Consider the following 56,401-nt stretch of genomic DNA (forward strand, 5'->3'; position numbering starts at 1 on the left):
GAGACCTGAGAACCATCAGCTTCACCGAACTGATTGGCGAGCATCGAGGCAATCGTGTTACCGGGTGCCAGCAGTGAGACGCTGAAGTTGTTTGAGTTACCAATGATCATCGTCACGGCCATCGTCTCTCCCATGGCACGGCCGAGTGCGAGCATCACGCCTCCCACGATTCCGGAAACGGCTGCTGGAAGCATCACGTTCATGATCGCTCCCCAGCGAGTTGTTCCAACTCCATAAGCAGCCTGACGGAGTTTCATCGGCACCTGATTCAGAGAATCACGCGCGATGGCCGTGATGATCGGAAGAATCATCACCACCAGAATCAGAACCGCAGGCAGAGTGCCTGGACCCATCGGAGGTGTGCTGAAGAAGGGCAACCAACTGAACAGCGTGTAGAGCAACTCCAGCAACGGACGGATGAATGGCTCCATCACGAAGATGGCCCAGAGGCCGAGCACAACGGAAGGAATGGCTGCCAATAACTCGACCATCACCCCGATCACATTTCTGATATAGCGGGGGATGATGTTTTCCGTGATGAAGATTGCTGTGCCCACGCCAAGTGGAACTGCAATCAGGAGAGAAAGCAGCGACGTGACAAGTGTTCCGTAAATGGCTGCTCCGGCTCCGTACTCGTCGTCGACTGGATTCCAGTTGGATGTGACCAGGAATTTCCAGCCGTATCGACCCATGGATTCGAGACCTCCCCAGAACACCACCACAAGAATGGAGAGGAGAACGATCGCCACCATCGAAGCCAGAACGACTGCGAGATTCCTAAAGCCGACATCGACAAGTTTTTCTTGTGGAGGACGCCTGCGGAGAAGATATTGAGTGTCTGTTTCGGGGGACATTCTCCTGTAAATCTCACTTCGATAAGTTATCGGCGACTTCACTGCACGTCACTAAGAACGTCTTAACGGGGCGTTGGCTTTTGGTCGAGGCTCGCGACCTCGCTCTGGATGCGGTCGGTAGCGTGGGGATCGAACGCGTGGGGTTATGGGCCGGATCGTCGGAATCGACCTGGGGACAACCAACTCGGTCGTTGCCGTCCTCGAAGCCGGCAGGCCTCTCGTGATCGCGAATGCCGAGGGGAGTCGAACCACGCCCTCGGTGGTGGGCTACAGCAAGGATCGGGAGCTGTTGGTCGGTCAGATGGCCCGGCGACAGCTGGTCCTCAGCCCACGCAACACCTTTTCCAATCTGAAGCGATTCGTCGGTCGTGACTGGGAGGAGCTTGAGGATGGCAGCCTCTCTGTCCCTTACACGGTCCGGGCCAATGACGTCGGCCAGGTCCGTGTGCCCTGTCCGGTGACGGAGCGGGAATACGCGCCGGAGGAACTCGTGGCCAGCATCATCCGCAAGCTTGTGGATGACGCGGCCGTTTATCTCGGTGAGAGCGTCGAGGCCGCGGTCGTCACCGTGCCGGCCTACTTCAACGATGCTCAGCGCCAGGCAACCCGGGATGCTGGCCGTCTGGCCGGTATCTCCGTCGAGAGAATCCTGAACGAACCCACCGCTGCCGCTCTTGCCTACGGCTTTGATCGCAGCGCCGTCCGGCGTGTTCTGGTCTTCGATCTGGGTGGTGGAACCTTTGACGTGTCGCTGCTTCGCATCGCCAACGGTGTTTTCGATGTGAAAGCGACCAACGGCGACACGCAGCTGGGGGGAAATGATTTCGATCAGCGCATCGTCGACTGGCTCGCCGATGCCTTCCAGTCCGAACACGGCATCGATCTCCGCCGTGACCGCCAGGCACTGCAACGACTGATCGAAGCTTCCGAGAAGGCCAAGCAGGAGCTCTCCGGCGTACTGAGCACGCCGATTTCCCTACCGTTCATCGCCACCGGAACCGAGGGACCTCTGCATATCGAGACCTCTCTCGACCGATCCACCTTCGAATCCCTCTGCCCCGATCTGCTCGACCGTCTGTTGAATCCCGTGCAGTGTTCCCTGCGGGATTCCGGCTGGGCGGCTGAGGACATCGATGACGTGGTTCTGGTCGGCGGAGCCACGCGCATGCCGATGGTTCAGCAGCTGGTGCGCACCCTCGTGCCCATCGATCCCTGTCAGTCGGTGAACCCCGATGAGGTGGTGGCGATCGGCGCAGCCGTGCAGGCGGGCATCCTCACCGGCGAGCTCCGGGACCTCCTGCTGAACGACGTCACGCCTTTATCGCTCGGACTGGAGACGGTTGGAGGCCTGATGAAGGTGCTCATTCCAAGGAACACGCCAATTCCCGTGCGTCAGTCCGACGTGTTCAGCACCTCGGAGGCGAACCAGTCCTCGGTCGAGATTCATGTCTGGCAGGGGGAGCGTCAGATGGCCGCTGATAACAAGTCACTGGGTCGATTCCGACTCTCGGGGATCCCACCCGCCCCTCGCGGTGTCCCGCAGGTGCAGGTGGCCTTCGACATCGATGCCAACGGTCTTCTGCAGGTCAGTGCCACCGATCGCACCACCGGCCGCAAGCAGTCCGTTTCGATTCAGGGAGGTTCCAATCTCAATGAGGACGAACTTCAGGCACTCCTGGCGGAGGCGGAGGAGCGCGCGGATGACGACCGGCGTCGTCGCAGTCAGGTGGAGCGTCGCAACCGTGCCCAGACCCTTGTGGCTCAGGCCGAACGTCGCCTCCGGGATGCTGCGCTCGAACTTGGGCCGTACGGAGCGGATCGCCAGCAGAGGGCGGTCGAGATGGCCATCCGTGATGTCCAGGACTGTCTGGCTCAGGATGATCTTCAGGAACTCGATCTCACCGTGAGCGGCCTGGAGGAGGCCCTGTTCGGCCTCAACCGGCGCCTCTCCATGGAGCGCCAAGGGGATGGCAATCCCCTCCAGGGTCTCCGCAACACGCTTGGATCCCTGAAGGATGAACTGTTCTCCGATGACTGGGAGGATGACCCCTGGGGCTCCCCCAGCCGTCCTCCCTCGCGAAGCCGTGGACTAGGCCAGCGGGGTTCCGATCCCTGGGACGATGACTTCTATCGCTGATCCTGATTACTGGTCGCTGCTCGGACTCGAACCGGGCAGCAGCCAGGACCAGCTCAAGCGCGCCTTCCGCCAGGAAGCCCGCCGATGGCACCCCGATCTCAACGGCAATGACCCTGTTGCGGAAGAGCGCTTCAAGCTGGTCAATGAGGCTTATGCGGTGCTCAGCGACCCGCGTCGCCGGCAGAGCTGGGAAGCCGGTGATCGCGCATCGGAGACCAGCCACGATCCCTTCGCCAGCGGATTTCCCCATTTCGAGGATTACCTCGAGGTGGTTCTCGGTATTCCGACGACGGCCGTGCAGGACGAACCTGCGAGAGATCGCGGGGATTCACCGGTCTCCGCACCGCCGCCGCCGCCGCCGGTTCAGGTCAGGGAAGACCTGGAATCCACCATCGAGCTCACCCCTGATCAGGCGTTGTTCGGCACCCGCGTGGAGCTTGCCCTGGAGGATGGAACGCTGGTGGAGCTCGACACCCCTCCCTTCGCCGGAGACGGCTGGAGACTCAGGCTGGAGGGGGTTGCCGCCGGTGGGCGTGATCATTTTCTGCAGCTGCGTGTGGTGACACCGGAAGGACTTCGCATCGATGGGCTGAGGGTTCTGTACAGGCTGGAGCTCTTCCCGCCCGATGCCGCTCTCGGATGCGCGGTGGATGTTCCCACCCTCGACGGCCCCGTGACACTGCAGGTCCCTCCTGGTTCCTCCAGCGGCCGCCTGCTTCGTCTTCGTGGTCGTGGGCTGACCATCGACGACCGTCGAGGTGATCAGCTCGTTGAGATCGTGATCGTCATTCCCGCCGATCTCGGAGATGCGGAACGGGCGCTGTACCGCCGCCTGCAGGAGCTGGCTCTCGATCCGGATGCCAGCTGAGCGAGGATCGGTGAGAGACTCCTGCCCTCTTCCGGTGATGTGACCGACGCAATGCGCGTGCACGTGCTCCTTTTCGATGCAGGCACTGACAGCGAGGGAATCCATTCCCTTGAGATCGGGGGGCGCACGGTGGTTCTCCTGTTCGAGAATCCCGATGACGCCGAGCGGTACGCCGGTTTGCTCGAAGCACAGGACTTTCCTGTGCCGAGCATCGAAGCCCTGGATCGCGTGGAAGTGGAGGCGTTCTGCAGCGAGGCGGGATATGAACCGCGCTTCATCGAGACCGGTTTCCTGCCGGGCAGTGACGAAGAGAGACTGTTCATCTCCCCTCCGGAATCCAATCGCGATGTCTCCCGCTGGAAAGAGGAGATCGACACCGATGATGAAAGTGCCCGTGACGCTGCCAGTGACGGTGAGAGTGACAGTGCGGTGAGGTCCTCCCCGGAGCTGGATGAACTGCGTCAGCGGCTGGAGGGTCTCCTCTGATCCATGGCTGAGTTTCAGCGTGACCTGCAGCCCTCGGATGACCGCGGGCATCTGCTCACGGAGCAGAGCAACAGCCTCAGCCGTGACCTCGATCAGTTGCCGACCCAGGAGCTGGTGGACCTGTTCGTGGCCGAGGACCGTCGCCCTCAACAGGCGGTCGAGGCTGCCGCCACAGAGATCAGTCATGCCGTGGACCGCATTGCTGAACGACTGAGGACGGGAGGCCGGCTTTTTTATCTGGGAGCGGGGACTTCCGGACGGCTGGGTGTTCTCGACGCTGCCGAATGTCCCCCCACCTTCTGCAGTGATCCCGAGATGGTGCAGGGTGTGCTCGCGGGTGGGGCACCGGCACTGCTGCGCAGCTCCGAAGGTCTGGAAGATCTTGAGCAGGCCGGCCGCTCCGATCTGGAGCAGCGGGGCTTCTGTTCCAGGGATTGTCTGATCGGCATCGCTGCAGGTGGCACCACCCCCTATGTCAGGGGAGGTCTCCGCCATGCACTCGAGCTCGGGGCTCTGGCGATCGCCATGGCCTGCGTGCCCGCTGAGCAGGCACCACTCCCCTGTGATCTCGACATCCGGCTGCTCACCGGCCCGGAACTGCTCACCGGTTCAACCCGCCTGAAGGCGGGCACCGCCACGAAGATGGCGCTCAACATCCTGTCGACCGGCGTGATGGTGCGTCTCGGCAAGGTGTACGGCAACCGCATGGTTGATGTGGCTGCCAGCAACAGCAAACTGGTGGACCGGTCCCTGCGCATCCTGCGCGATCTGGCCGGACTCGATCGGGAGAGTGGCCTTGCGCTTCTCGAACAGACAGGCGGTTCGGTGAAGCTCGCGCTGATGATGGCGGCCACAGGTCTGGATCGTTCCGCAGCAACCGAGCGACTGCAGGAGCACAGACAGCAGTTGCGTGCGGCGCTCGAAGCCAGTGGTGTCAGCCTGCTTCAGGCCTGATCAAAGGATCCCCAGTAGGGAGCTGTGAACAGATCAAGCCGTCGCCTGGTCTCCGTTGGGACCCTCTCCTTCCGGGTGAAGAGAGCATCCGCGAGCGCGGTGTGGGCCGCGGACACAGGCCGCGTCGCTTGCAGCTGATCCATCACCCGGCTCAGGATCGGTGCGGTGGCCTCCGCATTGGCCTTCAGATTGCCCAGCACCAGTTCGACGCTGACAGCGTCCTGGTCCCGTTGCCAGCAGTCGAAGTCGGTCACCATGCTGAGGGAGCTGTAAGCGATCTCAGCCTCGCGGGCGAGCCGTGCTTCGGTGTGATTCGTCATTCCGATCACCGCACATCCCCAGCTGCGGTAGAGCTCGCTCTCGGCACGGGTGGAGAAGGCAGGACCTTCCATGCACAGATAGGTTCCGCCGCGATGCAGATGATGACCGGCGGGGATCGCCTGCTCGGCAGCATCAGCCAGCAGGTCATTGAGGATCGGGCAGGTCGGATCGGCCAGGCTCACATGAGCAACACAGCCGTCACCGAAGAACGACTGCGGGCGTTGATGGGTGCGATCGATGAACTGATCGGGCACCACCATGTCGCGCGGGCGGAGATGTTCCTTCAGGGATCCGACGGCGGACACGGAGATCAGCCAGCGCACGCCGAGACTCCGCATCGCCCAGATGTTCGCCGTGTATGGAACTTCCATCGGCATCAGATGGTGGTCACGGCCGTGACGGGCCAGAAAGACCACCTCCATTCCTCCCAGCCGTCCGAGACGCATCACATCCGACGGACTCCCGAACGGGGTCTCCACGGAGTGTTCCTCCAGCTGCTCGAGTCCGGGCATGGCATAGAGACCGCTGCCGCCGATCACACCGACACGGGCATGGCTCAGATCCATGGGCTCAGTCATCCCTGCACAGCTCCCTACACTCCAGTTTTGCTCGCGGCACCATGACCAAGGCTCTGATGGAGACGGAGGCGGGCCCGATCGAGCTCGAGCTGTTCGAGGCGGACGCACCCAACACCGTGGCCAATTTCGTCAAGCTGGCGAAGGATGGCTTTTACGACGGTCTGGCTTTCCACAGGGTCATTCCAGGTTTCATGGCCCAGGGAGGCTGTCCGAACTCCCGTGAAGGATCCAAGGGCATGCCCGGCACCGGTGGCCCTGGCTACCAGATCGACTGTGAGATCAATGCCAAGAAACACCAGGCAGGCACGCTGGCGATGGCTCACGCCGGCAAGAACACCGGCGGCTCGCAGTTCTACATCTGCCATGAGGCTCAGCCTCATCTCGATGGCGTGCACACCGTGTTCGGTCTCACCGGGAACATGGACACCGTGCTGAAGCTGGGCAACGGATCCCGTATCACCAAGGTCACCATCCAGGACTGATCAGTCCGTGGTCCAGTGCAGCAGGGACGGTTCGGAAGGCAGCGGTCCGTCCCCCTGCCCATCAACCAGGTCGTTCAGGCCAAGCTCGGTCCGCTCCAGCGTGTGGGGCGGATGCAGTGCCATCCGGTCGGTTGCTGCCTTCAACAGACCGAGTCGACGTGTCTCCGGCCATTGCGCCATCAGACGCAGCAGGGGGAGAGGATCCTCCTGACCCGGACGAAGCGTCCAGACGAACTGGGGGCGCTCCCAAAGGGCCAGCAGGCGGGGGGTCTGGACGGCTTCCAGCTGGAAGCCGTGGTCCGAGGCCGCCGACTCGGCTCGTCGACGGATCTGAGGCCACTGGTCCGTGGCGGCGTCGACGGCCAGCGCCAGCACGGTGCAGGGTCCCTGTTCTGCCATCAGATGACCGAGCTTGTCGCGTTTCGTGGCCAGATACTCGGCGTTGTGATCCCCGGCATCCATCACAAGCGGAACGCGTTCCTCCACCTTCAGTCCATAGCCACCGAGGCCGGCGATCTTGCGCGGGTTGTTGGTCAGAAGCCGCAGATGGTGGATGCCGAGGTCGGAAAGAATTTGAGCTCCGACCCCGTAATTGCGCAGGTCGGCCGGAAACCCCAGGCGCTCGTTGGCTTCCACCGTGTCCAGCCCCCCATCCTGGAGGCTGTAGGCCTTGAGCTTGTTGATCAGTCCGATCCCCCGGCCTTCCTGCCGCAGATAAACGACGACGCCTTCCCCCTCCTGTTCGATCCTTCGCAGCGCTGTCTCCAGCTGGGAACGGCAATCGCAGCGAAGTGAACCGAAGGCATCGCCGGTGAGGCATTCCGAATGCATGCGCACGAGCACCGGTTCCTTCAGGGCTGCAGGATCTCCCTTGATCAGGGCGACGTGCTCGGAACCGTCGAGTTCATTGCGATATCCGATCGCCTGAAAGTCGCCGAACTGGCTGGGCATGCTCGCCTGGGCCTGTCGTCTGACGAACCGCTCGTTTTCCAGTCGGTATCGGATCAGATCCGCGATGTTGATCAGCTTCAAACCCCAGCGGGTGGCGTACTCCCGCAGCTGCGCCAGCCGAGCCATCGAGCCATCGGTGTTCTGGATCTCGCAGATCACACCGGCTGGTGCCAGTCCGGACAGCTGGGCGAGGTCAACCGCGGCTTCGGTGTGCCCTGCCCTCTTCAGAACCCCACCCGGACGGGCCCGCAGGGGGAAGATGTGGCCGGGGCGCCGCAGATCGGCCGGTCGCGTGGACGGGTTGAGGGCCACCTGGATCGTTCGGGCCCTGTCCTCAGCGGAAATCCCCGTGCTGACGCCATGCTCACGGCCGGCATCGATGCTGACGGTGAAGGCGGTCTCATTCACGTCGGTGTTGCGATCCACCATCAGGGGCAGATCGAGGGCATCCAGACGACTCCCCTCCATTGCCAGGCAGATCAGTCCACGGGCTTCGGTGGCCATGAAATTGATCGCTTCAGGGGTGGCGAACTGCGCGGCGCAGATGAGATCCCCTTCGTTTTCACGCTGTTCGTCGTCGACCACCACGACGCAGGCCCCGTTACGGATGGCCGCCAGGGCATCGGGAATGCTGTCGAATTCGATCTGATCTCCCAGGGTCCTGAAAACGATGGAATGAGTTGTCATTATCGATACCTGTACGATCAGCCGCGGTTTGATACCGCCCATGGACAGCAGTATCCCGTCGCCCCTGGCCGCGATGACGTCATCGGAGCCGTCCAGAGTCGCGGTGATCGGTGCCTCGGGTTACGGCGGGCTTCAGACGTTGCGGCTTCTGCTCGGGCATCCTCGCTTCGATGTCACCTTTCTGGGGGGAGAGCGCAGTGCCGGACAGCGCTGGAGTTCGGTCTGTCCATTCCTCCCCCTTCCCGACGATCCACAGGTCCAGTCGGCTGATCCCGACCGCGTAGCGGAGGCCGCTGACTACGCGGTGCTGAGCCTCCCGAACGGACTGGCCTGTCAGCTCGCACCCCGTCTTCTGGAGCGGGGTGTTCGCGTCATCGATCTGTCTGCCGATTTCCGTTACCGGTCGCTTGAGCAGTGGAATCAGGTCTACGCCCAGGAAGCCGCCCGTCTCAACAGGACCGATGCCGATCTCTGCCGAGATGCCGTCTATGGGCTGCCGGAATGGCATGGTCCGGCGATCGCCGAGGCCTCGCTGGTGGCGGCCCCAGGTTGTTTTCCCACCGCCAGCCTGTTGCCGCTGCTGCCCTTCCTGAAGCAGGGGCTGATCGACACCGACGGGATCATCATCGACGCGAAGACCGGTACCTCCGGGGGAGGACGTGTTCCCAAGGAGGCCATGCTGCTGGCTGAGGCCTCCGAATCGATCGCGCCCTACGGAGTCGTCGGCCATCGACACACCTCCGAGATCGAGCAGCTCGCACAGGAGGTTGCGGGGCAGTCCGTGCAACTGCAGTTCACACCCCATCTGGTGCCGATGGTGCGCGGATTGCTGTCCACCGTCTACGCGCGGCTTCGTGATCCGGGCTTGACCGCAGAGGACTGCACGACGGTGCTGGAGGCGGTCTATCGCCATCATCCCTGCGTGCAGGTGATGCCGGTGGGTACCTATCCGGCCACCAAGTGGGTGCGCCACACCAATCGCGCCATGCTCTCGGTGCAGGTCGATACCCGAACCGGGCAGCTGATCCTGATGAGTGCCATCGACAATCTGATCAAGGGACAGGCCGGTCAGGGCATTCAATGCCTGAATCTGATGGCTGGTCTCGAGCCGGAAACCGGACTTCCTCTGCAGGCCTTCTATCCCTGACGCCAGCGCAGTCCGGCCCTGAGAACGGCTTGAGGCAACACCCGATGCTCCTGGCGGCGGATGCGAGCCGACAGGCTGACGTGATCATCCGTTTCCAGCACTGGAACCGCCGCCTGGGCAAGGATCGGGCCGGCATCGAGCTCCTCGGTGACCAGGTGAACGGTGCAACCGCTGATGGTCACGCCAGAGGCCAGGGCCTGCCCGACAGCATCCAGACCCCGGAAGCTGGGGAGCAGTGAGGGATGAACGTTCAGCAACCGACCCGCAAACGCCTGAATCAGCACCGGTGTGACGATGCGCATCCAGCCGGCCATCACAATGCCTTCCACCTCCGCTTCCCGGAAGCGGCGCACCAGTTCACGATCGAGTTCAACGCGATCGCGCAGGACCCGGTGATCCAGCACGCTGCAGGGCACGCCGAGACGCTGCGCCCTCTGTTGCGCACCACATCCTGGGTTGTTGACCACCAGCAGAGGGATCTCCGCACGCAGCTCCCCCGCCGCGATCGATTCCACCAGGGCTTCGAAATTGGTCCCGTTTCCGGATGCCATCACGCCGAGTCGCAGCGGAGCACGCAGAGCGGCGCCCCGTTCTGCGTGGGGATGCATCAGGGCCTGGTCAGCCGGTTCACGCTGGCTAGGGTCTGAGAAAGCGGGCATCCGGATTCATGTCCCATCTCTCCATCCTGCCGACCGTCTTCACCCGCCTCGACCTGCTTGAGACCGCACTGGGGCTCGAAGGGTTCGACGTGATCCGCCATGGGGTCCTGCCTGATTTCGGTCGCGCCCCCCGATCCGTGGATCTGCTGGCGCTCCGCGACGGCTCCCGTCCCATGGGCTGGTGCATCGATGACCAGGGCGTGATCCGTCTGCACGGAGATCTTCAGCGGATTCCGGGGTTGTCCTCCCGTCTGCAGCGCCTCTCGCGTCGCTACGCCTTGTTGTCGGCGATCGACTCACTGCAGTCCCTCGATCTGCCGACCGCTGAGTTCAGCATCGGCCAGTGCTGAGGTGAGTTCCGCTGTCCGGATCCATCTCGACCTTCGCGAGCCTGAACGGCAGACGGTTCGGGTCAGCCTGAGCTGGTCTCCGGAGACTATGCACCAGTCCTGGCAGATGCCGGTCTGGACACCCGGGTCCTACACGGTTCGGGATCACGTGCAGCACCTTCACAGCCTGCGGCTCGAGTCTGAGGGCGGACCCGTCCCGTTCCGACGTGTCACACCATCGCGCTGGCAGGCCGATCTGCCCCATCTGGCTCCGCTCACGCTCAGTTACGCCGTGGAGGCGCGCAACCTGACCGTGCGCACCTGCCACCTGGATCCGGACCTCGCCTCCCTCTGCCTGGCGGGCCTGGCCATGGAAGTGGAGGGATGTCGCTGGAGCGCCCACCAACTGACCGTCAGCGCACCGGAGGACTGGTCCGTTCACGTTCCCCTTGATCACTCCGGCGAAGGCTGGATCGCCGCTGACTTCGATGCACTCGTCGACAGTCCGGTGCATGCCGGTTCCCTCGAAGTCCGTCACTTCCGCGTGCTGGATCATCAGCATCAGCTGCTTCTGATCGGAGCGCCCCCCGGAGGATGGCCCCCCAGCTTCCTCGACGATGTCATCGCCGTCTGCGAGGCCACCTGCCGCCTGATGGGAACACCACCGCCGGCGGCAGACCGCTACCAGCTGGTGCTGATTCTTCTGGAAAACGGTTACGGCGGGCTTGAGCATGATCACGGGGCAGTTCTGCACTACAGCTGGGCTGCACTGGAGAAACCGGAGGGATACCGGCAGCTGCTGCAGCTGATCGGTCATGAATACCTGCACCAGTGGAACGTCCGCCGTCTTCGCCCTGCGGAGTTGCGTCCCTACAACTACGGCTCCGCGGTGATCAGTGAGGGGCTTTGGTTCGCCGAGGGCATCACCAGTTATTTCGATCTGGCCCTGACGTTGCTCGCGGGCCGCAGTGACCGGCCGACCTTTCTTGCCGATCTCGGCGATGAGCTTTCAAGGGTGCAGCTCACGCCGGGACGTCGGGTGCAGAGCCTGTCCGACAGCGCCCGGGAGGCGTGGGTGAAGCTCTACAAGGCGACGGCGACCTCCCGCGACACGCAGGTGAGCTACTACCGCCTCGGAGCTGCAACGGCCTTCTGCCTGGATGTTCGCTTGCGCCGGCGCAACTCATCCCTGTCGTCTCTGCTGCGCCGGCTCTGGGGCAGCCACGGCAGAAGCGCCCGCGGGTTCCACCGCGGCGACATCCAGGCCCTGCTGGCGGAATCCGATCCGGCCCTCTCCGATGATCTCGCAACCTGGCTTGATCAGCCGGATTCCCTGCCGCTGGAAGCCTGCACGCAGGAGCTCGGCCTGCGCCTGGATCCGGTGATGCGTTCATCCCCCGATCCCGGCATGACTCTGCGGGACGAGGGTGGCGCGGTGCTCGTCAGCCGCGTCCGCCCTGGCGGCCCCGCTGCCACGGCGGCCCTGGTTCCAGATGATGAACTGATCGCCGTTCGGGGCCGGCGGCTGCGGCGGATGACCGACATCTCCGGACTACTCAAGGGTTCGACGCCTGTTCCGATCGTCTATGCGCGCCGCGGTTGCCTCGCTGAAACGCATCTGATTCCTGACGAAGCGGTAGACCGCTGGCTGCTCTCCTGGGACCCTGGGTCAAGCGCATCTCAGCGGGCCCTGCGGGATCAATGGTTCCAGATCCTCTGAATCGTCGCCTGTCCGGTGTTCTGAAGATGATCGGCAGGCATCCAGGTGCTCTCCTGAGTGCCCTGGCTGCGGGGGCCCTGACCCTGGTGCTGGTGACCTGGCTTGGAGGTGAACAGGGGGAACGCTCCCACGCCGGTGATCGCCCCTCTCTGCTTGAGCTGCTGGATCAGGTGAGCAAGGAGCGGGGCCGTCAGTTGGAGGATGCTCCCCTCGACACCGCGCCGCAGGCCCCCCGAGCTCGATCCTGGACCTCACCCCTGGCCCGCCAGTGTTCAGGCATCGATCCCGCGGTGAAGCAGCGCCTGGAAACGCTGATGAGCCAGGAAGCGTCCTGGCGGTCCGATCTCGCCATCGACGCCACGAACTTCGGTCGGCGGCACGAACGCGATGCCTTCGGACGCCGCCTGGACATCACCCCCCGGGTGGTGGTGATGCACGAGACGGTCTACTCGATGACCTCTGCGGTGAACACCTTCCTGACACCCCATCCCCGGGACGAGGATCAGGTCAGTTATCACACCCTCATCGGCAGGGATGGTCGTGTTCTCGACCTGGTGGACCCGTCCCTGCGTGCCTATGGCGCCGGCTACTCCGCCTTCCTGGGGGAGTGGGCCATCACCAACAAGCGCTTCAAGGGTTCGGTCAACAACTTCGCCCTGCACGTCAGCCTGGAGACCCCCAGCGAAGGGGCCAACAACAACCCACGCCACAGCGGCTACAGCTCGTCTCAGTACGACGCCCTCGCCCTTGTTCTGTCGGGCTGGATCCGCGATTTCAACCTGCCGCCGGCAGCGATCACCACCCATCGGCATGTGGATATCGGAGGCGAACGCAGTGACCCACGCAGTTTCGACTGGGCAGCTCTTCAGAGCCGGCTCGCTTCGCTCGGAGATCTGTGTGTCGCCAGGGCCCTGACCCCCTGAGTCAGATCAGCCAGTCCGCGCCGCCGTGCTGTTTGCTGTAGATCAGTCCGTGCAGCTCGGCGTCCTGCATGTAACGCAGAACCCGAGCCGGGTAATCGAGTTTGCCGTTGTGGAGATAGGTGAGTGTGGCGATCGCCTTGGCGTCGAGATAGGAGCGGCTCGCCTGAAGCATCGACTCAGCCGGCAGTCCAAGGGCACGTTTCAGCCGCTGCAGCTTGCCGGCGAGCAGTTCAACGTTGAAGGCAGGATCCAGAAGCTGTTCCCGTGCCCAGGCGATGTCGGTGTCGCTGGGATCCTCTGGTAGCCAGTTCTGATGAATCAGCTCAGAAATCCCGATCTGGGCGGGACCGTGGGTGCGGACCAGACCGGAGTGGGCGATGAAGGGCAGGGATTCCCCCGGTTTGGAATGCTGGATCTCATCGAACAGGATTGCCGTGAGCAGCATCGGGTTGACGCGATATCGCGCCGACTGGCGGTGGATATCGCTCTTCAACGAGCGCAGCTGATCCAGGGTGCGGGTCCGCAGCGGTTGAAGCTGGTCGACTCCGTTGGTGAACAACTGGGCGAGAGGTGTCTGAGGGCCGTGCACCCCGAAGCGGACCTGCAGCATCCGCAGTTCCTCCGCGGAGAAATCCGTCGGGTCCCCCTGCTGGGTGATGGTTTGTTGCGCGTTCTCGTCCGCAACGGTCTGTCGATGGTCCTTCCCAGACAGAAGCACAGCCGAACTGGTGACAAGTCCCAGGCATGCCAGCAGTGGCAGAGCGGATTGACGCAGGAACTCACCCATGAAGTGCAGAGCTGGACGGGAACAACACGGCACAGAAATTAGCCGTGGTGTCGCAGGCGATGGGCAGTCCGTTCGAAGATGGATAACTTCATCGTGAGTGCATCCTCAGGCCCTGATGAGTTTTCCGGATTTCAACGGTACCGATGCACAGATCCAGTGGCAGAGATTCTGTGATCTGATCTGGTACCACGACGATCTCGGACTCTGGCTTGATGTGAGCCGGATGCATCTCAACACCTCCCATCTCGATCAGCTGCAGCCTGGCTTCGACAAGGCCTTTGCGGCGATGCAGGAGCTGGAGGCCGGTGCGATCTCGAATGCCGATGAGCAGCGCCAGGTCGGTCACTACTGGTTGCGCCATCCCCAGCTGGCCCCCTCCGAGGAGGTGCGCGTTCATGTGTCCCGCGAGATCGATCAGATCGAATCGTTCGGCAAGGACGTGCTCAGCGGCACCATCAAGGCCCCCAACGGGGAACCGTTCACGGATGTGCTCTGGATCGGCATCGGCGGCAGCGGCCTCGGCCCGCTTCTGATGATCAGGGCACTCCAGCGCCATGGGGAAGGTCTGCCGTTTCACTTCTTCGACAACGTCGATCCCAACGGCATGAGCGCCGTGCTGGAAGCCCTCGGAGAGAAGCTCAAGACAACGCTGGTGGTGACGGTGAGCAAATCCGGTGGCACGCCGGAACCTCACCTGGGCATGGAACAGGCCCGTCACCGAGTCGAGGCCAACGGCGGCCAGTGGGCGGGTCAGGCCGTCGCGATCACCATGCTGGACAGCAAGCTCGACGTCGAGGCCCGGCAGCAGGGCTGGCTGCAGCGGTTCGACATGTTCGACTGGGTCGGCGGACGGACCAGCATCACCAGCGCCGTCGGCCTGCTCCCAGGAGCACTGATCGGATGCGATATCCGCGAGTTTCTGGGTGGTGCCGCCCAGATGGATGAAGCCACGCGGGTGGCCGATCTTCGTCGCAATCCTGCTGCGCTGATGGCAGCGTCCTGGTTCGTTGCCGGCGACGGCAAGGGCAAGCGCGACATGGTGGTGCTTCCATACCGCGATCGTCTCGAGGTGTTCAGCCGCTATCTGCAGCAGCTGGTGATGGAGTCCCTCGGCAAGCGTCTCGACCGCGACGGCAACGTGGTGCATCAGGGCATCGCGGTTTACGGCAACAAGGGATCCACCGACCAGCACGCTTACGTGCAGCAGCTGAGAGACGGAGTCGACAACTTCTTCGCCACCTTCATCGAGTGTCTCGAGGATGTTGAGGACATTCCCGAGATCAAGGAGGAGCGTCCAGGGGATTTCCTCGATGGATTCCTGCAGGGCACCCGATCGGCACTGACGGAAGGAGGTCGTCAGAACATGAGCATCACCATGCGCCGTTTCGATGCCCGCCGTCTCGGCGCGCTGATCGGACTGTTTGAACGGGCGGTCGGCTTCTACGGAGAGCTGGTGAACATCAATGCCTATCACCAGCCTGGGGTGGAAGCCGGCAAGAAAGCAGCTGCCGCCGTGCTGGATCTTCAGAGCCGTGTGGAGGGCGTGCTCAAGGACGGTGCATCCCGTTCCGTCACGGAGATCCGTCAGGCCCTCGGGGAGGGTTCCGACGAATCAGTCTTCTGGATCATGCGGCACCTCACCGGCAACAAGCGCGGGTACACCGCTGAAGGCGACTGGTCCAGTCCCGCCAGCATGCGATTCAGCAAGGTCTGAAACCACTGATTTGCAGCTGAGTGACTCAGGGCACCAGGTTCACCAACTTGCCCGGCACGACGATCACCCGGCGCGGCTCTGCTCCCTCGAGCCACTTCTGAGCCACCTCACTGCTGAGGGCGAGTTTCTCGAGGGTCTCCTTGTCCGCATCGGCGGGAACGCTGATGGATCCCCGCACCTTCCCCTTCACCTGAATCACCAGATCAACGCTGTCCTGCACCAGCGCTGAGGCATCCAGCTCCGGCCAGCTCTGCTGATGCACGCTCTCGCTCCCCCCGAGTTTCTGCCAGAACTCCTCGGCGAGATGAGGCGCGAACGGGGCCAGCAGACGCACGAGCACCGAAAGGGCTTCACGCAGCACGGCGACACGCAGGCCTGGGAGATCTGTGGCATTGATGGCATTGGACAGCTTCATCAGCTCGGAAATGGCCGTGTTGAGCTGGATGTCATCGCTGAGGTCCTCCGTGACGGCCTCGATGGCGGTGTGAACGGCCCGTCGCAGATCCGCTTCCTCCGGCGTGAGCTCAGCGGGACGATCCTCACCGGCGTCCTGCTGATCCAGCAGGGGCCGTGAGCTGTCGATCAGGCGCCAGAGCCGTTGCAGGAAGCGGTACTGGCCCTCAACGTCAGCGTCATCCCATTCGAGATCCTTCTCTGGAGGAGCTTTGAACAGGATGAACATTCGGGCGGTGTCGGCGCCGTAACGGTCGATGACAGCCGCAGGATCGACCCCGTTGTACTTCGATTTCGACATCTTCTCGAACAGCACCTCAAGGGCATCACCCGTCACGGGATCCCTGGGATCTGCGGGATCGACGACGTCGGCCGGTGCCACGTATTTGCCCGTGACCGGATTGCGGTAGGTGGTGCCCTGCACCATGCCCTGGGTCAGCAGACGCTGAAAGGGCTCACCGACATCGATCAGGCCTCGATCCCTGAGGGCCTTGGTGAAGAACCGGGAATAGAGCAGGTGAAGAATCGCGTGCTCGATGCCGCCCACGTACTGCTGAACGGGCAACCAGCGATTCACCGCTTCCCTGCTGAAGGGTGTTTCGCTGTTGTGCGGGTCCGCGAAGCGCAGGAAATACCAGGAGGAGCACATGAAGGTGTCCATCGTGTCGGTCTCACGTCTGGCCGGTTCACCGCAGGACGGGCAGGGGACATTCACCCAGTCCTCCTGCTGGGCCAGAGGCGAACCGCCCTTCCCGGAGAGGTCGATCCCCCTTGGCAGCTCGACCGGCAGATCCTCTCGAGGCACAGCCACCGCACCACAACTCGGACAGTGGATGACCGGAATCGGACACCCCCAGTACCGCTGGCGGGAGATCAACCAATCCCGCAGGCGGTAGGTGACCTTGGCCTGGGCCCAACCCTCTGCGCTGCCATGGCTGGTGATCGCCGTCTTGGCAGCGCTGGAATCCAGACCATCGAAACGGCCGGAGTTGATCAACTGCCCCGGCTCCGTCCATGCCTGCCCTGCCGCGATCGCATCGGCTGCGCCGTCGGCTTCGATCACCTGGCGAACAGCCAGTTTGTTGCTGGTTGCGAAGGCCATGTCCCGCTGATCGTGAGCGGGCACGCCCATGACAGCGCCGGTGCCGTAGTCGGCCAGCACGTAGTCAGCGATCCAGACCGGCAGCTCCTCTCCCGTGAGTGGATTGATCACACCGGCGCCGATGGGGACACCCCGCTTGGGTCCGTCGTCGCTGGTGCGTTCCAGGTTGCTGAGTCGTGCGACCTCCTTCTGAAAGCGACGCACGGAATCCGTGTGATCAGCATCGAGGAGCTGATCCACCAGCGGATGTTCCGGAGCCAGCACCACGTAACTGGCTCCGGCCAACGTGTCCGGCCGGGTGGTGAACACCGTGAGGGTGGTGGCTGGATCAGCGGTGACCGCAAAGGTGATCTCGGCCCCCTCCGATCGGCCGATCCAGTTGGCCTGCATGGTGCGGACACGCTCGGGCCAGCCGTCGAGCTGATCCAGGTCCTTGAGCAGTGCCTCGGCGTAGTCGGTGATGCGCAGAAACCACTGATTCAGCTGCCGCTGCTCCACCAGGGCCCCGGAACGCCAGGATCGGCCGTCGGCATCCACCTGTTCGTTCGCCAGCACCGTCTGGTCGACGGGATCCCAGTTGACCGTCGCGTTCTTGCGGTACGCCAGCCCACCGTCAAAGAGTTCAAGGAACAACCACTGGGTCCAGCGGTAGTAATCGCTGTGGCAGGTCGCCTGTTCGCGATCCCAGTCGATGGACAGTCCGAGACGGTCGAGCTGGCCGCGCATCTGTTCGATGTTTCGGTCCGTCCATTCGCCGGGGTCGACATTCCGTTCGATCGCTGCGTTCTCTGCAGGAAGGCCGAAGGCATCCCATCCCATCGGATGAAGAACGGCATGGCCGCGCATCCGTTGCACCCTCGCGATCACATCCGTGATCACGTAGTTGCGCACGTGACCCATGTGCAGAGTTCCCGAGGGATACGGGAACATCGACAGCGCGTAGAAAACCGGTCTTGTCGGATCCTCTGGGGTTCTGTCCGTCCCAAGGTCACGCCAACTCGACTGCCAGCGCTGCTCCAGTTCGGAGGGCTCGTAGCGGCTGTTCACGGGCGACCGGTCGACGGCAAGGCTGCGATCGTGCCACAGCCTGCAGTTTCAGCCGAGTGGACGGATCACGCAGATCTGCCGGCGCCCGATCAGCACCGGGCGTTGCGCTCCCGGCCGTTCGATCGCCAGAAATTCCGGGTCCTGCCAGACCAGCCGTCCTTCCAGTCGCTCCGCGCCGAGCACTTCGATGGAGAGCGGACAGCGTTCCCGGATCCAGGACTGCAGCAATCGGACGCCGGGAAGGCTCGAGTCCAGTGGGGTGGTCTCCATAGGATTCGGACAGTTCCCCAGCGGTCATGCTGCACTTCAGCAAATATCAGGGACTTGGCAACGACTTCCTGATCCTCGAGGGACGCAGAGGTCAGCTCCCTGCTGAAATCGTTGACCCCTCTGAGGAATGGGTGAGGCGGGTCTGCGACCGACGCTTCGGAGTGGGCGGTGATGGAGTGATCCTGGCCCTGCCTCCGGAGGGAGCAGCGGATCTGCGCATGCGCATCTTCAATGCCGACGGCACGGAGGCGGAGATGTGCGGCAATGGCATCCGTTGTCTGGCCCGCTTTCTGGCCGACAGTGACGGCTCCCCTGTCGGCATCCGCTGGTCGATCGAGACCCCGGCAGGTCTGATCTGCCCGGAGCTTCAGGGGGACGGTCAGCTGAAGGTCGATATGGGAGCACCCTTCCTGCTGTCCGATCAGGTGCCCACGGGCTTGGCCGTATCGGACCGTGGTCTTCCGGAAGGCGTCATCGATCTGGATGGTGTGGAGATGGCGGTGGCTGCCGTCGGCATGGGCAATCCCCATGTGGTCGTGCCGGTCGAGGATCTCGAGGCCATCCCCTTCGACACCTGGGGCGCTGCTCTGGAACGGCATCCGATGTTCCCTGCACGCACGAACGTCCACTTTCTGCGGGTGCACGACCGCCGCTCCCTGGAGATCCGCGTCTGGGAGCGCGGGGCCGGACCGACCCTTGCCTGTGGCACCGGTGCCTGCGCGACGCTCGTTGCCGCCAGTCTGCTCGGACTCAGTGATGACCAGGCGGAGGTGCTGCTGCCTGGCGGACCGCTGCAGATCGCCTGGAGCGGACGTGAGGGATCCGTTCTGATGACCGGGCCAGCCGAAGCCGTCTTCGATGGGGTGCTGTCACCGGATCTGATTCCGAGCATGGCCCCGGCCATGCAGGCCAGCATCGGGACGGCCGAGCCCAACCCTGACCTGTTCGACTGTGCAAAGGACTGTTCGGAAGCCTGTCTCCGGCCAGACAACTGCCTCCGTGATGAAGCGCAGCAGAAAGTCCAGGCCTTCCTGAACAACACCTCGCTGGATTCCATGCTCAATCTTGCGAGTGAGTCTCTGGAACAACGGATCCGCAGTCGGTATGAGCGAAGCGAAGGCTGACATCTACCTGGATGCGGCGGCGACGACCCCTCCGTCGGCCGACGTGATCGAACGGATCCGCGTTGTCCAGGCCGACACCTGGGCCAACCCCAGCAGCCTTCATGGTCCGGGTATCCGGGCTGCCGACTGCCTGGAACGGTCCCGTCAGTCGATTGCCAGCGCCCTCGGGGCGGAACGCGACCAGCTCACCTTCACCTCCGGCGCCACGGAATCGGTGCATCTGGCTCTGCTGGGCACGGCGCTCAAAAGGGACCCTGCCCGTCTGGTGATCTCCGCCGTGGAGCATCCCGCCGTGGTGGCAGCGGCACGGCGGCTGGAGCGGCAGGGCTGGCAGCTCCTGCACTGGCCTGTGGACGGCGATGGACTGATCCGGCTCGAGCTGCTCGAGACGATGCTCGCCCCACCGACACAGCTTGTGTCGATGATCTGGGGGCAGAGCGAGGTCGGAGCTCTGCAACCGGTTCTGAAGGTCGCGCAGGCCTGCCGGCAGCGCGGAATCACCTTCCACACCGACGCCACTCAGGTGATCCCCCAGGGTTTGATCCGCTGGCACGACCATCCCATCGATCTGCTGAGTCTCTCCGCCCACAAGCTGCGGGGCCCCCGTGGTGTCGGCTTGCTGCTGCACCGAAGCGATTCGGTCCCCGATCCGCTCCTGGGCGGAGGTGGACAGGAAGGGGGCATCCGTTCCGGCACCGAGCCCGTGGCGTTGATCGCTGGCATGGCGGAAGCGATGCGGGGTCTGCCCCGCTTCGATCCAACGGTGCATCCTGTGCCGCCGGGTGATCCGTCGGTTCGGATCCAGAGGGACCGTCTTCTGGAGAGGTTGTTGCGCATGGACGGTGTGCATCTGCTGGGTCCTGAGCTCCAGGCGCGGCTGCCTCACCACATCTCCCTCCTGATCGGCGACCGCCAGGACAGACCCCTGTCCGCTCGTGCCGTCGTCCGGGCGATGGCACGGGATGGACTCGCCTGCAGCAGCGGCAGTGCCTGCCATGCAGGCCGGACGGAGGACAGTCCAGTGCTCGCCGCGATGGGGACGGCTCCGGCCTGGCGCCGTTCGGGATTGCGGCTCACCCTGGGCACGTGGCTGAGCGATGCGGATCTGGCCACGGTCCCGGATCGCCTGGATGCAGCCCGCCAGTCGTGCACCTGAGATGCTGGTCCAATGAGCACATCCACTCCCGTACCGGACCATCTCCCTGCTGATCTGGCCACCGCGGAGCTGGATCTTCAGAGGGCTGTGCTCGACGCGATCGGTGCTGTTCCCAGTCGCCGTCTGGCCGCATCTCTGCTCTTTGAGGGTCTTCGGCTGCTTCCCATCGCCCTGCGGCTGGGGAGTGCACTGAAGCAAGCAGGGCTTCAACCGACACTGCTCTGGCCGGATGCGGGTGCTGCCGCCTTGGCCCGCCGGGAAGCACCGGAGCTGCAGACATTCATCAAGGACTTCAACCAGTGGTCGGCAGGAACCGAGGCGGGTGACCGCACGGATCTGATCCTGGCCATCTCCCCACAACCCTCCGACTACGAGGATTTCCAGGAGATCTGCGAAGCCCATGCCGGCATGGTGGTCATGCTCAACGGCCGGCTCGAGGACGCTGCCGTCGGCATCGGCAGTGTCGCCCGGGAACGACGGCGCGGATTCGTTGCGTCCTGGACCGCCTGCTACTGGTTGCAGCCACTCGATGCCGGAGCCCTGATGCGGATCCATCCGGATGACTGGCGGGTCTTCAGACAGGACCCGGACGGTTACCGGTTGGCCGGAACTCTCAGCTCCCGGCCTGATTCCGAAGATCTTGCCGAGCTGCTGTCAACGGACGGAACCCAGGGCATCGCAGCGCAGCTGAACACCGTCGACCGATTCCTCGACGGACTTCGGAACTGATCCGAATCGCTTGATCCATCAGCGAACAATCCGTATGGTTCGGGTCCAATCGTGCGATCGATGCAGCGTCCTTCGTGGTTGCGCCAGCTCACTCCGTTGGACGGACTGGCTGCTCTGATCGCTCTGTCGGCCCTCGCTGGTGCCGTGTGGTCACCGAAGCTGACCAATGCCGTCGCCCAGGCGACGGGGGCGATCCAACCCATCCGCGTGAGCGTCGATGTCCGCCATCTGGTGGCCGCCGATCCGGAAGGCCTGATGAATGCGATCCGGGAGGAAGGAGAGGTGAGCCTCGTCATCCGCAACCAACCGGCTGGTCGCCTGAAGCTGATCGGAGTCGAACAGTTCACGAATCGCCTGATCTCGGTTCTTCCTGATGGGGATGTCGTCCAGGCGGACAATCCCAATCCCGCCCTTCCCGTCCATGCCCGCTTCCTGCTGGAAGCCAGAGGGGAAGCGAAGTCGTCCGGTGTTGTGGTCGGCGGAACCAAGCTGAAGATCGGCACACCGATCGAGCTGGAGGGCCGTCTTTACCGGGTGAACGGCACCGTCAGTGGAGTGCAGCTCCTGTGATGGGCGTGATGCGTCGCTGCGCGATGGTCAGCATCAGCTTGCTGACGGCGTCTGTTCCAGCTCTGGCGCAGACCGGTGAAATCCCGTCCGCCCTGCTCTCGCCCCCGGCGCCGCAACATCAGCAGGGACGTCCATCGCTGCAACTGCAACCGGGACGCCTGTGTGAGGCCCTGCAGCAGACGATCCGTTCGGTGCTCGGACCTCAGATCGGGGCCTGGAGCATCACCGTGCTCGATGAGAACGGCGCCTTGCTGGCCGATGTGAACGGCACAGTGCCCCGGGTTCCGGCCTCCAACCAGAAGCTGATCAGCACTGCTTTTGCGCTGGATCGTCTGGGAACAGATTTCCGCCTGCGCACCAGGCTGCTGCGTCACCCCGATGGCTCTCTGGAAATCGTGGGCGAGGGAGATCCGGACCTGAGCATCGCTGAAATCCAGCGGTTCGCGATGGTGGCCCTTGGCGAGGGGGGCTCCCGAAGCACCAGCACTCCGGAAACACCGATCCGGCTGTTGGTTCGTGAAGAGCCGAAACGCCGCTGGTGGCCCAGCGACTGGCAACAGGCGGATCGAACCTATGCCTACGGGGCACCGATCACGCGACTGGCGCTCACCAGCAATGCACTGAGCAGTGCGGTGATGAATCCCGCTGCCAGGTTGCAGCGCATTCTCGACAGCACGGCACGCCAGCAGGGGGGGCGACTGAGCATGGTGATGGTCGACCACGAACAGCGTGAGAGAGGGGCTCCGATCGCCGGTGACGACACGGTGGTGCTGCACAGCGAGGACTCGGCACCGATGCACGCCTTGCTGAGTCTGGCCAACACCGAAAGCCACAATTTCACGGCTGAGGTGCTGCTGCGTGAAGCCGCGGACGACTGGGACGTGAACCGAGCCGCTCTCGCCAACACCCGCTGGTTGCAGTCGCAGGGGATCTCGACTGCCGGGCTTCGAATTCGTGATGGCAGCGGGCTCTCCCGAGGCAATCGCGTCACCAGCCGGACGCTGGCTGAATTGCTGCTCCGCATGGGGCAGCATCCGATGGCCTCGTACTACCAGGCCTCGATGGCGATCGCCGGACAGCGAGGCACATTGAGACGTCTTTATCGCGGTACGCCCCTCGAGGGACGTTTCTGGGGCAAAACCGGAACACTGCGCGGGGTGCGGACTCTTTCAGGAATCCTGGAAACAGCCGATGGACCGCGCTACGTGAGCATGATCTCCAACGGAGGATCGACCCCCAACACCGTGATGGGCAAGGTGCTGAGGGCCAGCCAACGCCTCAGCCGGTGCGCTTGACGGAACGAACCCGGCCTGCACCACGCCGGGCCCGCGTGATCGGCACGGTGTTGGCCTCCGAGGAACCATTCACCTCCTCATGGGTGCGGATGGTCTGGATCTTCACCAGTTCCTGGCGTCCGGCCATCACCACCTGGGCCATCTCCTTGAGGCGGACCTCCAGTTCTCCAAGGGTCTGCTCCGCATAGCGATTGGCACCGTCCTGAACACTGGCAGCCTCCTGACGACTGCGTTGAATCAGGGATTCACACTGCTGCTGCGTCTGCTGACGGAACTGGAGGGCATCGTTGTGAACCCTTTCCGCTTCGTCACGGCTTTCCTTCTGGAGACGCAGCCCCTCCCGGCGGATCGTCTCGAGATCCTGCAGAGCCTGCTGACGGTTGGCTTCGTGCTGCTCGGCGTACTGGCGCTTGATCTCCGTAGCCTCCTGCTCGAGCTGCTGACGACGCTCCAGCCCCTCCTGTTCCAGCTGCTGCCTGCGGGCTGCGAACTGTTGCTCCTGCTGAGCCGTCTTCGCCTGCATCTCCTGCTCGAGCTTGGCGTTCTGCTGGCGTGTGTTCTGAAGAACCTGCTCACACTGCTGGCGGGTCTGTTCGCGCAGTTCGTTCACCTGACGCTCCGCCTCCTGTCGGATCGCGGCATTGTTCACCAGCTGTTCACGCTGGCGCTGAGCCTGCTGAACGATCTCCTCCGCCTGCTGACGGGCCGTGTTGATGAACTCATCGCGGCGGTCGAGCAGTTGTCCGGCCCGCTCCACCTCCTTGGGCATCGCCTCGCGGATGGCATCAAGCACCTCGACCGCATCCCCTTCATTGACAAGCCGGCCACCGGTGAAGGGAAGGCGACTTCCCTCCAGCACGATTTCTTCCAGTTGATCGAGTTGATCGAGGACGGTGAACCGGGCGTCACTCATGTCACCGGAGGTGTGAAAGCCGAATTGAAATGCCTGTTCAGGTCGGACGCAACCTCGCAGGGGACCATGTGCTCCACCGGCCCACCGAAACGGGCCACCTCCTTGACCACAGAGCTGCTCAGAAAGCTGTGTCGGGCTGATGTGGCGAGGAAAACGGTCTCCAGATCCTCCGCCAGCGAACGGTTCGTGTGGGCGATCTGAAGCTCGTATTCGAAATCACTCATCGCCCGCAGTCCCCGCAGGATCAGATCGGCACGATGGGCCTCCGCGCAATGCACGGTCAGTCCGTCGAAGCTGATCACTTCAATGCGCTCCAGGTGCGCCGTTGAGACCCGGATCTGAGCGATCCGCTCCTCGACGGTGAACAGCGGTTTCTTGCTGGGGTTCGACAGCACAGCCACGATCACCTCGCCGAACAGCGCAGACGCCCGTTCGATCAGATCCATGTGACCGTTCGTGAGCGGATCGAAGCTGCCGGGATAGAGCGCCCTCATGGCTGTGCAGACCGTGGTCGGATCCTATGCAGAAGGGCTCTGCCTAGATTTCAGGGAACGACTCCCATCTCGATGCCCCTCGACGCTGACGCGAAGAAGGTTCTCCTGCGCAAGATCCCTCACGGCCTGTTCGTCTGCGGAGTGCGGGAAGGGGATGAGGTCAACGGTTTCACAGCCAGCTGGGTGACTCAGGGCTCCTTTGAACCGCCTCTGGTGGTGATGGGTGTTCGTGCCGACAGCACCAGCCACGGCATCATCGAGCGCACCGGGCGCTTCTCACTCAACGTGATGCGCGCTGATCAGAAGGATCTGGTCGCGGTGTTCTTCAAACCGCAGAAGGCGATGGGAGGTCGATTCGAAGCTGCTCCCTTCCGTGAGGGAGAGCTCGGACTGCCACTGCTGGAGGAGGCGATCGGCGGAGTGGAATGCGAACTGGTGGGCCAGGTCAAGCATGGCGATCACACCGTGTTCGTCGGCGAAGTGAAGTCTGCCCAGCTGCTCGCTGACGGCGAGGCACTCACCCTGGCAAGCACCGGCTGGAATTACGGCGGCTGAAACGGTTTGGACGAGTCCACGTCGGTGGCACCTCTGCTCACCCGGCCTCAGGTGCTGGAGAGCCGGCTCCGGGACATTCCCGCTGAGCCGGGTTGCTACCTGATGCGAGACGGGGACGACCGGATCCTCTACGTCGGCAAGTCCAAGAGCCTGCGCAGCCGGGTCCGCAGCTATTTCCGCAGCCGTCATGACCTGTCGCCGCGCATCCGTCTGATGACGCGACAGGTCTGTGAGATCGAATTCATCGTCACCGACAGCGAAGCCGAGGCCCTTGCCCTTGAGTCGAATCTGATCAAGAACCATCAGCCGCACTTCAATGTGCTGCTGAAGGACGACAAGAAATATCCCTATCTGTGCATCACCTGGAGCGAGGCCTATCCACGGATCTTCATCACCCGTCGACGGCGGTTCCGTAGCCCGCTCGATCGCTTCTACGGCCCCTATGTGGATGTCGGGCTGCTGCGACGCACCCTCTTTCTCGTGAAACGGGTGTTCCCGCTTCGGCAGCGTCCACGCCCGCTGCATCCGGATCGCACCTGTCTCAACTTCAGCATCGGACGCTGCCCCGGTGTCTGCCAGGAAATGATCACCTCGCAGGACTATCACCGCACCCTGCGCAAGGTGGCGATGGTGTTCCAGGGCCGCAGCGATGAGCTTCAGAAGCTGCTCGAGCAGCAGATGGAGCGGTATGCCGAGCGTCTCGATTTCGAATCAGCTGCACGGGTTCGCGATCAGCTTCAAGGGCTGGATCAGTTGACGGCGGATCAGAAGATGAGCCTCCCGGACTCCTCGGTGAGTCGGGATGTGCTGGCCCTCGCCAGTGATGAGCGTGTCGCGGCCGTTCAGCTGTTTCAGATGCGGGCGGGAAAGCTTGTCGGACGGCTCGGGTACACGGCGGATGCTTCAGGACTGGAGCCGGGGGTGATTCTCCAGCGCGTGATCGAGGAGCATTACAGCCAGGTGGATTCGGTCGAGATTCCTCCGGAACTTCTTGTGCAGCACTCCTTGCCGCAACAGGATCTGCTGGAGGAATGGCTGACGGAGCAGCGAGAACGCAAAGTCCAGATTCACTGGCCCCAGCGACGGCAGAAGGCTGATCTGATCGAGCTGGTGCAACGCAATGCCGAGTTCGAGCTGCTCCGCGCCAAGCAGGGCCAGGAACAGCAGGCACTGGCCATGGAGGATCTTGCGCAGCTTCTGGAACTGTCGGGTTCACCGCGGCGCATCGAGGGCTACGACATCAGCCACATCCAGGGGAGTGATGCGGTCGCCTCCCAGGTGGTGTTCATCGATGGTCTTCCGGCAAAGCAGCATTACCGGAAATACAAAATCCGCAGCAGCAGCATCCGTTCCGGCCACAGCGACGATTTCATGGCCATGGCCGAGGTGATCAGGCGTCGCTTCCGTCGCTGGGCGAGGGCCAAGGCGGAGGGGGCGGATCTGGCGGCACTCCGCCGGCGGGGTGGCAGTGCGCTGCAGACCGACGGGCTGAATGACTGGCCGGATGTGGTGATGATCGATGGGGGGAAAGGTCAGCTCTCAGCTGTGATGGAGGCTCTGCGCGAACTGGACCTGCAGGAGGAGCTGCAGGTCTGCTCCCTGGCCAAGCAACGGGAAGAGGTCTTTCTGCCCGGTGAGAGCCAGCCGCTCGACAGTGAACCGGACCAGCTGGGTGTGGCTCTGCTGCGTCGTCTCCGGGATGAAGCCCATCGATTCGCGGTCAGCTTCCATCGTCAGCAACGTGGGGAACGGATGAAGCGGTCACGCCTCTCCGATATTCCTGGTCTCGGTCCCAAACGCGTGAAAGAGCTCCTGGCCCATTTCCATTCGATCGACGCGATCCAGCTGGCAAGCATCGAAAGGCTTTCCCAGGCTCCAGGGGTCGGATCGTCCCTGGCCCGGGAGATTCACGGCTTCTTTCATCCGGATGCGTCCGAGCGGAGCGATGACACCCGGGAGCAAAGCGCATGATCCGTCGGCTGTTCCCGTTCAGGGCACTGTTGATCCTGCTCGGCGTGCTGTGGTTCACCATCGCGGGCGTCGTCGAGGCCGCGCCGGGGCTCTGCACGGGCCCTGTGTGTGCGGATGGCATCACCCGCAGCGCGAAGAACCACTGGCAACTGGTTCTTCGCCTCAATGACCAGCAGGGCCATCGCGAAAAGGTGGTGATGGACTGCAGGGCCGGTGTTCTCAGTCCGCGTGTCGGACAGGTGGATCGAGGCTTCGCCACGGCCCTCGGTCGGCGCGCCTGCCGGCTTGCCGGTGAGCCTGTCTGAGATGGAGATCACCATCGTTTTTCCGCATCAGCTGTTCGCTGAGCATCCGGCGATCACGGCCGGGCGACCTGTGGCGCTGATCGAGGATCCGCTGTTCTTCGGCACGGATCCCCGTTGGCCGATGCGTGTCCATCGTCAGCGTCTTTTGCTGCACCGTGCAGCGCTGAAGGCCTATGGCGACGACCTCCGTGGCAGGGGGCTGACCGTTCTGCACCAGCGCCATGATCAGGCTGCCGACACCGCTGGGCATCTTGGGCTGCTGCATGCAGCCGGCTACCGAAGCTTCCATCTGGCCGACCCCGTCGATGACGTGCTGCACCGGCGCCTGCGGGGTTTCGTCCGGCGAGCCGGATCTGAGCTCACCATCAGCCCCACACCGCTGCTGCTGACGCCGACCGACCTGCTGGATGAGCATTTCAGTGGCGGACGGAAACCGCTGATGGCACGCTTCTACGAGATGCAGCGCCGCAGGCTCGATCTGCTGATCGATGCCGATGGCGGGCCCCTTGGAGGGCGCTGGAGTTACGACGCCGACAACCGCAAGAAGCTGCCCAAAACGGTTCTTGTTCCCCCGGAGCCGCGTCAGGTCGGCGGCCGGCACGTGGACCTGGCGCGTCGGGAGCTGATCCAGGAGTCATTGCCGGGGATCGGGGCCTGGGAGGACTTCGCCTATCCCATCACCCATGCCGATGCGAGCCGATGGCTGGATGATTTTCTGGAGCATCGCCTGCAGCAGTTCGGGGCCTACGAAGACGCGATCAGCACCCGGCATCGGGTGATGTGGCACGGGGTGCTGACACCGATGCTGAACTGCGGCCTGCTCACGCCGCAGCAGGTGATCAACCGGACGATGGACAGAGCCGGGGAGGGGGATATCCCGATCAATTCCCTCGAGGGATTCCTGCGTCAGATCATCGGCTGGAGGGAGTTCATGGCAGCGATGTACCGCCTCCATGGCGTGACGATGCGCAACGGCAACTTCTGGGACTTCGAGGACCGGCCGATCCCATCAGCGTTCTATGAGGGCACCACGGGCCTTCCCCCCATCGATGACGCCATCCACCATGCCCTGAGCACCGGTTACTGCCATCACATCGAACGACTGATGCTGCTGGGCAACGTGATGCTGCTCTGCGGTTTTCACCCGACCCGCATCTACACCTGGTTCATGGAGCTGTTTGTGGATGCTTACGACTGGGTGATGGTCCCCAATGTCTACGGCATGAGCCAGTTCGCGGACGGAGGCATCTTCACCACCAAGCCCTACCTCTCCGGATCCAACTACGTGCGGAAGATGTCGGACTACCGCAAGGGTGACTGGTGCGAGATCTGGGACGGTCTGTTCTGGTCGTTCATCAAACGCCACGACGCCTTTTTCCGCAGTCAGTACCGGTTGGCGATGATGGCCCGGAATCTGGATCGCATGGCCCCGGAGGTGTTGATCGCCCATCAGCGTCGGGCCGGCGACTTTCTTGACGGCCTCACCTGAGCACTGCGTATGGTCCTTCCAGTGCGGTTGCGGTGATGTCGCTTCCTCCTGAGGCTTACCTCTGGTTCAAGACTCTCCACATCGTCGGTGTGGTGGTCTGGTTCGCTGGCCTCTTCTACCTCGTTCGGCTGTTCATCTATCACGTTGAGGCTGATGAGCTGGCTCCCGAGCTGCAGCAACCGTTCCGGGCGCAATACGAACTGATGGAGAGGCGACTGGCCAACATCATCACCACCCCGGGAATGGTCGTCGCGGTGGCGATGGCGATCGGTCTGCTGCTGCTTCAACCCGGCTGGCTTCATGAGAGCTGGATGCACGCCAAGCTGGGCTTCGTGGCCGCACTGCTCGCCTATCACCTGCTCTGCTACAGGCTGATGGGACAGTTGAAGACGGGCGGCTGTCAGTGGAGCGGGCGTCAGTTGCGCGCGTTCAACGAACTGCCCACCCTGCTGCTGGTGCTGGTTGTGATGCTGGTGGTCTTCAAGAACCAGTTCCCGACCAGCGCCGCGACCTGGTTCATCGTCGGACTGGTGGTGTTCATGGCCGCGTCGATCCAGTTCTACGCGCGCTGGCGTCGTCTGCGCGCCGAAGCGGCAGCGGAGGCCTGAGATGCCAACGCGCACTGATCACCCTCTGAGCACGGTGCTGGAGCAGGTCGGATCCTCCAGTTGCCCCGGGACGCTGAACTTCCACTGCCACACCATCTGCAGCGATGGAAGTCTGACCCCTGAGGAACTGATCACCCAGGCAACGGAGCGGGGCCTGACGCACCTGGCGGTGACCGATCACCACAGCTCCCATGCGCATCCCGCCATGCGTGACTGGTTGTCCCGGCAGCGGGACTCGGGCCGGACCGTGCCCACCCTGTGGAGCGGCATGGAGATCAGCGCCCTGCTCAAGGGTTGTCTGGTCCACGTGCTGGCGCTCGGCTTCGAGCTGAATCACCGGGATCTGCAGCCCTACAACCGTGGTGATGCCGTGGTCGGTGAAGCATTGCGAGCCGAGAGCGTCGTCCGGGCGATCCACGCGGCGGGCGGGCTTGCCGTGCTGGCCCATCCGGCCCGCTACCGACTCGGCCATGACCTGCTCATCGAGGAGGCCGCCCGTCTGGGATTCGATGGAGGTGAAGCCTGGTACGACTACGAGATGCAGCCCCACTGGCGACCAAGCCCTTTGATCTGCGAAACGATCGACCGGCAGCTCCGTGAACTTGGCCTTTTGCGTACGTGTGGCACCGACAGTCACGGAATGGACCTGAGCGGCCGCTAAGTTCGACGCAAGTCAGATCCACTCGGCATGGGTTTATTTGATCGAGTCAAGAGCTTCGTCAACAGTGGCTCCGAAGACTCCAAGCCGATTAAGCCGAGACCTGAGAAGGCCGAAAAGGCGGAAGCCTTCTTCCTCGATTCCGACTCCTCCTCCTCCCTGGGGGACCGCGACTACATGCGCGAATCGAAGACGATCCGCCGCACCTTCCCTGGTACGGCCGATTCCCCCGGCACGAAGGAACGGGTGAGTGTGGTGGCAGCGGAGACCGAACAGGTGACCCGCCGCAGTGACGGCCTCGGTGGTGTCGTGAAGAAGGAGGAGGAACCGGTCAGTCCTGTCGGCGGTGTCCCGAAGCCTGTCAAGAAGACCTTTGCCGAACAGGTCAGCACCGCCGAGATGAAGCAGCGTCTCAAGGGTGCTGCCGTGACTGGAGTCAACGTGCCGTCGAGCGCGGACGCCGCTCCTGTCGGTCGCAAGGAATCTCTGAAGTCAGAGCCTGAGGTGACCAAGCCCGGCAACGCCGGAGGTCGGAGCCCCGCCGGCTCGATCGATCCGTTCCGTCAGATGGTCAGGGATCTCAACAAGTAGGTCCGCCCTGTTCGATGCAGGCCTCACTGCGGTGCACCAGATGGCTCAGCAGCTGCAGCTGCTGAGCCTGAGCTGATTGCCACAGACCGCGGTTGGACGCCTCGAGAAGACGTTCCGCCATGTCGCGCAGCACCCAGGGATTGCTCGACATCAGGAACTCAATGGTTCGATCATCCGCGAGCCATTGATCGCTGAGGGCTCCGTAGCACCAGTCCGGAACACGATCCGTGGCGGCGTCATAGGCGAACAGATAGTCAAGACTCGCCCCCATCTCGAAGGCCCCCTTGTATCCGTGCTGCTGCATTCCCTCGATCCAGCGGGGGTTGAGCAGACGGCTGCGCATCACCTTGTCGATCTCTTTCTCCAACCGGTGCAGGCGGGGTCTCTCCCGCCGGGAGTGGTCGCCGAACCACATCTGAGCGGGTTGCCCACGCTGGTGTTCCACCGCAGCAGCCAGCCCCCCGTGGAACTGGTAGTAATCATCGGAATCGAGCAGATCGTGTTCCCGGTTGTCCTGGTTGTGCAGCACCACCTGCACGCGACTCAGGGCTGATTCCAGGCCGGTGCGGTCTTTCACGCCCTCACCACCTTCGTCGTACCGCCACTGACTCCAGCTCAGAAAGGCCTCGGCCAGATCACCCCGGTCCTCCCAGGCACCGCTGTCGATCACTGCCTGCAATCCAGCGCCGTAGGCCCCCGGGGCCGATCCGAAGATCCGACCCTGGGGTCCCTCTCGCCGCGAGAGCTCCGCCAGGGGATTGGCCTCCCCCGGTTCGTCCTGTGCCGCCACAAGGCGCTGAGCGCGATCAACCCAGGCCACCAGCTGGGGGAAGGCATCACGGAATAACCCTGAGATGCGCAGCAGCACATCGACCCTCGGCCTTCCCAGCAGAGACAACGGGATCAGCTCCAGATCGACCATCCGACGGGTCGGTCCGTCCCAGACGGGACGAACCCCGATCAGAGCCAGCAACTGGGCGATGTCCTCGCCGCCGTTGCGCATGGTGGCCGTCCCCCACACAGACAGTGCCAGATGCCGCAGCGGTTCTCCTTCCTCCAGCAGGTGCAGATCCAGCAGCTGTTCAGCCGAGCGGCGACCCAGATCCCAGGCTGCCTCGGTGGGCAGGCCCCTCAGATCAACGGAGTAGAAATTGCGGCCGGTGGGAAGCACATCGGGCCGTCCTCGGGTCGGCGCTCCCGACGGTCCAGCCGGAACACGGCCTCCGGCGGCACCGCGCATCAGGGCGCGTCGTTCCTGGTCCGCACAACGGATGAGATCCGGCCACAGCCGGGTGAGCAATCGCTCCAGCACCGGATCCCGGGGGGTCCGTTCCGACCAGTCGTGGATCGGAGCGGACAGGTCGCTTCCGGATCCCTGGCCGACCAGCCGGCTCACCAGACCCATGGCCTGGTTCTCGAGCCAGGCCGTGCCATCCCCCACGCGGCGCGCACGCGTGCAACCGAGCTCTCCCAGAAGCTGCTGGTCCGCCGCTGACAGCGGTTCACCGTCTTCATCCGACCAGGGATCGAACGCAAGACCGACCACCCGAGCCAGCGCCTGGGTCAGGCCTGGACCCTCCCGACTCGGCGGCCGCGCCAGGGCGATCAGCAGTTCCAGTTCCGCCCCCGCAGACGGGCGGGTTCCGAGACGATGCAGACCGGTCCTGATCTGGGCTTCCTTCAGTTCGCAGAGATAGGTCTCGGCGGCATCCAAAGCGAGATCCAGTGCCGCTGAATCGGAATCGGCTTGCTCTGGATCCGGCAGACCGGGCCAGTCCAGATGCCGCAGCGTCTTGAGCACCTGCTGCTCCAGGTCGGCGCTTCGTGCGGCCCCCATCTGGCGAGCCTCCACCAGTTCATCCAGCAGCCCCTCAAGCCGCTGCAGAGGACCATGCAGGCCGGCCCGGCCCAGGGGAGGGGTCAGGTGATCCACAATCACGGCGTGGCCACGGCGTTTGGCCTGCGATCCCTCCCCCGGGTCATTGACGATGAAGGGGTAGAGATGCGGAATGGCCCCGAGCGCCAGCTGAGGCGCACAGCCAGCGCTCAGTCCAACGGATTTGCCCGGCAGCCATTCGGCGCTGCCATGTTTGCCCACGTGCAGCATCAGGTGCGTCCCATGCCGCTCCCTCAACCACAGGTACTGCGCGAGATAGCGATGGGGTGGTGGCAGATCCGGTGAGTGCAGATCCGCGATCTGATCCGCGTCGTAGCCGCGGTCCGGCTGAATCAGAACCACCACATGACCGAATCGGAGTCCGTGCACGGGAAAGCCGAGCCCGGGCTCCAGGTCACAGGCCCTGTCCGGCGGTCCCCAACGCTCCTCGATGCGTTGTCGGGCCTCGGGGGGGACGGACTCCCACCACCGCTGGTAATCGGAGAGGCTCAGATGATCCAGTGGCTGACGATTCAGGCTCTCCGGAGCATTGGTGCGACCAGCGAGCAGGCTCTGCATGAGTACCTCGCCATCGCAGGGGAGCGGTTCCCCACCAAGGGCCATTCCCTCCTGCTGAAGCCACTGCAGGATGGACAGACAGCTGGCGGGGGTGTCGAGTCCCACCCCGTTGGCCAGCCGACCGTCCCGCACCGGATAGTTCGCCAGCACCAGGGCCACCCGCCGTTGATTGGCGTCGGTCTCTCTCAGCCACACCCAACGGCGGGCATGATCCACGAGCCAGCGGATGCCGTCGTCATCGGGAACCACCCCCGGAATCGCGGTGGCGAGCCGGGGATCATCCGTGCGCAGATCACGGAAACCGCAGGGCCGCGTGCAGAGACGGGCATCCAGCTCCGGCATGACCACCTGGAGCGTGAGGTCCAGCGGTGTCAGTCCGCGGCTGCCCGCGAGCCATTCCTCCCGGCTTCGTCCGCTGATCAGCAGCTGAAGCACCGGCAGATCCAGGTCATCCCACAGCGGACTGCCGAACCCGGCATCCGCACTGCGCACGGATGCGAAGGCCGTGCCACAGATCACGACCTCAACCTGTTCGCGGCGCAGCAGGTCCTTCACTCCGCGCTGAACGGCGGCATCACGCAGGCTGCTCACCCACAGAAGACGTGGACAGAGGCCCTGAGATCGCAGAGCCGCGGTCAGGGCTTCCGCAAGACGCAGATCACCGCTCTGAAACAGCGCGCGATAGAGGACGACACCGATACGCGGCCCAGCGTCGGACTGCCAGTCCCAGGGCGATGGGTCGGGCATCGGGTGCACGCTGCCGGCATCCTCCGGCTGTGATTCGCCGTCCAGCAGACGCTGCAGAACCGCCAGCATCTGCAGCATGTTCCGCTCGCCGCCCTCGCGCAGACAGGCGGCCAGACGACCGGCCAGATCGGCATTGATCGAGCCCAGTTCGTGAAGATGAACGTCCTGATCAGCGGTACCGGCCAGGATCACCAGCTCGCGATCGGATGCGGCTGCGCACCAGCCCTGCAGCTGTTCAAGCCCGTAACTCCAGTGACCCCGACCACCGAGGAGGCGCACCACGATCGCCCTGGCCTTCGCGGCCGTGGTGCTCAGGTAGTGATCGAGCTGGGCCGGGTGGCCCAGACAGTCCAGAGCGAGCCCGCGAATCGTGGCTCGGAACACCGCTTCAGCGGCTGGACGTGCCAACGCCCGGGACAGACAGGTGAGATCGGTTCCGGCACTCGTCAGGAAGAGCACATCCGCCGGCGGCTGCTCCACCAGCACAACGTCCTCCGGTGGATCGACCCCGGGACAGGTGGCGAGACGATGCATGCGGACATTCTCCTGCCCGGTGGGTGAGAAGATTCAGCCATCGGGCTCCACAGTGATGCATCAGTTCCTGCCCTACGCCTGGTTCCAGGGACAGTGCGTGCCCTTCGAGGACGCCAGGATCTCCATCGCCACCCACGCCCTGCACTACGGCACTGGAGCGTTCGGCGGCATGCGGGCCATCCCCGACCCCACTCAGGCCGGCACGATGCTGCTGTTCCGGGCCGATCGCCATGCTCGCCGGCTCAGTCAGAGTGCCCGTCTGCTGCTCACAGAGCTCAGCGAGGAGACGATCCTCTCTGCACTGACCGCCATGCTGCAGGCGAACAAACCTCAGCAGCCGATCTATCTGCGGCCCTTCGTCTACACCAGCGATCTCGGCATCGCGCCCCGGCTGCATCAGATCGAGACCGACTTCCTCATCTATGGCCTGCCGCTCGGCGACTACCTCTCACCGGAGGGAGTCAGCTGTCGCATCAGCAGCTGGACACGCCAGGAGGATCGCTCCCTGCCCCTGCGGGGCAAGATCAGCGGCGCTTACATCACCAGCTCTCTGGCCAAGACCGAAGCAGTGCAGAGCGGGTTCGACGAAGCGCTGCTGCTCAACAGCCGCGGCAAGGTCAGCGAGGCCAGCGGCATGAACCTCTTCCTCGTGCGCGATGGCGAGCTGATCACGCCTGGCGTCGAACAGGACATCCTGGAGGGCATCACCCGGGCCAGCGTCATCGAACTGGCGGAAACCATGGGCATCCGGGTGATCCAGAGGCCTGTCGACAAGACGGAGCTGTTCATCGCCGACGAGGTGTTCCTCACCGGTACAGCCGCCAAGATCACTCCCATCCGCCAGATCGAATCCACCACCCTCGGCACCGACAGGCCCGTGATGGAGTCGCTCCGCACCCGACTGGTCGCGATCACCGAGGGACGGGATCCGGCCTTCGAGCACTGGGTGACCCGGATCAGCATCTGAGTTCGAGGGATGCTCGCCACGGACTTTTCTTAGAGTCGGCGACTACTGGAAGGGTTCCATGGCAGCGACGGTGACCACCACATCCGTGGCGAATTCCCGTTTTCTCAGCCACCTGAACGGTCCACGACGTCCCGTGCTCGTCTTCGACGGGGCCACCGGAACCAGCCTGCAGCAGATGGATCTGACGGCTGATGACTTCGGCGGTCTGGAACTGGAGGGTTGCAACGAGAACCTGGTGGTCACCCGGCCCGATGCCGTTCAGGCGGTGCATCGCCAGTTTCTGGAGGCGGGATGCGATGTGATCGAGACCGACACCTTCGGTGCCGCCTCGATCGTTCTGGCCGAATACGGCCTGGAGGATCACGCCCATGCCCTGAACAAGAAGGCGGCGGAACTCGCCCGGGAGATGGCGGATCAGTACAGCACCGCCGAGAAACCGCGCTTCGTGGCCGGTTCCATGGGACCCACCACCAAACTGCCCACCCTCGGCCACATCGATTTCGACACGATGCGCGCGTCCTTCCGGGAACAGGCGGAGGGCCTGATCGCCGGCGATGTCGATCTGTTCATCGTCGAGACCTGTCAGGACGTTCTCCAGATCAAGGCGGCACTGCAGGGAATCGAGGAGGCCTTCGAAGCCGCCGGTGAACGTCGTGCCCTGATGGTGTCGGTGACCATGGAGACCACCGGCACGATGCTGGTGGGGTCCGACATCGCCGCTGTGGTGTCGATCCTTGAGCCATTTCCCATCGACATCCTCGGGCTGAACTGCGCGACGGGACCGGAGCAGATGAAAGAGCACATCCGCTACCTCTCGGAGCATTCACCCTTCACCGTGAGCTGCATTCCCAATGCCGGGCTTCCGGAGAACATCGGCGGTGTGGCTCATTACCGTCTGACGCCGACGGAACTGAAGATGCAGCTGATGCACTTCGTGGAGGACCTGGGAGTGCAGGTGATCGGCGGTTGCTGCGGCACCACACCTGCCCACATCAGCGCACTCTCGGAGCTCTCCGCGGAACTGAAACCGGCGGAACGGAGCCGTCGCAGCAGTGAGCCGTCCGCGGCCTCGATCTACGGAATCACGCCGTATCACCAGGACAACTCCTTCCTGATCATCGGAGAGCGACTCAATGCCAGCGGCAGCCGCAAAGTGCGAGAGCTGCTGGCGGAGGAGGACTGGGACGGACTGGTCTCCGTGGCCCGCGGTCAGGTGAAGGAGAACGCCCACGTCCTGGACGTCAACGTCGACTACGTCGGACGCGACGGCGAGCGGGATATGCACGAACTGGTGAGCCGTCTGGTCACCAACGTCAACCTGCCGCTGATGCTTGACTCCACCGAGTGGCAGAAGATGGAAGCCGGCCTCAAGGTGGCCGGTGGCAAGTGCATCCTCAACTCCACCAACTACGAAGACGGGGATGAGCGCTTTTTCAAGGTGCTTGACCTTGCACGCCGCTATGGCGCCGGTGTCGTTGTCGGCACCATCGATGAAGACGGCATGGCCCGGACCGCTGAGCAGAAGTTCGCCATCGCCCAGCGCGCGTACCGCGATGCCCTGGAGTTCGGCATTCCTGCTGAGGAGATCTTCTATGACCCTCTGGCCCTGCCCATCTCCACCGGGATCGAGGAGGACCGACTCAACGGCAAGGCCACCGTCGACGCGATCCGGCTGATCCGCGAGAACCTCCCCGGCGTGCATGTGGTGCTGGGGGTGAGCAACGTCAGTTTCGGGCTCTCACCTGCCGCACGGATCACGCTCAACTCCGTTTTCCTTCACGACTGCTGCCAGGCCGGCATGGATGCCGCGATCGTCAGCCCAGCGAAGATCCTGCCGCTGATCAAGATCAGCGAAGACCATCAGACGGTGTGCCGTGATCTGATCAACGACAAGCGTCGCTTCGACGACGGCATCTGCGTTTACGACCCCCTCACCGAGCTCACCAAGCTGTTCGAGGGTGTGAGCGCCAAGGAAGCGCGGGCATCCGGACCATCCCTGGCCGACCTTCCGGTGGAAGAACGTCTCAAGCAGCACATCATTGATGGTGAGCGGATCGGCCTGGAAACGGCCCTGAAGGAAGGCCTGACCAGCTACAAGCCGCTGCACATCGTCAACACCTTCCTGCTGGACGGCATGAAGGTGGTGGGTGAGTTGTTCGGCAGCGGTCAGATGCAGCTGCCTTTCGTGCTCCAGAGCGCCGAGACGATGAAATCAGCGGTGGCCTTCCTGGAGCCGCACATGGAGAAGAGCGAGGGAGAGAGCAGCAGCAAGGGCAAGTTCCTCATCGCCACCGTCAAAGGCGATGTGCACGACATCGGCAAGAACCTGGTGGACATCATCCTCACCAACAATGGCTACGAGGTCGTCAATCTCGGCATCAAACAGAGCTGTGAAGCGATCATTGAGGCGCAGCACGAACACAAGGCCGACTGCATCGCGATGAGCGGCCTTCTGGTGAAGTCGACCGCTTTCATGAAGGACAACCTCAGCGCCTTCAATGAGGCGGGCATCGACGTTCCCGTGATTCTCGGAGGCGCTGCACTGACGCCTCGGTTCGTTCAGAAGGACTGCCGCGAGGTCTACAACGGCAAGGTGGTGTACGGACGGGATGCCTTCGCTGATCTGCGTTTCATGGATGCGCTGATGGAGGCGAAGGGGCAGGACGGCTGGAGCAACACCACCGGATTTCTGAACGGAGCACCGCAGGGTGTCGGGCTGGACGAGCCGGAAGCCGAGGAGACCAGCAGCAACGGCAGTTCAGCCCCGAAGGACACTCCCCAGCAGCCTCAGACCCCGGTGAGCACCGAACGCTCGGAGGCGGTGCCTGCCGAGCCGGCTGCGACGCCTCCCTTCCTGGGTTCGGCTCTGCTGGACGAGGGTCAGATCGCACTTGAAGAGGTGTTCCCGTACCTGGATCGCAATGCTCTGTTCGCCGGGCAGTGGCAGATCCGCAAAACCCAGCAGCAGAGCCGTGAGGAGTACGACGCGATGCTGGCTGAGAAGGCGGAGCCGGTCCTGGAGCAGTGGATGGCCCGTTGTCTGGATGAAAAGCTGCTCACACCGCGGGTCGCCTACGGCTATTTCCCCGTCGGAAGAGACGGCAACAGCCTGCGTGTCTTCGACGTGAACGGGGCCGAGGAGCTGGGGCGCTTCGATCTACCCCGTCAACGTTCTGGGAACCGTTACTGCATCGCTGACTTCTTCCAGGACCTCGGATCTGATGGCCGTCCGGCCGATGTTCTGCCGATGCAGGCGGTCACCATGGGGGAACGGGCCAGTGAAGTGGCCCAGGACCTGTTTCAGGGCGATCGCTACAGCGACTACCTCTATTTCCACGGTCTCGCCGTGCAGATGGCGGAAGCTCTGGCCGAGTGGGTGCATGCGCGGATCCGGACGGAACTCGGTTTTGCCGATCCCTCCGACATGCCTCTGCGGGATGTTCTGGCGCAGCGCTACCGCGGCAGTCGCTACTCCTTCGGATACCCCGCCTGTCCGAATGTGGCCGATTCAAGGCAGCAACTGGCCTGGCTCGATGCGGAGAGAATCGGTCTGACCATGGATGCCAGCGATCAGCTGGCACCGGAACAGAGCACGACCGCTCTCGTGACGATCCACAGCCAGGCGCGCTATTTCAGCGCATAACCTGAATCGCCTCTTTTCCAAAACCATGGCGATTGCCGGACCCGACGGCGTGGATGCCGCCATCCAGGCGGGCGTTGATCTCGACGGCAGCCCCATCCCCCAGGAGATGCTCAGTCTCTACAACGAGGTGATGGATCTGGAGAGCCAGCGTGCCCGCAGCGGTGTGCTCAAGTCCATGCGCAACCGCGTGGTCAAGACCGGCGCCAAGCATTTCGATCAGGCTGCTCTCAATCAGCGACTGATCGAGGCCGGCTGGGACGGCCTCAAGGCCAAGGAGATCGCCTTCTACTTCAGCTGAAGGCTCCCTTCGAGCTCGGTTGCATCAGTCCTGGCAGAGCTTCTCCATGGTGTCGATCACTTCCTGCTGAAACTCGTCGAGGGCATTCGATTCGCTCAGATCGATGCCTTCGCCGGCAGCATTCTGAGCCAGATCCTGAAAATGAAACGCACCCTCCCCGTTGGCCAGGAACTCGATCGCCGAGCTCTCACCGCTCTCGCGAAAGGCGTCGCACAGCGCGAGAAAGGCGGCGTCTTCGGTGAACTCCCAATCCATCGAGTGGACATGACTGAACGACCTTTAACGCCTTCCCCCAGGGGTCCGTCAACCGTCTGACGTCGAAATGTGCCACTCCTTCGGCAGACTCCTTGCACCTGGACTGTTCGGATGACCAGCAGCAGCCCTGCAACTTCAACCACCAGAAACGTTCTCGGAGAGACCCTGGTGCAATGCGGCTGTCAGCCGATGACAGGCTGGTATCGCAACGGTTTCTGCGAAACCGATCCCACCGATCTCGGCCAGCACAGCATCTGCTGTGTGATGAACGAATCCTTCCTGACGTACAGCAAGGCGCAGGGAAATGACCTGTCCACCCCGGTGCCGGCCTTCCGATTCCCCGGGCTGAAGCCCGGAGATCACTGGTGCGTCTGCGCGCCGCGCTGGAAACAGGCTTACGACGACGGCATGGCCCCTCCTGTGCGACTCGAGGCAACGGAGGAGTCCGCATTGGCGGTGGTGAGCCTGGAGCAGCTCCAGGAACATGCTCACCAGGGGATGACCTGACCGTCCCAGGCAAGAAACTGCCCGGACTGCTCAGGGGTCTGCTGGAGCAGCAGGTCCACCAGATGGTCCGCTGACCGCTGAGGCGGGAACAGCTGCTCCGGCGGGACAAAACCATGAAAGGGCCGTGACAGGTCCGTGTCGGTGGTTCCGGGGTGGAACAGGCTGACGGTGGCCCGTGGCCAGCGCCTCGACCATTCGATGCTGAGGCAGCGCAGCAACTGATTCTGTGCTGCCTTTGCCGCCCTGTAGCCATACCAGCCGCCACTGCGGTTGTCCGTGATGCTTCCGACCCGGGCACTGAGACTGGCGAAGTGAAAGGGCTGATCGCGCCGGAGTAGGGGTTCCACGGCCTTGGCCAGCAGAACCGGAGCGATCGCATTGATGCCGAACTGTTCACTGAGTTGTCGGCGTTCAACCTGGCGGAGCCTCTTCTCCGGAGCCAGATCAGGGCCGTGCAGACGTCCGCTGCAGTTGAACACCAGCCGCAGCGGCAGTTCGGTCTCCGCCAGCTGTGAGGCCAGAGCATCCAGGGAATCGTCATCCTCCAGATCCAGACGCAGATCCTGAAGCGGGGGGCCACTGCGACCGGCGGTCAGCAGCGTGAGATCCGGACATCTGCGGCGGAGCGTGGAGGCCATCGCTGTTCCGATCCCCCCGGTCCCGACGACCAGGGCGAGGCCACGCCAAGAGGCAGGATCCGCTGTTGACACGATCGGTGCTCTGAATGCCCGTGTCGTCTAAGTGATTTCGGCGATGATTCGGGGGTCCAGCCTGGCTGCACCGTGCCGGTCTCCCCACAGCGCACCCTCATGCTCGCAGGGATCACTGGGGCGGTCCTTGCCGGGGCATGGTCGATGGGCCGCTCGGACAGTCCCTTCATCAAGCCCCGTGCATCCGCCGCAACGTCCGCACGGCTTCTGGACCTGCTGCAGGCCCCCCCGCGCCCTGCTGAACAACTCAACACGGCAGGGGACGCCTCCACGACGGCAACGCGACCACGCATCGTTCCGGAGATCCCGGAGCCCCAGGGCCCTGTGACGCTGCCCATCCGTGTGGCACTCCTCAGTCAGGCACCGATCCGATCCCTGACACCCATCGCAGGTTGCCGCTGCAGCCTTCCTGACGGACGCGTCCTCGACAGTCAGCAGCTCGAGATCGTCATCAGCACGGGGCAGACGGGCCAGTTCCACTGCCGGGGAGGGCGCCTGAGGATCAACAACAGGACGTACGGAGACGCCCTGCACCTGATCAACCGTGGGGAGGGCTGGCTGGCGGTGAACGAACTGGATCTGGAGGACTACATCGCCTCTGTGGTCGGTGGGGAAATGCCGGCCTACTGGGAGATGGAAGCACTCAAGGCCCAGGCTGTGGCCGCCCGCTCCTACGCGATGGCCCATCTCGCCCGCCCCGCTTCCTCTGATTACCACCTGGGTGACACGACACGGTGGCAGGTCTTTTCAGGAGATCAGAGCGTCAGCGAGCGCACGCTGAGGGCAGCCAGGGACACGCAGGGCATCATCCTCAGCTACGACGGAGGAATCGTGGAGAGCCTCTACGCCGCCAACAGCACCATCAGTGCCGAGGCCCACGGACATCTCGGAGCCAGCATGAGCCAGACGGGAGCGCAGGAGCTGGCCTCCAGGGGACTGAAGTACAACGAGATCCTCGGCAGCTATTACCAGGGCGCTTCTCTGGCCCGCTTACGGATCGATGGGAACTGAGCAGATCTGGGAACAGGCTCTGGCCTGCAGCGAGACGGCTCTGGCGGCATCAGCGCTGGTGCCGCTGCCCACCAGTGTCCACGCCCTGGCCGGGGCGGATGGCTTGGACTTCGAGCTGCGGCATCTCACCGGAACCACACCGAAGCACCTGCGGGCCGCGGGTCCGCGTCCGAATCCATTTCGACCGTGGGATCAACGGCTGGCGGTCCGTTCGGTCGGAGAGCACCACACCCTGATTCTCAACAAGTTTCCGGTCCAGATCGGTCACATGCTTCTGATCACATCCGAGTGGGCTCCTCAGTCGGGATGGCTGACGGAGCGGGACTGGCAGGCTCTTGCCTCCGTGGACAGCGACACGACCGGGCTCTGGTTCTTCAACAGTGGCCCGGATGCAGGGGCCAGTCAGCCGCATCGACATCTGCAGCTGTTGCCGAGGCATGTCGGCCAGGCCGTGTGTCCTCGGGACCGTTGGTACCGGATGCGCTCGTCACGTCCCTGCCGGTCGGATGGTGATCTGCTGGAACAGAGCTGCGCCGTGGCACCGATGGACGCGGCCGCCTGCAGCGGCGAACGACTCTCCGCCACGTACCGGAACCTCTGCGGAAGCCTGGGAATCGGCAGTCCCGAAGAGATGGACAGGCCCCGGCACCCCTACAACATCCTTCTCTGCAGGGACTGGATGGCTCTGGTGCGACGCTCGAGAGACGGTGTGCACGGCTTCAGCGTCAACGCCCTCGGCTTCGCCGGATATCTGCTGGCCACGGAGAGCTCTGATCGAGACTGGCTGAACGCGGTGGGACCGGAGGAGCTGTTGCGACAGGTGGCGCGGAACCATCCGTGATTTCAGAAACGTCCGTGGAATCACGGATGCGGCCTGACTGTCATTGAGACATCGCTGGAGGTAGGGAGTCGCCGACGACGTCCCGGATCCTTCGAAACAACCCACCATCAAGACATCAACAGCAATTCACAGGCGCAACCGGAGAGTGGAGGAGCATCTCCAGCTGGTCAGACCGATCGCTCTCAGCTTCGCCAGGCGCAGCGGCCAATGCGGCGAGGATCTCACCCAGGTGGGGATGCTCGGGCTGATCAAGGCCTCGTCGGCCTATCAGGTCGGCGGCTCGGTTCCCTTCCAGGCCTTCGCTCGACCGCATATCCGCGGTGCGATCCTTCATTACCTGCGGGATCGATCAGCGCTGATAAGGCTTCCGCGTCGTGTCGAGGAGCAGGCTCAGCGGCTCTGCCGGCAACCGATCGATCAGCTGGATGCCAAAGAGCAGCTGATGGTGGCGCGGTATCGGAACAAATCCCGATGGTGTGACCTTGATGATGTTGCCGCTGATTCAGGTGAAGACCAACTGATTGATCTGGTTGCAGAGGATCGACGCAACCAGGTGCGCGAAGCTCTGAACGATCTTCCCGGACAGGAACGGGACGCGATCGTGCGGGTGGTCCTGCAGGGGGCCTCTCTGCGTGCAGTCGCCAGAGACAGCGGCGTTTCGGCGATGACGATTCAACGTCGCGTCAAACGCGGGCTCGGCAGCCTGTCGGCAGCGCTGAAGCAAAGTCAGCTATCAGACTGAGCGTCCCGATCGATCTGCCGCTGCAGGGTGTCCATCGCAGCGGTGACAGCAGCGAGCTGACGCTCCAGACCATCACGCCAGAAGGTCAGCATGGCCATCTTGCGGGACTGGTGATGGCGACGGCGGCTGGCCTGATCAACACCGGAATCGCAGCAGAGGGGCGGGAACATCTCAGAGGGAATCACCGTGATGATCCTGGCGGAAATGATCTGTGGATGCGTTCCGGACGCATGTGCTTGGCGAGGGATGTCAGGCGCATTACCTTTAGCCACTGTCGAGTGGGTTTCAGAGGAGGCCGGCATCAATCGGCAAGCCTCTGAGCACCTTGGTTCATGGCGATCAGGCGAGATTCACTGCTGGTTCTGATCCTGGCCACCGGTGCCGGCACGCTCCTGGAGGTGAGCCTGCCGACGCCCGCGCGGTCCTACGTCGCCCTGATGGCCGGTCAGCGGGCGAGAGCCCTCAACGGTCGGTTCAACAACGTGCCGGTTCTGCACTCCAATCAGCCCGAGATCGTCACGGGGCCTGGGATTCTTGTTGACACCGCGAAAGGGGCGGCCATCGCTGCGGAAACCAACCGACCGCTGCGCAATGCGGAATACACCTTCGAGGGTGAATTCGGCGTTCACATGCACCACAAGTATTACCCGGACGACAAGAACAAGCTGGGCGGCCGTCGAAAGCGCGGGCTGCTCACACTGGCCCTGATCGCCTCCAATCCCGGCAAACGTCCCGTCACCCTCCGTTTCGATCGGGGCTCCGTCAAGAACAGCTTCGAGGCGCCGTATCACCCCAACAACCTGATGGGGGTCAAGCCCCTGGGCAAACGTCCATGGAACACAGGCCCCGGTGACGCCACGGCGGTCCAGATGCTTCGCAATGAACTGGATCGACGTCTTGAACGCAGCATCACGATTCCTGCCCGCGGTCGGGCAGTGGTGGTGAGCACAGTGCTGCCGGCACGGGGCATTGCCAATGGGTTGCTGCGTGGACGGAGCGACGGACCGTTCACGATGGCGGTCATCGCTGCTGAGGAAACCAAGCTGGACGCTGAACTGATCGCGGTGCTCGATGCAGGTCGCCTCGCACCCGGACGGGTGTATCTCGATCGGGTCCGGGAGATTCAGCAACGGAAAATCTTCTCGCGCGTCGCCGGAGTCGCACTCGGGGATTCCTATCAGGCATCGATCAAGCACGATCTGCGACGCGGATCTCTGCATGTGCCGCTCACCAGCACGGAGCGTCACAACTTCGGAACCCGTGATGTGCAGGTCAACCAGTTGACGACACGCATGCTCGATTCCGCTCTCGACAACGTCGGGACCTACGGCGTCCGCTACGACGTCTCCCTGAACCTGTCCGGATCAGGACAACATCAACTGGTGATGAGCCATCCGGTGGTCTCAGGCAAGAAGCCCTTCACGGCCTTCAGAGGGTCCATCCGCATTGAATCGGATCAGGGTGCCAAGGAGGTGCATGTCGGCCTGAAATCAGGGGAAAGTCTCGCTCTCACTGACCTGCGCCTGAAAGAGGGGCAGGTCAATCCGGTGAAAGTGAGCCTGGTCTACCCCGCCGATGCGACACCGGGTCACCTGCTCAGCGTGGTTCCTGTGCAGCAACTGGCGATGCTGCACAGACGGCAGGAACAGCAGCGTGCCGCACAGAAGAAGCTTGAGGAGCAGAAAGCACGCAAGGTGAACCCGAAGGCACCTCCCCCGAATCTGACGACACCGACCAAGACGGCTGGCCAATCGAAACCGAAACCCACGACCAAGAGGACTCAGCCGTTGCCACCGCCGCCGCCGCCGCCACCGATCCCGGCGATCGTGCCTTCGGTTGATGCGATGCAGTCGGATGCGATCCGCACACAGCAGCAATGGCTGCGGACCCTGCAGGGTCGATAACCTTCCGGCAGCAGTGTCGTCTGATTGGCTGACGAGGAGTCCGCGAAACGACAGATCACATTGATGCTGGCCGGACGGTACGTCGACGTCCTCGACCGGTTGAAGAAGGAGTTCGGGGTGCGTTCCCGCGGCAAGGTGCTGGAAACTCTGCTGGAGGATCTCGTCTGCAGTGCGGACGCCGAAGACGCCGATCCGGTTCCGCAGCCGAGCGAACCATCGACCAGCGACGATCCTCAGGATTCATCCGATGCCAGCAGCCTGGTTCTCATCGGCCGAACGGCTGATGCGAACGAAACGTCGGAGCCTTCGCTGCCATCGTCGGCGTCTCCAGGTGCCAGTGCGTCAGTCGGTATTGACCTGCCCGGTTTCGTGCGTCGCCGCACGACACAGCTGAAGGAGTCCCTGTCCGATCCCAGACCGTCTGGACGTTCTCAGGCGGACCCTCTGCTCTCGCCGGTCAGCCATGACGATCTGATCGCGGCCGGTGGGGCGGCTGAGGAACATTGGCGATCTCTGTACGGCCAGGATCCCGGCGAGACCGTCGTGGAAGCAGCGATGCTCTGGCTGGGCCGAGACCTCTGGCCAAGCGTTGATGCCAGCGACGGGCGACCGTTCACCTGGACAGCGGCCAACGCGGCGATTCAGGAGCTCTGCCCCGAATGGAACCTTGCGGAACCGTCCCTCGCTCGTGTGATGGTCGTCGCCGGTGCCCTGGAGGATCCCTTTGCAACGGCGTTCCTGGCGGAGCGCATGCCAACGCTGGTTCGGCGTTTCGTGAATCGCTTCCGGCGCAGTCGACAGGTGACCTCCTTCGAGACTCTGGAGTCGACCATGACCGTGCATGGGGCTTTGAAACTCCTTGGCCTGTCAACGCAGGCTGGAGCTTCGGTGACGCTGAACTCGATCCGAGAGGCCTACAAGACCCGCGCCCTCGATGAGCATCCGGACGCCGGTGGCTCAACCGAATCGATGCGCCGACTGAATGAGGCCTACCGCCTGCTCCGGGAGCTATACCGCCAGAGGTAGATCATGCGTCTCATCTGCGACGCATGGCAAGTCTCGGCGAGCGCCTCTTGCGAGACGGCCGAGACTGAATTGATTCCGTTTCCGAGTGGCTGCGAACGATCAACCAGGCGCTGAGAGCGAGCATGGCGACGCAGCCACAGAGCGCCAGGAGTTCCAGAGAGTTGTTGACCTCGAAGTCGATCATCTTCTTGAAAGCGGAAACAATCAGAGCCACAACAATCACGTTGGTGAGATTGTGCTTCAGGCTTTCCAGGCTGCTGACCGAGAGCAGATTGGCGTGCTGCTCATCATCACCTTCATGGCGGGGGTCCAGGTCTGAAATCACGAGCTCATAGATGCCATATCCAAAAATCAGCAAAGCGATACCGATCACGAAGTAATCCACACCTCCGACCATCTGAGCAATCGATTTGGCCTGCAACGACGAACTGCCGATCGGGTGACTCAGCAAACGCCAGAACGCCGAGAGCACCTCGCTGGCACCAATCGCAAAGCAACCAATGCTTCCAAGCAGACTCAGCAGCACTGGCACAATGCTGATCAGCCGGAAGCGCCAGATCATGCGCTCGAAACGTCGTTCAAGGAGTGTGGTCGGCACGAACCGGATCAAAGCTCAGCGAAGACTAGTGAAGCGCCAGCGCTAAGCCATCGCAGCACTCCTGCCCTAGTCCCGTCATGAGACCATGTAAGAGTCTCATGCGAGATTCTCGAGTAAGAATGAACAATGGTTTTTGCATAATTTCACCCGCATCAACCTGTCAATCCTCGACAACAACAGTCGCCCTCAGAAAATTCTGATTGTGATGCTTAATAGCAGCGTCCACGTCCGGTCCAGAGATTGAACGGCCGCTCTGGAACCCAGTGACGAAGGGCATCAGACGGCTTGCGTACCTGCTGTAGACACAGATACGCAAGCCTGAAATCACCAAAAGCGACCAATCACGCCCATCATGCGTCGCATCCAGGACCAGACATAAGTCTTAGGCCGAGTCTTGCCAGGGAATCGCAAGCAAGCCTGGCAATCCCATAAAAAAAGCCCTGGACGCATCATGCGACCAGGGCCGTGTCTCGACTGAGACGGGGGAGATGAATCAGGTGGAGGTCTGCATCCCCTGGATCAGAAAATCGAAGTACGGACCAGCCACCATGCTCTGCTGCTCAGAAAGAAGTGACAGGGCTGCGGCCTTCATCGTTTTCATCGCTTCCACCATTCCGGGCATGGGGACCCCGAGGCTGTTGTACATCTCACGGGCACCGACCAGACCGATGTCCTGGATCATTTCAGTGCTGCCGGCGAGGACGCCGTAGGTCACCAGACGCAGGTACCAGCTGTAATCACGCAGACACTGTGCACGCTGACGCTGGCCGTAGGCGTTGCCGCCGGGTGCCACGTACTCAGGCTTGCGCAGAAAGAGCTGTTTGGCGGCTTCATCCACGATCTTCTTCTCGTTGTCGGTCAGCACCCTGACCACCGAGATGCGCATGGCACCCTGGCCGAGAAAGTCGACCATCGAGCGGAGTTCTCCGCTGGTCGGATACCGCAGATCCTCATCTGCCTGAAGGATGAGATCCCGGACGACGCTCATGGAACAGAACAGGCTCAGTGGAGTTTAGTGGTCTCACGTGGGTCCTCCGCTGATGCAGAGCCCGGTGTTACGCCATTGCAATGCCTGACTGCGACGGACACGATCAGGACCCGCAGGTTCCCCGTCCCGGTCTGATCGTCGATCTCGAGGCAATCGACCTTGACCGTGAAGGTCGTGGATTGGCCCGTTGGAACTCCTGGGTCGTGGTGGTCCCGGATCTGCTTCCCGGAGAGCGGGCCAGGGTTCAGCTGCAACAACGTCAGAAGGCTCAGTGGCTCAGTCGTCGACTGGAGTTGCAGCACCATTCCCCCGAACGGCGATCCAGTCCATGCATCCTGGCGAAGGACTGCGGAGGCTGCACTCTTCAGCACTGGCAGGACGACGCTCAGACGCAGTGGAAACAACGATCACTCGAGCAGACCCTTCAGCGCGTCGGGTCGCTCTCCCACGAGCCCGAAGCCGTGCTGGTGAATCGTGACCGTTGTCTCGGCTATCGCAACCGGGCACTGATTCCGCTGCGACGGGAACCGGATGGACGTCTGCGCATGGGGTATTTCCGTCGCGGCAGCCATCGGATTGTCAATCTGAATCGCTGTCCGGTGCTTGATGCACGGCTGGACCCTCTGCTGGAGCCGCTCAAACGGGATCTGGAGCGCAGCGCTCTTCCCGCTGATCATGATCTTCAGGGCCGTGATGGCCTGCGCCATCTGGGCCTGCGCATCGGTCATCACACCGGGGAGGTGCTGATCAGCCTGATCAGCAGCCGCGAGGATCTGCCCGGACTCCGGGAACTGGCAACCCGCTGGCTGAGCCGCTGGCCGAGCGTGCGTGGGGTGACCCTGAACCTGCAACCGAAACGCAGCAACCTGATCCTCGGAGCGGAGACACGGTTGCTCGGCGGTAGCCCCTGCATCGAAGAACGCTTCTGCGGGCTGAGCCTCTCCCTGGGCACCACCACCTTCTTCCAGATCAACACCCCCCAGGCCGAGCGGATCGTCGGCCTCATCCGCGATTGGTTCGCCGCTGAACTCGACTCGGGATGTCTTGTTGACGCCTACTGCGGCATCGGCACCATCAGCCTCCCTCTCGCTGCAGCCGGATTTGATCTGGTGGGGGTGGAACTGAATCCGGATTCGATCGAACAGGCCCGCAGCAACGCGCGGATGAACGGGCTGCACGACCGGTGCCGGTTCGTCGCCGGGGATGTCGCTGACCATCTCGGCCAGGCACTGGCCGGCTGTGATGGCCTCGTGCTGGACCCACCGCGACGTGGGCTGGACGATCGAGTGATCGAAGCGATCCTCGGATCTCCACCACCGCTGCTGGCCTATCTCAGTTGTGATGCCGCCACGCAGGCCAGGGATCTGCGCCGGCTGGTCGGGCCGTCCGGTTGCTACCGGCTGGAACGTCTCCAACCCATTGACTTCTTCCCGCAGACCAGCCACCTGGAAAGCCTGGCGCTGCTGAAACGCATCAGCTCCTGAGCTCAGCCCCGAACTGCTTCTCCAGGGCCTTCCGGATCTTGTCGTGCACCGGCTGCACCTCCTCGTCCTTGAGCGTTGACTTGCCGCGGTAGCGCAGACGGAATGCCTGGCTCGCCTTGCCGGCTCCCAGTTGATCGCCTTCAAAGCGGTCGATGAGCTCCACCTGTTCCAGCAACGGCTTTCCGGCTTTGCGGATGGCCTGCATCAGATCGGACGATGGACACTGTTGATCGACCACCAACGCCAGATCCCGTTCGCTGAAGGGCACCGTCGGGAATGGACGGAACCCTGTCACCCAGCGGTTGCTGCGGGTCGCAGCCTCGAGAACGCGGCTGAGATCCAGTTCGAACAGGTAGGTGGCCTCCGGCAGATCATGGGCTTCGGCCAGAGCGGGATGCAGCTGCCCGAAGCATCCGAACGGTCGACCTTCAAGGATCAGCGTCGCCGCACGGCCGGGGTGCAGACGGGCGTCGCTGTCGAGTCGACGGTCACTGATCTCCAGCTTCAGCGCCTGCATCACCTCGCCCAGGACGCCACGTGCCTCGAAATAATCGAGGTGCACGGGTTTACCGCTGCTGGACCAGCGTTCCAGTCGACGTTCGCCGCAGATCATGCCGCTGAGAGAAGCGGACTGGTCGACGGCATCGGCTCGGCCGCTGAAGGTGTGACCGAGCTCGAAAATCCAGCAACCCGTCTGGGACGCCTTCAGATTGCGAACGCAGACCTGAAGGTGTTCTTCCCAGAGGTTGGTGCGCAGGTGGCTGGTTTCCGCCAGCAGAGGATTCGTGAGCGGGATCCGGTGTTCCGTTTCACTGGGACCGACCAGCGACAGCGTGGTGATCTCCTGAAGACCACAGCCACTGAACAGACGACGCAGACGGCGTTCGGCCTGCTGGGTCGGTGTGAGGCGTCCCGGAACGATCGGATCAGGCAGATGGGAACCGAAGCGATCGAAGCCCACGAGACGGGCCACCTCCTCGATCAGGTCGACTTCGCGGCAGAGATCCTGTCTGCGTGAGGGTGGGGCGATCACCTGCCAGCCTTCATCCATCGCCGTGAGCTCACAGCCGAGGGCCGTCAGGCAGCGTTCGATCTCCGCATCCTCCAGATGCCGGACCTCCTCCTGCGACTCCAGTGATCCGAGCAGACGCTGCAGGGCTTCACGTCGCAGCAGAACAGGCTTCGACTCGGGCGACACATCGCCGCACACCCAGCGCCCCGTGACCCGGCAACGGAACAGATCCTCAAGCAGTTCAACGGCACGGACGCTGCAGGCCAGGGTGAGATCCTTCGGCAGTCCCTTCTCGAAACGGGCGCTGGCATCGGTGCGCAGGCCGACGGACCGGGCCGTTTCTCGAACGGAGGAGGGCGTGAACATCGCGGATTCCAGCCAGATGCGCCGGGTCGCCTCGGTGACGCCGCTCTCGCGACTGCCGATGACCCCGGCCAGAGCCACCGGACGGTCGTGGCAGGTCACCACCTGTGCCCTCGGGTCGAGGACGAGCTCTCGGTCATCCAGTCCGGTGAACGCTTCGCCCTCACGGGCCTGTCGCAGTCCGAAGCTGGCGGCATCCACCGGCTGGCCGGTCAGCTGCTCCAGGGCATCAGCGTCAAAGGCATGCAGGGGCTGGCCCTGCTCGAGCATCACCACGTTGGTGACGTCGACCACGGCATTGACGCGATTGATGCCGGCGCGTTCCAGGCGATCCTTCACCCATGCGGGTGAACTGACGGAACCGTCGATGCCCTCGATCGAGGTCAGGCCATAGAGACCACCCCGTCGCATGGCCGCGTCACTGGCCTCGGAGGTGTTCAGCGACTGGTGATCCGGATTCAGCGTGAGGGCCGGAAGGTTGAGCGGAGCGCCGGTGAGGGCGGCGACCTCACGGGCGATGCCCACCATGGAAAGACCGTCGGGCCGGTTCGCGGTGATCGCGAGATCGAGCACGGTGTCATCCAGACCCAGCACAGAGGCCGCCGCAGCACCAGGCTCGAGCGTTGCCTCCACCAGATCATCCAGAACGGCGATGCCGTCGGAGTCGTTCTCCAGCCCCAGTTCCGACAGGGAGCAGATCATTCCGTTGCTGGCGACGCCACGCAGCTCACCGGCCTTGATGGTGAGATTGACTGCCGGCAGTACCGCTCCGACCCTGGCCACCGGAACATGGATCCCGGCGCGGACGTTGGCGGCACCGCAGACGATCTGGAGCGGCTCCGCTGCTCCGACATCAACACGGCAGACACTCAGTTTGTCGGCATCGGGATGTTTCTCCCGTTCGATCACCTTCCCGACCACAACCCCCCGGGCCCGGGCGCTCAGATCATCGATCTCGTCCACCTCGAACCCTGCCATGGAGAGACGTTCCGCCAGTGCATCGACGGAATCGTTCACCTGGACCAGTTGCTGTAACCAGGAGAGAGAGACCCGCATGGGGGAAGGCAGGAAGCGCGCGTGATCCTAAGAAGCGTCGGTGGGAGGTCCCAGCGGCATCAGCGGGTAAGCTCTTTGTTTGTCAATCCGCTTCGCACTGCGGCGCAACGTCCTTTATGGCCAAGAACAAGGGCGTCCGGATCGTGATCACTCTCGAGTGCACCGAATGCCGGTCCAATCCCGCCAAGCGTTCCCCTGGCGTGTCCCGTTACACGTCAGAGAAGAACCGCCGGAACACCACCGAACGGCTGGAGATCAAGAAGTTCTGTCCCCACTGCAACAAGATGACGCTCCACAAGGAGATCAAGTGATCTTGCAGGCCTGCCTTCCTTCCATCCGTTCCTGACTCATGTCCAGCTCCTTCTTCAAGAAGCGTCTTTCTCCGATCAAGCCAGGCGATCCCATCGATTACAAGGATGTGGATCTGCTCAAGAAATTCATCACCGAGCGGGGCAAGATCCTCCCTCGCCGTCTCACCGGTCTGACAGCCAAACAGCAGCGTGATCTCACCAATGCTGTGAAGCGTGCGCGGATCGTCGCGCTGCTGCCGTTCGTGAATCCCGAAGGCTGATCGGCCACCGTTGAAGCCAGCCATCCAGACAGACGCGATTGTCGGGCTCGTCCTCAGGGGACAGCCCCTGATCGGTCGTGTTCTGTCTTCCAGGGGCAGCCGAGCGAGTATCGGATTCGGCGGTCAGCGCCGCGACCAGGAACTGCCTCAGAGGGATCTGACGGTGATCGCAGGGCTGGAGCCGGCTGCATCACGGCAGCCCCTGCCGACGCCTGAAGCCATTCAGGACTGTGGCGTCAGTGCGCGAGCCGTGGCGGAAACCTGGTGGTTGCTGATCAGCGATCACAACGGTTCTGACGACGATCTGCCCTGCCTGTCCCTGGTGGAACTCGCCGATCTGGTGATGGCCTCCGTGACCCTGGCTTCCATCGCGGCGCTCTGGGACTGGTTGCATGGGCCGCAGCTGTGGTTCCGGCTGCGACGGGATCGTTCGCTGCAGGTGCGCCCACTCACGGAGATCCAGCGCCAGCGCGGCAGAAACAAGCAGCAGAGATTGCTGCTTCAACACCAGCAGCGGCAACTGGATCTGCTGCGTTCACCGCGACCGCTGACCGCCGATCTGCGCGAACAGCTTGATCCGGAGTGGCGCAGAACTCTTGAACGACTGCAGGAGCTGGCGCTTGGAGATGAACGCCAGTTGCTCGCCGATGCGGATGCCTGCGAACAGATGCAGCAACTCTCGATCGAGGCATCGCGTCGCAGCCTGAGGCAGTGGCTGATGCAACGGGACCTGCTCGATCCGGATCAACCGGCAGGGCTGCGGGGGAGTGTCTGGTCGGCAACGTTCGAACCGGAGCTGCTGGAAGCGGCAGAAGACCTGAAACGGTGTTCGGAACGCCCTCAACCGGGGGATCCCATGCGTCTGGATCTCACCGATCATCGGGTTTACACGCTGGATGACAGCGGCACACGCGAGATCGACGACGGCCTCTCCCTGATGCGCGATCCCCGGGGAGATTGGATCTGGATCCACATCGCTGATCCCGCACGGCTGATCGAAGCGGACAGCCCACTGGATCTGGAGGCAAGGCGCAGGGCCACAAGTCTCTATCTGGCGGAAGGGGTGCGACCGATGCTCCCTTTCAGCCTCGCCGCCGACGTGCTGAGCCTGCGGGCCGGTCAGAGATGCGCTGCCCTGAGTGCCGGCGTTCGGCTCGACGCAGAGGGTGCGGTGCAGGAGAGCAGGATCTGCCGAAGCTGGGTTCGACCTCGCTACGGCCTCAGCTACGACGATGGTGATGAACTGATCGAACTGGCCCCGCCCGGGGATGAGGATCTTGCCGATCTCTCGCTGCTGTTGCGTCGTCGCCAGCAGTGGCGCGAACGTCAGGGGGCGATCGGATTCGATCGACCGGAAGGGCGGTTCCGACGTCTGGAGGATGGTCCGGCACTCCAGGTGATCGAACCAACGGCCGCCAGACGGATGGTCAGCGAAGCGATGCTGCTGATGGGGGCCGTGGTGGCTGATTTCGGTGTGCGACACGATCTGGCACTGCCCTTCCGCAGTCAACCTCCGGCAGAGCTGCCTTCGCCGGCCGAGCTGCAGGCACTTCCCGAGGGGCCGGCCCGTGATGCTGCGATCAAGCGCTGTCTCAGCCGTGGCGTCCAGGGCACCACCCCAATGCCCCATTTCAGTCTCGGCCTGGCCAGTTACGTCCAGGCCACCTCCCCGATCCGGCGCTACGCGGATCTGCTCAGCCACAGACAGCTCATCGCCAGCCTTGAAGGCCAGACACCGCTCGACAAGGACCGGATCGGTGAGCTGATCGGGGATCTGGACTCACCGTTGCGACAGGGGATTCAGATCAGTCGGGAGGACCAGCGTCACTGGCAGCAGGTCTGGCTGAGCATGCATCGCGAGCAGACCTGGAGAGCGCTCTTCCTGCGCTGGCTGCGGCCCCAGGATCGATTGGCGCTGGTGCATGTCGCGGACCTGGCGATGGATCTGGTGGGTGTGGCGGAAGGGGTCGATCCCAACCCGGGGCAGTCTCTGCAGATGCGGATCCAGCATGTGGATGCGGATCAGGGCGAGCTGCGCATTCAGCTGGAGGCATCGAGCACCTGAATCACGCGCAGCCAGGGCCCCCATGGATTCTCGGCGGCGATCAGTTCCACGGGTTCAGCGTCGCGCATGGCCATCAACCGCTGATTCACCGCCGGTTCCAGGGTGATCAAGGTCTGATCCCCCTGGCCGCAACTGAGTCGAAGAGCGCCATCCGGGCCGTGAAACAACCTGCCCTTGAACCGTCTGGCAGGCCCGGGGCATGGGGCGCCGTCAGGCTGCGGACGCGACAGGTCGCTGACCTGTGCCGGGTGCAGGTTTCCCTGCTCATCGACGGCATCCGGATGGCAGAGGCCACGGCGCTGGGCCTGAGCCCAGTCCGGATGCCAGCTCGGCCATTCCCAAAGCGGAAGGACCGCCGCCGGAGCGACCGGATCCTCCAGAAGGGCGTGCTGAACGGCCTCCACCGGCAGTTCGGCCGGCACAGTGGCTCTGCGGATGGAAAGGGCTGCCGCCAGTCCGGCCGCCTGCCCGAGATTGAGCATCAGAGGTTGCAGGCGTGTGGCTCCGTTGGCCATGTGGCTGACGCTGAAGGCCTTGTCCGCCATCAGCAGGTTGGGCGCCGACCTGGACACCAGGGCAGCCAGCGGCACACAAAAGGGGGTTCCGGTCCAGCGGCCGCCCCAGCGGCAGCTCTTCGGAGCCAACGGCCAGTCCTCTCCTGGGTAGTGATGATCATTGGCATAGGTGCCCACGGCGATGCTGGTGCAACGCCCTGAGGCATCCAGAGGCAGGGGACCGCGCCGACCAGCCGCCACAGGCAGCAGGTCGCATTCGGTGACCACCGCATCGCCGACGAGGCGACGTCCCTCCCGCCAGTAGGGCATCAGCGCCAACTCGGGGGACGGACCAGGGAAGGCGGAGCCTGCCTCCAGCGCTCCGCCGGAGCAGGCCCGCAATGTGTCCAGGAAGGCGCGGCTATGACGCCGCATCGCGACGGCAAGGTCGTCTTTCTCCTTCGGATCTGGACTGATGCACCTGCCCAGATCGATGTGCCAGTCATTGCCCTGTTTCGGCCAGTTCAGCATCACCAGTCCCCCGGGCAGCCGGCCGTAGGTGAGGGTGCGTTCCAGTCCGAAGGTCTCGAGGCAGCCCCGGAAGGGCTCCTGGGGTTCAACCAACGGCTGCACGGGCAAACGAGCCTCTGTGAGCTGTCCCATCGCGACCCAGGTGGGCGACTGCACCGGCTGACGCCGGAAGAACGGATCGCTGGACAGCTGTTGCCGCGGTGGTGCACTCGGTTCGTTCCAGCATTCCCTGGGCTCCCAGCCCCAGCGGAACGGCACCTCCGCCCGTGCCATCAGATCACCGAGATCACTGCCATCGACAACGATCTCCGGAGTGAGGCTGATGCTCTCGTCGGCATACCGCACCGTCAGAGCATCGATACGATCCGCGCGGCGGCCCACATCCAGCAGAGTGGTTCCCGGCCACCAGGTCAGCAGCTCCTCGGCTGCAACCCACTCCTGAAGAACCGCTTCCGCCTGGTCAGGCCGGAATCCGAAGCAACTCACCCAGTTCTGATCGAGACCCTCCGGCACCCTCGGCTGCAGGTCACGGATCAGAGCGCCCCACAGGCCGGTCTGCCAGCAACTGAGTTCATGGCCATCGGGTGCACTGACGCCGGCGGCGCTCAGCATTCCACCCAACCAGTGACCTGGGGTCAGCAGCAAGGTGGAGGCCCCGGTCCGGGCACTCTG

At 63.3% G+C, this 56,401-nt stretch carries 52 protein-coding genes (2 of these 52 cut by a window edge); 35 read left to right on the forward strand and 17 right to left on the reverse strand.

The window, feature by feature from the left end; translation table 11 throughout:
* Positions 1-854, reverse strand: the 5' portion of a protein-coding gene (gene pstC, locus ACJ0G7_RS10470; RefSeq protein WP_407396064.1) for a phosphate ABC transporter permease subunit PstC. It extends 97 nt beyond the left edge of the window; only the first 854 of its 951 coding nucleotides appear in the window; its start codon is at positions 852-854; its stop codon lies off the left edge, out of view.
* A 145-nt stretch (positions 855-999) separates the two neighbouring features.
* Here pstC and dnaK point away from each other — a divergent pair, with 145 nt between their 5' ends.
* From dnaK to murQ, 4 genes are read left to right on the forward strand one after another with little or no spacing between them, the layout of a single operon-like run.
* Positions 1,000-2,991 carry a molecular chaperone DnaK gene (gene dnaK, locus ACJ0G7_RS10475; RefSeq protein WP_043691065.1) on the forward strand — a complete coding sequence of 664 codons (1,992 nt, stop codon included), beginning with the start codon at positions 1,000-1,002 and terminating at the stop codon, positions 2,989-2,991.
* On the forward strand, positions 2,975-3,859 hold the full coding sequence (locus ACJ0G7_RS10480) for a DnaJ domain-containing protein (protein ID WP_043691067.1): 885 nt from the start codon (positions 2,975-2,977) through the stop codon (positions 3,857-3,859). The genes dnaK and ACJ0G7_RS10480 overlap by 17 nt, the downstream gene beginning before the upstream one ends.
* A gap of 51 nt (positions 3,860-3,910) precedes the next feature.
* Complete coding sequence (locus ACJ0G7_RS10485; protein ID WP_043691069.1) at positions 3,911-4,345, forward strand: DUF3110 domain-containing protein; 435 nt, start codon at positions 3,911-3,913, stop codon at positions 4,343-4,345.
* Positions 4,346-4,348: 3 nt separating this feature from the next.
* Complete coding sequence (murQ, locus tag ACJ0G7_RS10490) at positions 4,349-5,299, forward strand: N-acetylmuramic acid 6-phosphate etherase (RefSeq protein ID WP_407396066.1); 951 nt, start codon at positions 4,349-4,351, stop codon at positions 5,297-5,299.
* On the opposite strand, the gene mtnP is transcribed toward murQ, so the two are convergent.
* On the reverse strand, positions 5,290-6,198 hold the full coding sequence (gene mtnP, locus ACJ0G7_RS10495; protein WP_407396068.1) for an S-methyl-5'-thioadenosine phosphorylase: 909 nt from the start codon (positions 6,196-6,198) through the stop codon (positions 5,290-5,292). The two genes, murQ and mtnP, sit on opposite strands and share 10 nt — an antisense overlap.
* 41 nt (positions 6,199-6,239) lie before the next feature.
* On the opposite strand from mtnP, the gene ACJ0G7_RS10500 reads away from it, so the two are divergent.
* Positions 6,240-6,680, forward strand: a complete 441-nt coding sequence (locus tag ACJ0G7_RS10500; protein WP_407396070.1) for a peptidylprolyl isomerase — start codon at positions 6,240-6,242, stop codon at positions 6,678-6,680.
* On the opposite strand, the gene ribBA is transcribed toward ACJ0G7_RS10500, so the two are convergent.
* On the reverse strand, positions 6,681-8,318 hold the full coding sequence (gene ribBA, locus ACJ0G7_RS10505) for a bifunctional 3,4-dihydroxy-2-butanone-4-phosphate synthase/GTP cyclohydrolase II (RefSeq protein ID WP_407396072.1): 1,638 nt from the start codon (positions 8,316-8,318) through the stop codon (positions 6,681-6,683).
* 40 nt (positions 8,319-8,358) lie between these two features.
* On the opposite strand from ribBA, the gene argC reads away from it, so the two are divergent.
* The gene (gene argC / locus ACJ0G7_RS10510) at positions 8,359-9,465 is read left to right on the forward strand and encodes an N-acetyl-gamma-glutamyl-phosphate reductase (RefSeq protein WP_407396074.1); all 1,107 of its coding nucleotides are present in this window, start codon (positions 8,359-8,361) and stop codon (positions 9,463-9,465) included.
* On the opposite strand, the gene purN is transcribed toward argC, so the two are convergent.
* The gene (gene purN / locus ACJ0G7_RS10515; protein WP_407396076.1) at positions 9,456-10,124 is read right to left on the reverse strand and encodes a phosphoribosylglycinamide formyltransferase; all 669 of its coding nucleotides are present in this window, start codon (positions 10,122-10,124) and stop codon (positions 9,456-9,458) included. The genes argC and purN overlap by 10 nt on opposite strands.
* An 8-nt stretch (positions 10,125-10,132) precedes the next feature.
* On the opposite strand from purN, the gene ACJ0G7_RS10520 reads away from it, so the two are divergent.
* From ACJ0G7_RS10520 to ACJ0G7_RS10530, 3 genes are read left to right on the forward strand one after another with little or no spacing between them, the layout of a single operon-like run.
* Positions 10,133-10,474, forward strand: a complete 342-nt coding sequence (locus ACJ0G7_RS10520; protein WP_043691075.1) for a hypothetical protein — start codon at positions 10,133-10,135, stop codon at positions 10,472-10,474.
* Between the two features lies 1 nt (position 10,475).
* Positions 10,476-12,173 carry a PDZ domain-containing protein gene (locus tag ACJ0G7_RS10525; protein ID WP_407396078.1) on the forward strand — a complete coding sequence of 566 codons (1,698 nt, stop codon included), beginning with the start codon at positions 10,476-10,478 and terminating at the stop codon, positions 12,171-12,173.
* Positions 12,155-13,096, forward strand: coding sequence for an N-acetylmuramoyl-L-alanine amidase (locus tag ACJ0G7_RS10530; RefSeq protein ID WP_407396080.1), 942 nt, complete (start codon positions 12,155-12,157; stop codon positions 13,094-13,096). Before ACJ0G7_RS10525 ends, ACJ0G7_RS10530 begins: the two co-directional genes overlap by 19 nt.
* Position 13,097: 1 nt before the next feature.
* On the opposite strand, the gene ACJ0G7_RS10535 is transcribed toward ACJ0G7_RS10530, so the two are convergent.
* Positions 13,098-13,883, reverse strand: coding sequence for a helicase DnaB (locus ACJ0G7_RS10535; protein WP_407396082.1), 786 nt, complete (start codon positions 13,881-13,883; stop codon positions 13,098-13,100).
* Between the two features lie 115 nt (positions 13,884-13,998).
* Between ACJ0G7_RS10535 and ACJ0G7_RS10540 the strand changes: the two genes are divergently transcribed.
* Positions 13,999-15,597 carry a glucose-6-phosphate isomerase gene (locus tag ACJ0G7_RS10540; RefSeq protein ID WP_043696472.1) on the forward strand — a complete coding sequence of 533 codons (1,599 nt, stop codon included), beginning with the start codon at positions 13,999-14,001 and terminating at the stop codon, positions 15,595-15,597.
* 25 nt (positions 15,598-15,622) lie between these two features.
* Here ACJ0G7_RS10540 and leuS read toward each other — a convergent pair whose 3' ends face one another.
* Positions 15,623-18,238, reverse strand: a complete 2,616-nt coding sequence (gene leuS, locus ACJ0G7_RS10545; RefSeq protein WP_407396340.1) for a leucine--tRNA ligase — start codon at positions 18,236-18,238, stop codon at positions 15,623-15,625.
* Positions 18,239-18,247: 9 nt separating this feature from the next.
* On the reverse strand, positions 18,248-18,469 hold the full coding sequence (locus ACJ0G7_RS10550) for an Hfq-related RNA-binding protein (protein WP_043691083.1): 222 nt from the start codon (positions 18,467-18,469) through the stop codon (positions 18,248-18,250).
* A 26-nt stretch (positions 18,470-18,495) separates the two neighbouring features.
* Here ACJ0G7_RS10550 and dapF point away from each other — a divergent pair, with 26 nt between their 5' ends.
* Genes dapF through dacB form a run of 5 tightly spaced genes read left to right on the forward strand, consistent with a single transcriptional unit; the run spans position 18,496 to position 23,343 of the window.
* Positions 18,496-19,593: a diaminopimelate epimerase gene (gene dapF / locus ACJ0G7_RS10555; protein ID WP_407396084.1), complete on the forward strand. Its 1,098-nt coding sequence runs from the start codon at positions 18,496-18,498 to the stop codon at positions 19,591-19,593.
* Positions 19,574-20,749, forward strand: coding sequence for a cysteine desulfurase family protein (locus ACJ0G7_RS10560; protein ID WP_407396086.1), 1,176 nt, complete (start codon positions 19,574-19,576; stop codon positions 20,747-20,749). The genes dapF and ACJ0G7_RS10560 overlap by 20 nt, the downstream gene beginning before the upstream one ends.
* Before the next feature lie 12 nt (positions 20,750-20,761).
* Complete coding sequence (locus ACJ0G7_RS10565) at positions 20,762-21,478, forward strand: DUF1995 family protein (RefSeq protein WP_407396088.1); 717 nt, start codon at positions 20,762-20,764, stop codon at positions 21,476-21,478.
* Between the two features lie 60 nt (positions 21,479-21,538).
* A complete protein-coding gene (locus tag ACJ0G7_RS10570; RefSeq protein WP_407396089.1) occupies positions 21,539-22,048 on the forward strand; it encodes a DUF4330 domain-containing protein in 510 nt (169 codons plus the stop codon).
* A 23-nt stretch (positions 22,049-22,071) separates the two neighbouring features.
* A complete protein-coding gene (dacB, locus tag ACJ0G7_RS10575; RefSeq protein WP_407396091.1) occupies positions 22,072-23,343 on the forward strand; it encodes a D-alanyl-D-alanine carboxypeptidase/D-alanyl-D-alanine-endopeptidase in 1,272 nt (423 codons plus the stop codon).
* Here dacB and ACJ0G7_RS10580 read toward each other — a convergent pair.
* Complete coding sequence (locus ACJ0G7_RS10580; RefSeq protein ID WP_043691090.1) at positions 23,327-24,256, reverse strand: hypothetical protein; 930 nt, start codon at positions 24,254-24,256, stop codon at positions 23,327-23,329. The two genes, dacB and ACJ0G7_RS10580, sit on opposite strands and share 17 nt — an antisense overlap.
* Positions 24,253-24,750 carry a pantetheine-phosphate adenylyltransferase gene (coaD, locus tag ACJ0G7_RS10585; RefSeq protein WP_407396093.1) on the reverse strand — a complete coding sequence of 166 codons (498 nt, stop codon included), beginning with the start codon at positions 24,748-24,750 and terminating at the stop codon, positions 24,253-24,255. The genes ACJ0G7_RS10580 and coaD overlap by 4 nt, the downstream gene beginning before the upstream one ends.
* A 72-nt stretch (positions 24,751-24,822) precedes the next feature.
* On the opposite strand from coaD, the gene ACJ0G7_RS10590 reads away from it, so the two are divergent.
* From ACJ0G7_RS10590 to ACJ0G7_RS10620, 7 genes are read left to right on the forward strand one after another with little or no spacing between them, the layout of a single operon-like run.
* The gene (locus tag ACJ0G7_RS10590; RefSeq protein WP_043691094.1) at positions 24,823-25,305 is read left to right on the forward strand and encodes a flavin reductase family protein; all 483 of its coding nucleotides are present in this window, start codon (positions 24,823-24,825) and stop codon (positions 25,303-25,305) included.
* 24 nt (positions 25,306-25,329) lie between these two features.
* Positions 25,330-27,276, forward strand: coding sequence for an excinuclease ABC subunit UvrC (gene uvrC / locus ACJ0G7_RS10595; RefSeq protein ID WP_407396342.1), 1,947 nt, complete (start codon positions 25,330-25,332; stop codon positions 27,274-27,276).
* On the forward strand, positions 27,273-27,581 hold the full coding sequence (locus ACJ0G7_RS10600; RefSeq protein ID WP_407396095.1) for a hypothetical protein: 309 nt from the start codon (positions 27,273-27,275) through the stop codon (positions 27,579-27,581). Before uvrC ends, ACJ0G7_RS10600 begins: the two co-directional genes overlap by 4 nt.
* Before the next feature lies 1 nt (position 27,582).
* Positions 27,583-29,070 (forward strand): cryptochrome/photolyase family protein, encoded by a 1,488-nt coding sequence (locus ACJ0G7_RS10605; RefSeq protein ID WP_407396096.1) that lies wholly within the window; start codon positions 27,583-27,585, stop codon positions 29,068-29,070.
* A 35-nt stretch (positions 29,071-29,105) separates the two neighbouring features.
* Complete coding sequence (gene hemJ / locus ACJ0G7_RS10610) at positions 29,106-29,678, forward strand: protoporphyrinogen oxidase HemJ (protein WP_043691109.1); 573 nt, start codon at positions 29,106-29,108, stop codon at positions 29,676-29,678.
* 1 nt (position 29,679) lies between these two features.
* Positions 29,680-30,339, forward strand: coding sequence for a PHP domain-containing protein (locus ACJ0G7_RS10615; protein WP_407396097.1), 660 nt, complete (start codon positions 29,680-29,682; stop codon positions 30,337-30,339).
* Positions 30,340-30,366: 27 nt separating this feature from the next.
* Positions 30,367-30,927 (forward strand): hypothetical protein, encoded by a 561-nt coding sequence (locus ACJ0G7_RS10620; protein WP_407396098.1) that lies wholly within the window; start codon positions 30,367-30,369, stop codon positions 30,925-30,927.
* On the opposite strand, the gene cobN is transcribed toward ACJ0G7_RS10620, so the two are convergent.
* A complete protein-coding gene (cobN, locus tag ACJ0G7_RS10625; RefSeq protein WP_407396100.1) occupies positions 30,917-34,663 on the reverse strand; it encodes a cobaltochelatase subunit CobN in 3,747 nt (1,248 codons plus the stop codon). The two genes, ACJ0G7_RS10620 and cobN, sit on opposite strands and share 11 nt — an antisense overlap.
* A 55-nt stretch (positions 34,664-34,718) precedes the next feature.
* Here cobN and ACJ0G7_RS10630 point away from each other — a divergent pair, with 55 nt between their 5' ends.
* Genes ACJ0G7_RS10630 through ACJ0G7_RS10640 form a run of 3 tightly spaced genes read left to right on the forward strand, consistent with a single transcriptional unit; the run spans position 34,719 to position 39,571 of the window.
* Entirely contained in the window at positions 34,719-35,630 is a 912-nt protein-coding gene (locus ACJ0G7_RS10630) for a branched-chain amino acid transaminase (RefSeq protein ID WP_043696481.1), read from the forward strand.
* 58 nt (positions 35,631-35,688) lie between these two features.
* The gene (gene metH / locus ACJ0G7_RS10635; RefSeq protein ID WP_407396101.1) at positions 35,689-39,273 is read left to right on the forward strand and encodes a methionine synthase; all 3,585 of its coding nucleotides are present in this window, start codon (positions 35,689-35,691) and stop codon (positions 39,271-39,273) included.
* 25 nt (positions 39,274-39,298) lie between these two features.
* A complete protein-coding gene (locus tag ACJ0G7_RS10640; RefSeq protein ID WP_043691119.1) occupies positions 39,299-39,571 on the forward strand; it encodes a DUF4090 family protein in 273 nt (90 codons plus the stop codon).
* Positions 39,572-39,595: 24 nt separating this feature from the next.
* Here the strand turns inward: ACJ0G7_RS10640 and ACJ0G7_RS10645 are convergent, their stop codons facing one another.
* Positions 39,596-39,826 (reverse strand): hypothetical protein, encoded by a 231-nt coding sequence (locus ACJ0G7_RS10645; RefSeq protein WP_043691123.1) that lies wholly within the window; start codon positions 39,824-39,826, stop codon positions 39,596-39,598.
* A gap of 111 nt (positions 39,827-39,937) precedes the next feature.
* On the opposite strand from ACJ0G7_RS10645, the gene ACJ0G7_RS10650 reads away from it, so the two are divergent.
* Complete coding sequence (locus ACJ0G7_RS10650; protein ID WP_043691124.1) at positions 39,938-40,333, forward strand: DUF2237 family protein; 396 nt, start codon at positions 39,938-39,940, stop codon at positions 40,331-40,333.
* On the opposite strand, the gene ACJ0G7_RS10655 is transcribed toward ACJ0G7_RS10650, so the two are convergent.
* The gene (locus ACJ0G7_RS10655; RefSeq protein ID WP_407396103.1) at positions 40,315-41,043 is read right to left on the reverse strand and encodes an SDR family oxidoreductase; all 729 of its coding nucleotides are present in this window, start codon (positions 41,041-41,043) and stop codon (positions 40,315-40,317) included. The genes ACJ0G7_RS10650 and ACJ0G7_RS10655 overlap by 19 nt on opposite strands.
* 72 nt (positions 41,044-41,115) lie before the next feature.
* On the opposite strand from ACJ0G7_RS10655, the gene ACJ0G7_RS10660 reads away from it, so the two are divergent.
* The 3 genes from ACJ0G7_RS10660 to ACJ0G7_RS10670 all read left to right on the forward strand — a co-directional run bounded on the left by ACJ0G7_RS10660 (position 41,116) and on the right by ACJ0G7_RS10670 (position 43,637).
* Entirely contained in the window at positions 41,116-42,054 is a 939-nt protein-coding gene (locus ACJ0G7_RS10660) for a SpoIID/LytB domain-containing protein (protein ID WP_407396104.1), read from the forward strand.
* Positions 42,044-42,895: a DUF4922 domain-containing protein gene (locus tag ACJ0G7_RS10665; protein ID WP_407396105.1), complete on the forward strand. Its 852-nt coding sequence runs from the start codon at positions 42,044-42,046 to the stop codon at positions 42,893-42,895. The genes ACJ0G7_RS10660 and ACJ0G7_RS10665 overlap by 11 nt, the downstream gene beginning before the upstream one ends.
* Before the next feature lie 145 nt (positions 42,896-43,040).
* A complete protein-coding gene (locus tag ACJ0G7_RS10670) occupies positions 43,041-43,637 on the forward strand; it encodes a sigma-70 family RNA polymerase sigma factor (RefSeq protein WP_407396107.1) in 597 nt (198 codons plus the stop codon).
* Here the strand turns inward: ACJ0G7_RS10670 and ACJ0G7_RS10675 are convergent.
* A complete protein-coding gene (locus ACJ0G7_RS10675) occupies positions 43,622-43,807 on the reverse strand; it encodes a hypothetical protein (RefSeq protein ID WP_043691129.1) in 186 nt (61 codons plus the stop codon). The genes ACJ0G7_RS10670 and ACJ0G7_RS10675 overlap by 16 nt on opposite strands.
* A gap of 162 nt (positions 43,808-43,969) precedes the next feature.
* Here ACJ0G7_RS10675 and ACJ0G7_RS10680 point away from each other — a divergent pair, with 162 nt between their 5' ends.
* Positions 43,970-45,541 carry a DUF3370 family protein gene (locus ACJ0G7_RS10680; RefSeq protein ID WP_407396109.1) on the forward strand — a complete coding sequence of 524 codons (1,572 nt, stop codon included), beginning with the start codon at positions 43,970-43,972 and terminating at the stop codon, positions 45,539-45,541.
* A 63-nt stretch (positions 45,542-45,604) separates the two neighbouring features.
* Complete coding sequence (locus tag ACJ0G7_RS10685; protein WP_407396110.1) at positions 45,605-46,567, forward strand: molecular chaperone DnaJ; 963 nt, start codon at positions 45,605-45,607, stop codon at positions 46,565-46,567.
* Between the two features lie 10 nt (positions 46,568-46,577).
* On the opposite strand, the gene ACJ0G7_RS10690 is transcribed toward ACJ0G7_RS10685, so the two are convergent.
* Both ACJ0G7_RS10690 and ACJ0G7_RS10695 read right to left on the reverse strand, forming a co-directional pair.
* Positions 46,578-47,165, reverse strand: a complete 588-nt coding sequence (locus ACJ0G7_RS10690) for a YqhA family protein (protein ID WP_371257642.1) — start codon at positions 47,163-47,165, stop codon at positions 46,578-46,580.
* Positions 47,166-47,658: 493 nt separating this feature from the next.
* Complete coding sequence (locus ACJ0G7_RS10695) at positions 47,659-48,153, reverse strand: allophycocyanin subunit alpha-B (RefSeq protein WP_043691136.1); 495 nt, start codon at positions 48,151-48,153, stop codon at positions 47,659-47,661.
* Positions 48,154-48,233: 80 nt separating this feature from the next.
* On the opposite strand from ACJ0G7_RS10695, the gene rlmD reads away from it, so the two are divergent.
* Entirely contained in the window at positions 48,234-49,637 is a 1,404-nt protein-coding gene (gene rlmD / locus ACJ0G7_RS10700; RefSeq protein ID WP_043691138.1) for a 23S rRNA (uracil(1939)-C(5))-methyltransferase RlmD, read from the forward strand.
* Here the strand turns inward: rlmD and pheT are convergent.
* Entirely contained in the window at positions 49,627-52,068 is a 2,442-nt protein-coding gene (gene pheT, locus ACJ0G7_RS10705; RefSeq protein WP_407396111.1) for a phenylalanine--tRNA ligase subunit beta, read from the reverse strand. The two genes, rlmD and pheT, sit on opposite strands and share 11 nt — an antisense overlap.
* 116 nt (positions 52,069-52,184) lie before the next feature.
* Between pheT and rpmG the strand changes: the two genes are divergently transcribed.
* Genes rpmG through ACJ0G7_RS10720 form a run of 3 tightly spaced genes read left to right on the forward strand, consistent with a single transcriptional unit; the run spans position 52,185 to position 54,704 of the window.
* The gene (gene rpmG / locus ACJ0G7_RS10710; protein ID WP_043691141.1) at positions 52,185-52,379 is read left to right on the forward strand and encodes a 50S ribosomal protein L33; all 195 of its coding nucleotides are present in this window, start codon (positions 52,185-52,187) and stop codon (positions 52,377-52,379) included.
* A gap of 38 nt (positions 52,380-52,417) precedes the next feature.
* Positions 52,418-52,639 carry a 30S ribosomal protein S18 gene (gene rpsR, locus ACJ0G7_RS10715; protein WP_006041316.1) on the forward strand — a complete coding sequence of 74 codons (222 nt, stop codon included), beginning with the start codon at positions 52,418-52,420 and terminating at the stop codon, positions 52,637-52,639.
* A gap of 10 nt (positions 52,640-52,649) precedes the next feature.
* Positions 52,650-54,704: a ribonuclease catalytic domain-containing protein gene (locus ACJ0G7_RS10720; protein WP_407396112.1), complete on the forward strand. Its 2,055-nt coding sequence runs from the start codon at positions 52,650-52,652 to the stop codon at positions 54,702-54,704.
* On the opposite strand, the gene ACJ0G7_RS10725 is transcribed toward ACJ0G7_RS10720, so the two are convergent.
* Positions 54,680-56,401, reverse strand: partial view of an FAD-dependent oxidoreductase gene (locus ACJ0G7_RS10725; protein ID WP_407396114.1) — the 3' portion only. 57 nt of this gene lie beyond the right edge of the window; 1,722 of the gene's 1,779 nt are visible here — the last part of the coding sequence; its start codon lies off the right edge, out of view — the gene reads right to left on this strand; its stop codon occupies positions 54,680-54,682. The two genes, ACJ0G7_RS10720 and ACJ0G7_RS10725, sit on opposite strands and share 25 nt — an antisense overlap.

The sequence above is a fragment of the Parasynechococcus sp. genome (assembly GCF_045559935.1).
In the GTDB taxonomy this organism is placed as follows: Bacteria; Cyanobacteriota; Cyanobacteriia; order PCC-6307; family Cyanobiaceae; genus Parasynechococcus.

Excerpts from the sequence above, each read along its gene's own strand:
- dnaK (WP_043691065.1), top strand. The coding sequence starts at position 1,000 with ATGGGCCGGATCGTCGGAATCGACCTGGGGACAACCAACTCGGTCGTT.
- ACJ0G7_RS10480 (WP_043691067.1), top strand. The coding sequence starts at position 2,975 with ATGACTTCTATCGCTGATCCTGATTACTGGTCGCTGCTCGGACTCGAA.
- ACJ0G7_RS10485 (WP_043691069.1), top strand. The coding sequence starts at position 3,911 with ATGCGCGTGCACGTGCTCCTTTTCGATGCAGGCACTGACAGCGAGGGA.
- murQ (WP_407396066.1), top strand. The coding sequence starts at position 4,349 with ATGGCTGAGTTTCAGCGTGACCTGCAGCCCTCGGATGACCGCGGGCAT.
- mtnP (WP_407396068.1), bottom strand. The coding sequence starts at position 6,198 with ATGACTGAGCCCATGGATCTGAGCCATGCCCGTGTCGGTGTGATCGGC.
- ACJ0G7_RS10500 (WP_407396070.1), top strand. The coding sequence starts at position 6,240 with ATGACCAAGGCTCTGATGGAGACGGAGGCGGGCCCGATCGAGCTCGAG.
- ribBA (WP_407396072.1), bottom strand. The coding sequence starts at position 8,318 with ATGACAACTCATTCCATCGTTTTCAGGACCCTGGGAGATCAGATCGAA.
- argC (WP_407396074.1), top strand. The coding sequence starts at position 8,359 with ATGGACAGCAGTATCCCGTCGCCCCTGGCCGCGATGACGTCATCGGAG.
- purN (WP_407396076.1), bottom strand. The coding sequence starts at position 10,124 with ATGCCCGCTTTCTCAGACCCTAGCCAGCGTGAACCGGCTGACCAGGCC.
- ACJ0G7_RS10520 (WP_043691075.1), top strand. The coding sequence starts at position 10,133 with ATGTCCCATCTCTCCATCCTGCCGACCGTCTTCACCCGCCTCGACCTG.
- ACJ0G7_RS10530 (WP_407396080.1), top strand. The coding sequence starts at position 12,155 with ATGGTTCCAGATCCTCTGAATCGTCGCCTGTCCGGTGTTCTGAAGATG.
- ACJ0G7_RS10535 (WP_407396082.1), bottom strand. The coding sequence starts at position 13,883 with ATGGGTGAGTTCCTGCGTCAATCCGCTCTGCCACTGCTGGCATGCCTG.
- ACJ0G7_RS10540 (WP_043696472.1), top strand. The coding sequence starts at position 13,999 with ATGAGTTTTCCGGATTTCAACGGTACCGATGCACAGATCCAGTGGCAG.
- ACJ0G7_RS10550 (WP_043691083.1), bottom strand. The coding sequence starts at position 18,469 with ATGGAGACCACCCCACTGGACTCGAGCCTTCCCGGCGTCCGATTGCTG.
- dapF (WP_407396084.1), top strand. The coding sequence starts at position 18,496 with ATGCTGCACTTCAGCAAATATCAGGGACTTGGCAACGACTTCCTGATC.
- ACJ0G7_RS10560 (WP_407396086.1), top strand. The coding sequence starts at position 19,574 with ATGAGCGAAGCGAAGGCTGACATCTACCTGGATGCGGCGGCGACGACC.
- ACJ0G7_RS10565 (WP_407396088.1), top strand. The coding sequence starts at position 20,762 with ATGAGCACATCCACTCCCGTACCGGACCATCTCCCTGCTGATCTGGCC.
- ACJ0G7_RS10570 (WP_407396089.1), top strand. The coding sequence starts at position 21,539 with ATGCAGCGTCCTTCGTGGTTGCGCCAGCTCACTCCGTTGGACGGACTG.
- dacB (WP_407396091.1), top strand. The coding sequence starts at position 22,072 with ATGGTCAGCATCAGCTTGCTGACGGCGTCTGTTCCAGCTCTGGCGCAG.
- ACJ0G7_RS10580 (WP_043691090.1), bottom strand. The coding sequence starts at position 24,256 with ATGAGTGACGCCCGGTTCACCGTCCTCGATCAACTCGATCAACTGGAA.
- coaD (WP_407396093.1), bottom strand. The coding sequence starts at position 24,750 with ATGAGGGCGCTCTATCCCGGCAGCTTCGATCCGCTCACGAACGGTCAC.
- ACJ0G7_RS10590 (WP_043691094.1), top strand. The coding sequence starts at position 24,823 with ATGCCCCTCGACGCTGACGCGAAGAAGGTTCTCCTGCGCAAGATCCCT.
- ACJ0G7_RS10600 (WP_407396095.1), top strand. The coding sequence starts at position 27,273 with ATGATCCGTCGGCTGTTCCCGTTCAGGGCACTGTTGATCCTGCTCGGC.
- ACJ0G7_RS10605 (WP_407396096.1), top strand. The coding sequence starts at position 27,583 with ATGGAGATCACCATCGTTTTTCCGCATCAGCTGTTCGCTGAGCATCCG.
- hemJ (WP_043691109.1), top strand. The coding sequence starts at position 29,106 with ATGTCGCTTCCTCCTGAGGCTTACCTCTGGTTCAAGACTCTCCACATC.
- ACJ0G7_RS10615 (WP_407396097.1), top strand. The coding sequence starts at position 29,680 with ATGCCAACGCGCACTGATCACCCTCTGAGCACGGTGCTGGAGCAGGTC.
- ACJ0G7_RS10620 (WP_407396098.1), top strand. The coding sequence starts at position 30,367 with ATGGGTTTATTTGATCGAGTCAAGAGCTTCGTCAACAGTGGCTCCGAA.
- cobN (WP_407396100.1), bottom strand. The coding sequence starts at position 34,663 with ATGCATCGTCTCGCCACCTGTCCCGGGGTCGATCCACCGGAGGACGTT.
- ACJ0G7_RS10630 (WP_043696481.1), top strand. The coding sequence starts at position 34,719 with ATGCATCAGTTCCTGCCCTACGCCTGGTTCCAGGGACAGTGCGTGCCC.
- metH (WP_407396101.1), top strand. The coding sequence starts at position 35,689 with ATGGCAGCGACGGTGACCACCACATCCGTGGCGAATTCCCGTTTTCTC.
- ACJ0G7_RS10640 (WP_043691119.1), top strand. The coding sequence starts at position 39,299 with ATGGCGATTGCCGGACCCGACGGCGTGGATGCCGCCATCCAGGCGGGC.
- ACJ0G7_RS10645 (WP_043691123.1), bottom strand. The coding sequence starts at position 39,826 with ATGGATTGGGAGTTCACCGAAGACGCCGCCTTTCTCGCGCTGTGCGAC.
- ACJ0G7_RS10650 (WP_043691124.1), top strand. The coding sequence starts at position 39,938 with ATGACCAGCAGCAGCCCTGCAACTTCAACCACCAGAAACGTTCTCGGA.
- ACJ0G7_RS10665 (WP_407396105.1), top strand. The coding sequence starts at position 42,044 with ATGGGAACTGAGCAGATCTGGGAACAGGCTCTGGCCTGCAGCGAGACG.
- ACJ0G7_RS10675 (WP_043691129.1), bottom strand. The coding sequence starts at position 43,807 with ATGTTCCCGCCCCTCTGCTGCGATTCCGGTGTTGATCAGGCCAGCCGC.
- ACJ0G7_RS10680 (WP_407396109.1), top strand. The coding sequence starts at position 43,970 with ATGGCGATCAGGCGAGATTCACTGCTGGTTCTGATCCTGGCCACCGGT.
- ACJ0G7_RS10685 (WP_407396110.1), top strand. The coding sequence starts at position 45,605 with ATGCTGGCCGGACGGTACGTCGACGTCCTCGACCGGTTGAAGAAGGAG.
- ACJ0G7_RS10695 (WP_043691136.1), bottom strand. The coding sequence starts at position 48,153 with ATGAGCGTCGTCCGGGATCTCATCCTTCAGGCAGATGAGGATCTGCGG.
- rlmD (WP_043691138.1), top strand. The coding sequence starts at position 48,234 with ATGCCTGACTGCGACGGACACGATCAGGACCCGCAGGTTCCCCGTCCC.
- pheT (WP_407396111.1), bottom strand. The coding sequence starts at position 52,068 with ATGCGGGTCTCTCTCTCCTGGTTACAGCAACTGGTCCAGGTGAACGAT.
- rpmG (WP_043691141.1), top strand. The coding sequence starts at position 52,185 with ATGGCCAAGAACAAGGGCGTCCGGATCGTGATCACTCTCGAGTGCACC.
- rpsR (WP_006041316.1), top strand. The coding sequence starts at position 52,418 with ATGTCCAGCTCCTTCTTCAAGAAGCGTCTTTCTCCGATCAAGCCAGGC.